Annotated in this window: 48 protein-coding genes (2 of these 48 cut by a window edge); 29 read left to right on the top strand and 19 right to left on the bottom strand. The window is 63.9% G+C overall.

Going from position 1 to position 57671, the window contains the following annotated elements; all coding sequences use genetic code 11:
• The 3 genes from H6718_10055 to H6718_10045 form a co-directional block, all read left to right on the top strand.
• Positions 1–223: the 3' portion of a YcxB family protein gene (locus H6718_10055; GenBank protein MCB9585733.1), read on the top strand. Its footprint begins 749 nt before the window's first position; 223 of the gene's 972 nt are visible here — the last part of the coding sequence; the start codon falls outside the window, past its left edge; it ends in the stop codon at positions 221–223.
• A gap of 127 nt (positions 224–350) precedes the next feature.
• Positions 351–1664, top strand: coding sequence for an MYXO-CTERM sorting domain-containing protein (locus H6718_10050; GenBank protein ID MCB9585732.1), 1314 nt, complete (start codon positions 351–353; stop codon positions 1662–1664).
• Complete coding sequence (locus H6718_10045; protein ID MCB9585731.1) at positions 1661–1912, top strand: hypothetical protein; 252 nt, start codon at positions 1661–1663, stop codon at positions 1910–1912. Before H6718_10050 ends, H6718_10045 begins: the two co-directional genes overlap by 4 nt.
• A gap of 169 nt (positions 1913–2081) precedes the next feature.
• Here H6718_10045 and H6718_10040 read toward each other — a convergent pair whose 3' ends face one another.
• On the bottom strand, positions 2082–4049 hold the full coding sequence (locus tag H6718_10040; GenBank protein MCB9585730.1) for a radical SAM protein: 1968 nt from the start codon (positions 4047–4049) through the stop codon (positions 2082–2084).
• 105 nt (positions 4050–4154) lie between these two features.
• On the opposite strand from H6718_10040, the gene H6718_10035 reads away from it, so the two are divergent.
• Positions 4155–5300, top strand: coding sequence for a metallophosphoesterase (locus H6718_10035; protein ID MCB9585729.1), 1146 nt, complete (start codon positions 4155–4157; stop codon positions 5298–5300).
• A gap of 285 nt (positions 5301–5585) precedes the next feature.
• Here H6718_10035 and H6718_10030 read toward each other — a convergent pair whose 3' ends face one another.
• Positions 5586–6341 (bottom strand): enoyl-CoA hydratase, encoded by a 756-nt coding sequence (locus H6718_10030; protein ID MCB9585728.1) that lies wholly within the window; start codon positions 6339–6341, stop codon positions 5586–5588.
• A gap of 86 nt (positions 6342–6427) precedes the next feature.
• Between H6718_10030 and H6718_10025 the strand changes: the two genes are divergently transcribed.
• Both H6718_10025 and H6718_10020 read left to right on the top strand, forming a co-directional pair.
• The gene (locus H6718_10025) at positions 6428–7519 is read left to right on the top strand and encodes an SEL1-like repeat protein (GenBank protein MCB9585727.1); all 1092 of its coding nucleotides are present in this window, start codon (positions 6428–6430) and stop codon (positions 7517–7519) included.
• A gap of 609 nt (positions 7520–8128) precedes the next feature.
• Positions 8129–8908: a hypothetical protein gene (locus H6718_10020; GenBank protein ID MCB9585726.1), complete on the top strand. Its 780-nt coding sequence runs from the start codon at positions 8129–8131 to the stop codon at positions 8906–8908.
• Between the two features lie 51 nt (positions 8909–8959).
• Here H6718_10020 and H6718_10015 read toward each other — a convergent pair whose 3' ends face one another.
• Positions 8960–10021 (bottom strand): saccharopine dehydrogenase NADP-binding domain-containing protein, encoded by a 1062-nt coding sequence (locus H6718_10015; protein MCB9585725.1) that lies wholly within the window; start codon positions 10019–10021, stop codon positions 8960–8962.
• 114 nt (positions 10022–10135) lie between these two features.
• Between H6718_10015 and H6718_10010 the strand changes: the two genes are divergently transcribed.
• The 3 genes from H6718_10010 to H6718_10000 all read left to right on the top strand — a co-directional run bounded on the left by H6718_10010 (position 10136) and on the right by H6718_10000 (position 13658).
• Entirely contained in the window at positions 10136–10645 is a 510-nt protein-coding gene (locus tag H6718_10010; protein MCB9585724.1) for a hypothetical protein, read from the top strand.
• Positions 10646–10824: 179 nt separating this feature from the next.
• Complete coding sequence (locus tag H6718_10005) at positions 10825–12315, top strand: hypothetical protein (GenBank protein MCB9585723.1); 1491 nt, start codon at positions 10825–10827, stop codon at positions 12313–12315.
• A 92-nt stretch (positions 12316–12407) separates the two neighbouring features.
• Positions 12408–13658, top strand: coding sequence for a hypothetical protein (locus tag H6718_10000; protein ID MCB9585722.1), 1251 nt, complete (start codon positions 12408–12410; stop codon positions 13656–13658).
• A 16-nt stretch (positions 13659–13674) separates the two neighbouring features.
• Here the strand turns inward: H6718_10000 and H6718_09995 are convergent, their stop codons facing one another.
• The 3 genes from H6718_09995 to H6718_09985 form a co-directional block, all read right to left on the bottom strand.
• A complete protein-coding gene (locus H6718_09995; GenBank protein ID MCB9585721.1) occupies positions 13675–14388 on the bottom strand; it encodes a hypothetical protein in 714 nt (237 codons plus the stop codon).
• The gene (locus H6718_09990; protein ID MCB9585720.1) at positions 14381–15373 is read right to left on the bottom strand and encodes a hypothetical protein; all 993 of its coding nucleotides are present in this window, start codon (positions 15371–15373) and stop codon (positions 14381–14383) included. The genes H6718_09995 and H6718_09990 overlap by 8 nt, the downstream gene beginning before the upstream one ends.
• 78 nt (positions 15374–15451) lie before the next feature.
• Positions 15452–15952: a hypothetical protein gene (locus H6718_09985; GenBank protein MCB9585719.1), complete on the bottom strand. Its 501-nt coding sequence runs from the start codon at positions 15950–15952 to the stop codon at positions 15452–15454.
• A 272-nt stretch (positions 15953–16224) separates the two neighbouring features.
• Between H6718_09985 and H6718_09980 the strand changes: the two genes are divergently transcribed.
• Both H6718_09980 and H6718_09975 read left to right on the top strand, forming a co-directional pair.
• On the top strand, positions 16225–16539 hold the full coding sequence (locus H6718_09980; protein ID MCB9585718.1) for a hypothetical protein: 315 nt from the start codon (positions 16225–16227) through the stop codon (positions 16537–16539).
• 46 nt (positions 16540–16585) lie between these two features.
• The gene (locus H6718_09975; GenBank protein MCB9585717.1) at positions 16586–18889 is read left to right on the top strand and encodes an amino acid permease; all 2304 of its coding nucleotides are present in this window, start codon (positions 16586–16588) and stop codon (positions 18887–18889) included.
• 4 nt (positions 18890–18893) lie between these two features.
• Here H6718_09975 and H6718_09970 read toward each other — a convergent pair whose 3' ends face one another.
• Both H6718_09970 and H6718_09965 read right to left on the bottom strand, forming a co-directional pair.
• On the bottom strand, positions 18894–19556 hold the full coding sequence (locus tag H6718_09970; protein ID MCB9585716.1) for a DUF3943 domain-containing protein: 663 nt from the start codon (positions 19554–19556) through the stop codon (positions 18894–18896).
• A 65-nt stretch (positions 19557–19621) separates the two neighbouring features.
• Positions 19622–19879, bottom strand: coding sequence for a hypothetical protein (locus tag H6718_09965; protein MCB9585715.1), 258 nt, complete (start codon positions 19877–19879; stop codon positions 19622–19624).
• 507 nt (positions 19880–20386) lie between these two features.
• Between H6718_09965 and H6718_09960 the strand changes: the two genes are divergently transcribed.
• Entirely contained in the window at positions 20387–21007 is a 621-nt protein-coding gene (locus tag H6718_09960) for an autotransporter domain-containing protein (protein ID MCB9585714.1), read from the top strand.
• A 76-nt stretch (positions 21008–21083) separates the two neighbouring features.
• Here H6718_09960 and H6718_09955 read toward each other — a convergent pair whose 3' ends face one another.
• Positions 21084–21812: a hypothetical protein gene (locus H6718_09955; GenBank protein ID MCB9585713.1), complete on the bottom strand. Its 729-nt coding sequence runs from the start codon at positions 21810–21812 to the stop codon at positions 21084–21086.
• 408 nt (positions 21813–22220) lie between these two features.
• On the opposite strand from H6718_09955, the gene H6718_09950 reads away from it, so the two are divergent.
• The 7 genes from H6718_09950 to H6718_09920 all read left to right on the top strand — a co-directional run bounded on the left by H6718_09950 (position 22221) and on the right by H6718_09920 (position 30493).
• On the top strand, positions 22221–23462 hold the full coding sequence (locus H6718_09950) for an HlyD family efflux transporter periplasmic adaptor subunit (protein MCB9585712.1): 1242 nt from the start codon (positions 22221–22223) through the stop codon (positions 23460–23462).
• A 73-nt stretch (positions 23463–23535) separates the two neighbouring features.
• Complete coding sequence (locus H6718_09945; protein ID MCB9585711.1) at positions 23536–24303, top strand: ABC transporter ATP-binding protein; 768 nt, start codon at positions 23536–23538, stop codon at positions 24301–24303.
• A gap of 7 nt (positions 24304–24310) precedes the next feature.
• Positions 24311–26743: an ABC transporter permease gene (locus tag H6718_09940; GenBank protein ID MCB9585710.1), complete on the top strand. Its 2433-nt coding sequence runs from the start codon at positions 24311–24313 to the stop codon at positions 26741–26743.
• A gap of 8 nt (positions 26744–26751) precedes the next feature.
• A complete protein-coding gene (locus H6718_09935; GenBank protein MCB9585709.1) occupies positions 26752–28131 on the top strand; it encodes a sigma-54-dependent Fis family transcriptional regulator in 1380 nt (459 codons plus the stop codon).
• Positions 28132–28171: 40 nt separating this feature from the next.
• Complete coding sequence (locus H6718_09930) at positions 28172–29506, top strand: GHKL domain-containing protein (GenBank protein ID MCB9585708.1); 1335 nt, start codon at positions 28172–28174, stop codon at positions 29504–29506.
• 32 nt (positions 29507–29538) lie between these two features.
• Entirely contained in the window at positions 29539–30015 is a 477-nt protein-coding gene (locus tag H6718_09925) for a hypothetical protein (GenBank protein MCB9585707.1), read from the top strand.
• On the top strand, positions 30002–30493 hold the full coding sequence (locus H6718_09920) for a hypothetical protein (protein ID MCB9585706.1): 492 nt from the start codon (positions 30002–30004) through the stop codon (positions 30491–30493). Before H6718_09925 ends, H6718_09920 begins: the two co-directional genes overlap by 14 nt.
• Before the next feature lie 26 nt (positions 30494–30519).
• On the opposite strand, the gene H6718_09915 is transcribed toward H6718_09920, so the two are convergent.
• From H6718_09915 to H6718_09900, 4 genes are all read right to left on the bottom strand, one after another.
• Positions 30520–32739, bottom strand: a complete 2220-nt coding sequence (locus H6718_09915) for an SUMF1/EgtB/PvdO family nonheme iron enzyme (GenBank protein ID MCB9585705.1) — start codon at positions 32737–32739, stop codon at positions 30520–30522.
• A gap of 540 nt (positions 32740–33279) precedes the next feature.
• A complete protein-coding gene (locus H6718_09910) occupies positions 33280–34170 on the bottom strand; it encodes a 1,4-dihydroxy-2-naphthoyl-CoA synthase (protein ID MCB9585704.1) in 891 nt (296 codons plus the stop codon).
• A gap of 120 nt (positions 34171–34290) precedes the next feature.
• Positions 34291–34797: a hypothetical protein gene (locus H6718_09905; protein ID MCB9585703.1), complete on the bottom strand. Its 507-nt coding sequence runs from the start codon at positions 34795–34797 to the stop codon at positions 34291–34293.
• Positions 34798–35098: 301 nt separating this feature from the next.
• Positions 35099–35701 carry a hypothetical protein gene (locus tag H6718_09900; protein ID MCB9585702.1) on the bottom strand — a complete coding sequence of 201 codons (603 nt, stop codon included), beginning with the start codon at positions 35699–35701 and terminating at the stop codon, positions 35099–35101.
• 138 nt (positions 35702–35839) lie between these two features.
• On the opposite strand from H6718_09900, the gene H6718_09895 reads away from it, so the two are divergent.
• The 5 genes from H6718_09895 to H6718_09875 all read left to right on the top strand — a co-directional run bounded on the left by H6718_09895 (position 35840) and on the right by H6718_09875 (position 42801).
• Positions 35840–37837, top strand: a complete 1998-nt coding sequence (locus H6718_09895) for an ABC-F family ATP-binding cassette domain-containing protein (GenBank protein MCB9585701.1) — start codon at positions 35840–35842, stop codon at positions 37835–37837.
• 193 nt (positions 37838–38030) lie between these two features.
• Positions 38031–38408, top strand: a complete 378-nt coding sequence (locus tag H6718_09890; protein MCB9585700.1) for a hypothetical protein — start codon at positions 38031–38033, stop codon at positions 38406–38408.
• Positions 38405–38701 (top strand): SelT/SelW/SelH family protein, encoded by a 297-nt coding sequence (locus H6718_09885; protein ID MCB9585699.1) that lies wholly within the window; start codon positions 38405–38407, stop codon positions 38699–38701. Before H6718_09890 ends, H6718_09885 begins: the two co-directional genes overlap by 4 nt.
• Positions 38702–38802: 101 nt before the next feature.
• Positions 38803–39219: a hypothetical protein gene (locus tag H6718_09880; GenBank protein ID MCB9585698.1), complete on the top strand. Its 417-nt coding sequence runs from the start codon at positions 38803–38805 to the stop codon at positions 39217–39219.
• A gap of 156 nt (positions 39220–39375) precedes the next feature.
• Entirely contained in the window at positions 39376–42801 is a 3426-nt protein-coding gene (locus H6718_09875; protein MCB9585697.1) for a protein kinase, read from the top strand.
• A gap of 316 nt (positions 42802–43117) precedes the next feature.
• On the opposite strand, the gene H6718_09870 is transcribed toward H6718_09875, so the two are convergent.
• Positions 43118–44749, bottom strand: coding sequence for a transglutaminase (locus H6718_09870; protein ID MCB9585696.1), 1632 nt, complete (start codon positions 44747–44749; stop codon positions 43118–43120).
• A 144-nt stretch (positions 44750–44893) separates the two neighbouring features.
• Between H6718_09870 and H6718_09865 the strand changes: the two genes are divergently transcribed.
• The 3 genes from H6718_09865 to H6718_09855 all read left to right on the top strand — a co-directional run bounded on the left by H6718_09865 (position 44894) and on the right by H6718_09855 (position 48119).
• On the top strand, positions 44894–45634 hold the full coding sequence (locus tag H6718_09865) for a hypothetical protein (GenBank protein MCB9585695.1): 741 nt from the start codon (positions 44894–44896) through the stop codon (positions 45632–45634).
• Positions 45635–45692: 58 nt separating this feature from the next.
• Positions 45693–47363, top strand: coding sequence for a hypothetical protein (locus H6718_09860; GenBank protein MCB9585694.1), 1671 nt, complete (start codon positions 45693–45695; stop codon positions 47361–47363).
• 102 nt (positions 47364–47465) lie between these two features.
• Positions 47466–48119, top strand: a complete 654-nt coding sequence (locus H6718_09855) for a zf-TFIIB domain-containing protein (protein MCB9585693.1) — start codon at positions 47466–47468, stop codon at positions 48117–48119.
• On the opposite strand, the gene H6718_09850 is transcribed toward H6718_09855, so the two are convergent.
• Positions 48116–48991, bottom strand: coding sequence for a LysR family transcriptional regulator (locus tag H6718_09850; protein ID MCB9585692.1), 876 nt, complete (start codon positions 48989–48991; stop codon positions 48116–48118). The two genes, H6718_09855 and H6718_09850, sit on opposite strands and share 4 nt — an antisense overlap.
• A gap of 114 nt (positions 48992–49105) precedes the next feature.
• Between H6718_09850 and H6718_09845 the strand changes: the two genes are divergently transcribed.
• Positions 49106–50449 carry a hypothetical protein gene (locus H6718_09845; protein MCB9585691.1) on the top strand — a complete coding sequence of 448 codons (1344 nt, stop codon included), beginning with the start codon at positions 49106–49108 and terminating at the stop codon, positions 50447–50449.
• Positions 50450–50485: 36 nt separating this feature from the next.
• On the opposite strand, the gene H6718_09840 is transcribed toward H6718_09845, so the two are convergent.
• Complete coding sequence (locus tag H6718_09840; GenBank protein MCB9585690.1) at positions 50486–51049, bottom strand: hypothetical protein; 564 nt, start codon at positions 51047–51049, stop codon at positions 50486–50488.
• Between the two features lie 227 nt (positions 51050–51276).
• On the opposite strand from H6718_09840, the gene H6718_09835 reads away from it, so the two are divergent.
• A complete protein-coding gene (locus H6718_09835) occupies positions 51277–53562 on the top strand; it encodes a CocE/NonD family hydrolase (protein ID MCB9585689.1) in 2286 nt (761 codons plus the stop codon).
• Between the two features lie 79 nt (positions 53563–53641).
• On the opposite strand, the gene H6718_09830 is transcribed toward H6718_09835, so the two are convergent.
• From H6718_09830 to H6718_09820, 3 genes are all read right to left on the bottom strand, one after another.
• Positions 53642–55837 carry a hypothetical protein gene (locus tag H6718_09830; protein MCB9585688.1) on the bottom strand — a complete coding sequence of 732 codons (2196 nt, stop codon included), beginning with the start codon at positions 55835–55837 and terminating at the stop codon, positions 53642–53644.
• Positions 55838–55954: 117 nt separating this feature from the next.
• Positions 55955–56158, bottom strand: a complete 204-nt coding sequence (locus H6718_09825) for a ComC/BlpC family peptide pheromone/bacteriocin (GenBank protein ID MCB9585687.1) — start codon at positions 56156–56158, stop codon at positions 55955–55957.
• An 859-nt stretch (positions 56159–57017) separates the two neighbouring features.
• On the bottom strand, positions 57018–57671 hold the 3' portion of the coding sequence (locus H6718_09820) for a hypothetical protein (GenBank protein MCB9585686.1). 153 nt of this gene lie beyond the right edge of the window; only the last 654 of its 807 coding nucleotides appear in the window; the start codon falls outside the window, past its right edge; the stop codon is at positions 57018–57020.

Raw genomic sequence — 57671 nt, 5'->3', positions numbered from 1 at the left:
CGTCTCCTATCGGATCCTCCCGGAAGGATTCCTCCACCGGCACAGCCAGGGAGAGACGCTCTACGCATGGTCCACGCTGCGCGGAGTGGAACAGACGCAGACGCTGTGGCTGGTACGCACGGATTCAGTGGTGCTCCCGGTACCCAGACGCGCCTTCGCGGATGTGGACGAGGAGAGCGACTGGATCGATCTGGTGCGCGGGAACCTGCAGAGCGCGAATTAGTTTAGGTGTAAAATTCCGTACTTGGTGGGGGAGAGGGACAGCCTCACGCTTCGGATGTGGCCACGCGCCCGAATTCGAGGTAAACGCCTGTTAGAAGTAGAACTTCTCACTTTTAAGGAGGTCCGCTGTGGCGCTGCGAAGTTTCAAGCTCGGTTTGGCTGTTTTCCGGATTGGCGGTCTTGCTCTAGCCGCGAGCGTCGCGACCTTTGCGAGCCCTGTTCGCGCAGCGGACTACAGCCAACCAGGCCCCCTCACCACGACGGTACAGAGCTTCAACACCAGCGGCGCGAACGGCAAAGTCGCGTACCCGACCAATGGGAGTGGCCCGTTTCCCACGCTGGTGCTTGGCCACGGAGCACTGTTCGCCAATGCAGATCAGCAGATCGGCTGGGGTGAGCACTTCGCGTCGTACGGCTTCGTGGCGGTCGCCGTTAACCTAGGCTCTTTTCCCGACGGCAATGGGGGAACGCCGATCATCCAGGCCGCGTTGAATTACCTGGACAGCGCGCCCGCGCCACTCGCGGGCTTGGCGGACACCGCAAACTTCGGCCTCGAAGGTTTCAGCGCTGGCGGACAGTCTTTCGCCGTAGCGGCGGTGGGTCTGAAGCCCGGCGCGCTCGTGCTCTTCGACCCGGTTGGCGGCAGCGGCATGGGCGGTGGAACAGACCCGGGCGGCAGCGCGGTGCCCAACATCTGCAGCCCGACCATCACCATCTTCACCGAACCAAGCACCTGCAACAGCAACAGCAACTGGTCACCATTCGCCCTGTCCAGCAGTGGTCCGCGCGCCACGCTCAGGATCACCGGAGCGACGCACTGCGACGGAGAGAACGCGGATCGCGGGGGACTGTGTGGAGGCTTCTGCGGCGGCGCAGCGACGCCCGCAAAGCAGAGTCGCTTCGCCCACTATGGAACAGCCTGGTTCCTCGCCTACCTGAAGGGCAACGCTGAAGCCCTGGCAGAGGTGACCGACAGCGCGCTCGGGGCAGACTCCGCGATCAAGAACACCGGAACCGCGGATGGTCCCGACTGCGACGGTAACACAGGGAACGGGGGCAGCGGAGGCGCCGCGAGTGGCGGAGCTGGCGGCGCGCAAGGCGGCACCGACGCTGGCGGCGCTGCCTCGGGCGGCGGGGCGCAAGGTGGATCCGCAGGGAACAGCGGTGGTCCAGGAGGCTCTGGAGTTGGCGGGGCGGGAGCGGACGGCGGTACCGCCGGCTCTAGCCAAGCGGGCTCGAGCGGCTCGGGTCAAGGCGGCTCGCAAGCAGGCTCGAGCGGCGCCGGCGGCGCGGCTGGTGGTGATGACTCCGGCTGCAGCTGCCGAGCGAGCGGGGCTGGAAGCACCAGTCCGCTAGCAGCGGCGCTATTCGGTATGCTGGGCCTAGCGCTGCTGCGTCGCCGCCGAAGCCGCGGCTGCACTCGTGCTACGCTACACCGATGACCATCCTGAAGGCGACGGATCTTCGGAGCTACGCCCGACGCGACTGGCAAACCCTGGAAAGGCTGTCTCGCCGCGAACGTGCAACGCTTGCCGTCGCCAAGAAGGTATCGCTCGCGATCCAGCTTTATGAGGCTGCAAAGAGCACTCGGCCAGACTGGCCGTCAGCGGCGGAACGTGACGCGGACATCGCGTCTCACCGCCGATTCCGTGAGCTCTTGAACCGAGCACCTCATGTCGGCCGTCGCTGAGACGCTACGCGCCCTGGCGTCCGTGCTCAACGCATCAGGAGCACCCTGGTACGTGTTTGGCGCCCAGGCAGTCGCGGTACGAGGCGCGCTCCCTGTTGCTCCAACTCGAAGAGGCGCTGGACCAGTCCGACTTGGTGGCGCGCCTCCACGAGGCAGTGAGCGACACGCTCTAGTCGACCAGGTTCAGGCGGCGGCGGCGACCGCTCGCCTTCGGTGCCACGCCGGGCAACTCGAGGTGCTGTCCCTTGGCGTACACCGGGTGGCGGCCGTGCTCGCGATACCAGTCCGCGACCTTTGCGGACATATGCATCTGTTCGATGATCTGTCGCCAGCCCACGCCGGTGTTGTAGGCGCAAAAGCTGATCTCCCCTTGCTGAGTTCCGTACGGAATAATGCACATCTCGGTGCGCCGGAAGTCGTAGTTGAAGAGGTCTTGGAACCACATTCCGGCGACGAACAAGAACCGCCACTCGAAGCCCTGGGCGTCGCCCTCGGTCGTGCCAACGGCGTCACCCGTAGCGCCCGCTTGGCTCACGCACTGGCGCACGAGCTCCGTCAGTCCGTAACCAGCGGGCGCGCGCTCGGGTCTGAAGTTACGCGCGAGACTCAGCGCCACACCACTCATCACGTGAGCCTTGCCCCGCCCGGCGTCCGCGACCTCTTGGAGATCTTTCAGGACCTGTTCGACATCGATGAAGTCGCAGAGCGGCGCCCACGCCTTGGTGCGCTTGTTCACCAGGAGCACGGTGCCAATCCCGCAGTTCGGATGGCAGCCACACTTGAGTGCGCCAAAGTCCGTGTCGGGTCCGAGTAAAACGTCCACCACATCGCTGAACGGGTTCATGGCCGATAGCGGAAACCAATCGCGGAGCGGCTGGGTGGCTCCGAGTTGGTCGCTCAGGTCCTGGGCCAGATGGCTCAGGGTGTAGCGCTGAGCGTGTCGCCGCTCGTCACTGATGTCCTCGTCCCGCCCCGTGAAGCTCACCGGTTGAAAGCTGACGACGGTGATCTTCTCGGCGTTCTCCAGGGCAAACTCCACGATGGGTCCGACCTCCGCGTCGTTGACCCCGCGCACCACCGTGACGACCAGCACGACGTCGATACCTGCCGCGTGCAGGTTGTCGATCGCCGCCTGCTTGACGTCGAAGAGGTTGCCTACCTTGCGGTGCTCATGGGCGGCATTGCTGACACCGTCGAACTGCAGGTAGACGAGGCGTAGCCCCGCCTCCTTTGCCGCACGGCAAAATTCCGGTTCCTGCGCGAAGCGGATCCCATTGCTGGCGCACTGCACGCAAAAATACCCAACCTCTCGAGCGTAGTGGACGGCATCGATGAAGAAGGGACTCAGCGTCGGCTCACCTCCGGAGAACTGCACGCTCATCTGGCGGCGGGGCTGGATACTGAGTGAATCGTCCAGGATCTTGGTGACCTCATCCCAGGTCAGCTCGTGGACGTAACCGACCTGGTTTGCGTCCATGAAACATGGGTCGCACATCATGTTGCAGCGGTTCGTCAGATCTACGGTGAGTACGGAGCCACGTCCGTACTTGATGCTGCTGGTGCCATGGTTGCGGAGCTTGGTCTTTGGCGCGAGATAGTCGCGCCCCGGAAACAGGCGCTCGATGCGCGCGAGAAACTCCGGGCTCACGCTCATCACGTCTTCAAAGTCGCCGTGCACGGCACAGGTCTTTCGCATCACGATGCGACCCGTTTCCTCAAGGATCTGCGCCTTGACCTCCCCGGGGTTGCCATCCACGAGCTCAGTCAACGGAGTCTCCCCACTGAGAATCGCGCGACGCGTCTCCTTTACGCATTCGGGACACAAGGAGTCAGTCTCACGGGGCCAACCCAGCTTGGGAAAGCTGCGCTCCGCCTTGCGGATCAATGGTGCTGGCGCCCACTTCGGCTGCACTCGGGGCCCCGGACGCACGCTGCCAAGCTTGCGATGCAGCGGGAAAGCTGCCTTCGCGGCCAAGACGAGCGCTTGCTCAGCGCGACGCAACACGCGCTGTCGCAAGCTGAGTTGCCGGTGCGTCGCCTGTGCGTTTCTGACTCGAAACGAAGCTGCCTCGGACGGAGCAACGGCGCCCTCTTCTAACGAGCCGCTGTGGCCAACGCTCGGGGCGCGCTCATGCATGTCGAAATGGCCAGGGACGGGACGCTGTGACATCGGGATCAGAATAGTCGACACGAGCCCAGAGGCGAGCCCGCTCTTCAGGACGGGTGCTATGCTGCCGTGGCTATGCGCCTACTCGTCGCAAGTGATGTCCACCTGGGACCACATACACCCTCACGGGTGGACCGCGCACTGGCGTGTATCCTGGACCAGCATCCAGGCCACGAGTTGGTGTTGGCGGGCGATATCTTCGATCTATCGCTTGAACCGCGCGGTAGCGACCTTGGCGCTAGCCTGCGGCAATTGCTGACTCGGACGTCCGAGTTGCCCCGTTCGCTGCACACCCACCTGGGAGCGGGGCACCCCGTCACGCTGCTCGTGGGAAACCACGACGCCGAACTGCTGACCGAAACGGGGCGAGACGCACTGCTCTCGAGCCTCGATCTGAACCACTCCGCACCACTGAGTGTGGCGCCATGGTTCATCCGGCGAGGCGGTGTGCACGTCGAGCATGGTCACCTCTACGACCCGGACAACGCGCCCACCCATCCGCTCGCGTGCTGGAAAGAAGGTACAGAACCGTTGGGTATCGCACTGACTCGGCGCTTCTTGGTGCCGAGTGGCGCAACCTACTTTGCTCATGCTCATCAGACCACACCACTCAAGGGGCTCCTAGACGCCTTCATCCAGTACGGGGTGAACGCACCGCGCATCGTCTACCAATATTTCCATGCGGCTATTTTGCTCACCTTAGAGTCCCGGTCAACCTCTCCTCAAGCTCAGCTCCTGAAACAGGAACGCTACGTCGGCCACGGTCGCCTACAAGACTTCGCCGAGAGTGTAGGCTTGGAGATCCAGCTGTTGACGGAGCTGCTGGCAGGCGCGGTCCAACCAACGCACCACGACTTCAGCGACACCTTCATGCGCTTGTACTTCGACCGCATCTTGTGCGCGGTGGTTGGTTCGCTGGGAAGCGCAGCACTGTTGCCCCTGAGTCCGCCTGCAGCACTTGGGCTCGCCTTGCTCGCCAGCGCATACTTGGTGCAGTCAATCGCCCTGCAAGGGAGCCGCTACTCGGAGGCACCTCGAGAAAGGCTGCGCGCAGCCGCGGCGCGGGTTGCAGCAACGAGTGGCGCGGACTTGGTCGTGTTCGGGCACACTCACCACGAAGACGAAGCTCCTGGTTACATCAACTCCGGATCCTTCGCCTTCGGTCGCCAGGAGAGCCACAGCTGCCTGGTCATCGAAGACGGCACAGCCCGCCGGCTGTAAGCCGTCACCCTGCTAGTGAGGCGTTTCTGTGATTCGCTGAACGAATCAACACAGCGTTCCTCGTCTCAAGAGTAGTACGCGTTCTGCAGCGAACTACGGAGACAGGACACTAGCTGGGTGTTGAAAAACACCCTGCCAAACAACAACAACCGTGCCCGCGCACAACTCGGCCAGATCTCGCTCTCGCAAAACCCTCACTTCTATGGGGTTTTGCGAGAGCGTGGTTCAAAGATCCGCGCGGATAAGCACGCAGGATGCTGAAAAACGGAGTTTTTCAGCATCCTGCTAGTCGAAGTTTGGCTCGCGCTTCTCGAAGAAAGCGCGGATCGCCTCGTGTGCTTCGGTGGAACGGATTCGCTCCATGAACACGCGACCTTCTTCGGCCATTATTTCCGCGAGGTTCTGGTTGGTACCCCGGCGCATTAGCCGCTTGGTCTCGCGGACCGCAGTGGGCGCGAGCTTGCCGAGACGGTCACACGCATCGCGAGCGAGCGCGAGCGCTTCCCCTGGCGGGCAAGCTCGAGTCACAACTCCGAGCTGATGCGCCTCCTCGGCGTCGAACTTCTTGCTCAAGAGGAGCAACTCGGCGGCGCGCTGGTGACCCATGATGCGTGGCAACAGGAGCGACGAGCCGGCTTCAGGGACTGCTCCGAGATCGACGAACGGCATGCGAAAGCGGGCGGTGGTGTCGGCGTAGACCAAGTCACAGTGCAAGAGCAGGGTTGTGCCAACCCCGATCGCAGGGCCACTCACCGCTGCGACCAACGGCTTGCTCAGTCGCGGTAGCCAAGAGATGAAGCGCATCACCGGGCTCCCTTCGTCGGGAGGGGCGCTCATGAAGTCCTGCAGGTCGTTCCCAGCCGTAAAGCATTGCTCGCCTCCGGTGATCAGCGCCGAGCGCAGCTCCTGCTCACCCTCGAAGCGCTCGAGCGCGCTGCAGAGTGCCTCGTACATCTCGAGTGTCAGGGCGTTTTTCTTGGCTTCGCGCTGCAGACGAATCTCGAGGCAGCGGCCTCGCCGGCTGATATCCACGTTGCTCATGGACCAATCTTCGCCGCCGAAGGCGCTCAAGGGGGCAGTTTTGTTTGTCGGTTGGGCCCTGCGAAATCGCAGTATAAGTCGCAACGATGGCAGTCTTGATCAAGCTCTCGCGCGGATCGCTGGGCGCACTCGTCGGGCTGGCGCTGAGCGCCGCTGGATGTGACGAGTCAAAGCCGACTTCTTCCGCACCGAGTAGTGCACCTAGCTCTGCCCAGAGCCCCGCCTTGCTGGAGCTTCCGGATATGCCAAGCGCGAGGCCAGCCCCCAAGCCACCAAGCGCCGCCGACGCGCCGGCCCTCGAGAAGGCGTGCGGCGTTCCCAAGAGCAAGGCGAAACCTCAGCCAGCGCACGCGCTCGGCGCCAGCGAGCCTGCCCCCAGCGCCAGCGCTCCCCAGATCCCGAGCGCGCAGGCCCCAAGCACCCAAATTCCGAGCGCGCCCAGCCCAGAGGCAGCCGCCTGCGCACAGCTCGCGATCCTCTACACCACCGGAGAAGCCGGGGAGGTGAACCATGAGCACGCCTTTGCCCTACGGATTCACGCGTGCAAGCTCGGGGCACTGGACGCCTGTGTGCTCGCCGGCGCAGCACTAGCAATCGGTGACGGAACGAAAGCCGATATGGGCGAAGCGCTCGCCCTCTACCAACGGGCGTGCGACGGCAAGAACGCCGAAGGCTGCCTCCGAGTTGGAGCGTTGCACCAGCTGGGAACAGGAGTTCCGAAGAATGTTGCGCTCGCCTACGAGGCGTTCAAGAAGGCGTGTGAAGCCGGAAACCCCGCTGCATGCTTCAATGTCGGCGCGATGGCAGAAAAGGGCGAGGGAATTCAAGGCAACGCTGCAGAGGCGATCCGGCACTACGGCATGGCCTGCTCGGGCAGCTTCGCCAGCGGATGCTTCAACCTCGGACTGATTTACGATCGCGGGGTGCTCGCCAAGGAGAATGCGGTGTGGGCTGCAGCGCTCTACAAGATCGCATGCGACGGCGGTCACCCCGGAGGCTGCGGGGGCTACGGCGGTTTGCTCTACGCGGGACGCGGCGTGGAAAAAGACACAGAGCAGGGACACCAAATGATGCAAGAGGCGTGTGGCAAGGGTTCCGACTGGGCGTGCCACCTCATGCGCAAGCTGGTGGAGCAGACGTCACCCGCGCCATCCTCCAGCACGAACGAACCCCAGTAGTACTTTCCCCTGGGAAATCACGGCCCCTAGCGCCGCGCCGCTCGATTGAAACGCGTTCAACAGCGACGGATGGTCGACCCACGCTTAGGCAAACGGACGCCTTAATAGCGGACCAAGACGGGTCGCGACGAGGCCCCCGGAGCGACCGCGCCAGAGTATCAGGTTGCACGACAAGCCCCCCGCTCGGTCTCGCTTTGAGAACAGCAATGCAACTTCTGCATGGCGTTCGCCAAAAGCGCCACGCAGGCCTGACGGTGGCCCTTCGCATGCCCAAGCGGATGCTGCGCGGCCTCGATCACTCATCAGGCCTTTCCCTTTTGATTCCACAAGGATTCAGCACACCCTGAAGTCTTGTCGCGCAAGAAATTCGCGCACCCGCGCAGACCGCTACGTATACGCGGTCAACCAAACGTTGGAACCCGTGTGGAAACTACACTCCGTGCCGCGCCGCTTCTCGACCCGATAGCCGCGCCGAGCTTAGAGACAGCGGTGTTTGCGGGTGTGGTTTTCTCCGCGAGGCGCTAGCCATCGCGGTGACGTTGCGTATCATCGACTCTCCCCTCACTCGATGTTCGACCCTCTCGAGCATCACAACATACGAGACCGTCGATGATTGTCTTTCGTCAAACTTCGCTGGCTGGACTAATGCCCTTCCTTGCGGGAAAGCTAGAACTGTTTCCGTGGGGTTTCTCGCCACCAGACGAAACGTCGCAGATAGAAGAGCGCCTGGACTGGCGCGAAGCCGATCGCGCCGCCTCGCATTTGCTCACGGGCGGCACACCGCTCGTGCGGCGTGCCGCAACTGCGTTCCTCGCGACGGCGCGCCACGCGCGTCTCCGCGAGGCAACGTCCGTCGCCACCCTCGCGCTTTCGATCAGTGAGTCGAAGCAGGGGGCTCACACCGGAGTCAGCCTTGGGCTCGATCGAGACGTCCTGGACGCCTTGCCTAACTGCGTTGTGGTTCCCCAAGGGGACGCCCCACACGAGGTGCTGCTCGAGGCTGTGCTGACCCGTCGAGGTTGGGACAGCGCATCCGACCCCTCCACCGTCAAGCGGGAGGCAACCTTGGCTTTCATTGCCACGTTCATCGCCTCCCGCGCACCTCAGCGACCAGGCGGTCTAGTCTTGGTTGCTCTCTGCAGTCGCATTCACAATGATCCCCGACTGCGCATCGCGACGACCGCGGAGGGTGGACTGCAGCCCACCCTCACCTTTGGTCTGCCGCCCAATGCTCTGGTTGAAGCGGTTCCTCACCCGAGCATGCCGCCAGCTCAACTTGCTGCCTTGGCGCTGATGCTACGCCAACAACGCCTAGGCCACATGGTGCTTCGGCGGCACAACAACTCACCGCGCGTAGAGTTCGACGGTGACCGCCCACCAGCCAACTAGGGTCCGGTCTCCATAGCTTGTCGAGGACGTGGTGTTGATTGCGCTCGTTCTTCAGAGCAAGTCTTCCCGACGCACGTTTTCGAGATCGAGAACGAAGTCGGCTCCCAACGCGGTCGCCGGGGTTTGGAAGCCACCCGGTAGCTTGCCGGCGAACGCCGCCTCGACGACCTTCAGCGACGCGTCGGCCGTGAGCGAGTAGCCCTCGGGGGTCTTGAGGCGACTGACGACGCGCTTGCCTCCGGCGTTCTCGACTTCACCCCAGAGAAAGCTCGCACCGCGAGCTCGTTGCTCGTCCGTCGGTCCCGCGGGGCCTTGATCGATGCGCCGCTGGAGCTTGCCCTTGACGAAGCTCGACCCCATCAGCGCCGGCATCATGTCGGCTATGCGTGCCCCCACGGCCGCCGCCTTGGGCACCCGCGTGTACACCTCGATGTTCGGGATCCCCGTGCTGAAGGAGGCCGTCGAGACATCTCCCCACGGAATCGCCATGCAGTGCTGCTCACCGACTTCGCCGAAGTCGATCACCCGAGTCAGGCTGCCGAGCGGGCTATCCACGATCTCACCACCTCGCCGGACAAGTCCGCTCTTGCCGAGGTTTCGTACCATCGTGGTCGCGGTGCCGTGAGATGTCTTGGTGAGCCCCATGAAGGCTAGGCGCAAGAAAGTCGCATCAGGCAGCCGCTGCTTGAGGTGCAACGCCAGACAATCCGAAGGCACGACGTCGAAGCCCGTGCCGGGCATCACGCAGATGCCTGCCGCCTGAGCCTCGGCGTCTCGCGCCTGGGCCGCCTCGAAGACCTGGATCTCTCCGGTAATATCCAGGTAGTGCGCCTTCACCGCGAGACACGCGTCGAGCATCGGCTTCGACGTGACCTCGAACGGGCCCGCACAGTGCAACACCACACTGATGCCGTCCAAGTTCTTCTGGAGGGCGGTAGGGTCATTCAGCCCAAAGCTCCGCGCCTCGAAACCGAAGCGCTTGGCGACTGCTTCAGTCTTCGCGGGGTTCCGCCCCGCGAGGATGGGATGCATCCCTCGCTCAGCAGCAAAGCGAGCGGTCAGCTCACCGGTGTAGCCATAGGCACCGTAGATCAGGCAGCGGGGCTCACTCATGTCGATGACCTCCAGCCGACTCGGGGGCGCGTCAAGTCGATCCGCGCGCGACGTCGATCCCGCCCAGCCCATCGGGGGATGCCGCGCCAGCGGCGTCGAGAGTATGCTCCGATCATGCGACGTCAGCTGACCGCCTGTTGTCTCGTCTGCTTCGCCTGGGGCTGCGCCAAGGACGAACCACCCCCGGCACCGCCCGTCGCTCCTGCGCAGGCGGAGCCGAGCGACGAGGACCAGCGCCCGGAGAAGGCGGCCGAGGAGCAAGAAGCGCCCGAGGCGCCCGCAGCTGGCGCGGATCTGCCGAAGTCGACGAACGGAGCGACGGCGACTCCCCAAGGCGGGTTGAAACAGGACAAGCGGAAAGAGGAGCCCCAGTTCACCGACCTGAAGAGCGCAGAGAAGGCATTGATTGCTGCGGATTTGGAGTTGGTCGACCTGCTCAAGGGTGCGACCGCCCTCAGTGACTCGGACGCTCGCTGCGAGCGAGCCTGTCGGGCGTTTGCTTCATTGGAGCGCGCCGCAGAAGGTGTGTGTCGGCTGGCCGGCGAGAGCGACGATAAGTGCTCTCACGCGAGAGCGCGGGTCAAGGTGCACTCGGAGCGGCTCAAGGCCTGCGACTGCAAATAAGCCACGCTTGCCTCCAACCGTCGGAGTCGCTGCAGCCGTTAGCGACCGCGGCTGAAAAGTTTTTCAGTAGGGTGGGATCCGGAGGTGATCCGCCTGGTTTTCTGCGCTTTGCGCGCGAGCTCGCAGCTAATATCCCGCGCCGCACCTGCCTCCGCCCGCATTCTCATAGGGAAATTCTTGTGTCGCCCCGCACGTCCATTCGCTCGACTCGTCCTCTCCATTACCTCAGCTTCGCGTGCGCCCTCGGTGCGTTTGGTTGGCTCAGCGTAGCCCACGCTGGCCCCGCAGAGGACTCGCTCAAGCTCGCCGACCAGGCGATGAACGAGGACTTCCTCGCGACTGACTTCAAGGGCGCGCTGAAGAAGCTCAAGACGGCGCTGAAGAAGTGCGCGAAGTGCGAGAACCCAGTGAAGGCGCGGCTCTACCGTGACCTGGGGCTGCTCTACGCGACCGGGTTCAACAACAAGGGTGCCGCCCTGGTCAACTTCCAGAAGGCCGTGAAGCTCGACAAGGCGGTCACGCTGCCCCGCGCCTACGCCAGCGAGGACGTGAAGAAGCTGTTCCTCAAAGCGGGGGGTCGCAAAGAGACGCTGCTTCACGACGCTGTCAACGAGCAGAAGAAGAACACGCCGGTGCCGATCTACGCCGAGCTCCTCGGCGAGGTGCCGGACGCGGTGCTCACCGTGCATTACCGCGTGGAAGGACAGAAGGTCTTCAAGGAGCTCGCGATGGACTCCCGCAGCGGTGGCTTCGGGGCGTACCTGCCGTGTGAGTCGGTGCTCAACAAGGACAGCATCGAGTACTACGTCACGGTCAATCGCGCTGACAAGCTGGTGTCGACGAGCGGCAGCGAAGAGCTGCCGTTCAAGGTCGAAATGGCCGAGGAAATCGACGGCGAAGTGCGCAGCCTACCCGGCGACTCCGAGCCTCAGAGCTGCGCCAAACCCGTCACACCGGACCTTGACGACGACGACCTGGACGACGAACCGCCGCCGCCCGAGGAGGAGCCCAAGCGCAAGCACAAGAACGTGTGGGTGAGCCTTGGAGTTCAGAAGGATCTAGCCCTGGTGGGTGGCACGGACATCTGCACCTCGTCCTCCCAGGAAGCGGGCCCCTTTTACTGTTTCCGGGAGGATGGGTCCCAGTACCAAGGCGCCCCGGTGGAAGGTCTGTACGACAAGATCGACACCGGCTTCGTGCCCGCGACCACGCGGGTGATGCTTGGCCTCGACATCGGCCTGACGGACAGCCTGAGCGCTTTCGGCAAGGCGGGCTATGTCTTTGGTACGGGCCCCACTCCGGACGGGCTCGCGGAGTCGCTCAAGTTCCACGCCGAGGCGGGCTTGAAGCTGTGGCTCACTTCCAGCGGCGCTTTCCCCACGGAAGGGCTTGGGGTTTACGTTGCGGGCAGCGGCGGCTTGGGCCAGGTCGACGCGAAGAAGAACGTGCCAGTGCAGGAACGCACCGACGTCACCACACGTCAGCCTAACCCACCGGGCCAGCAGGTGGACGCCTGGGCGAAGTACGGCCAAGGCTTTGGAGCGCTCGGCGTGGGCTTCTTCTATCCCCTCGGCCCGGGCGCAGTGATGCTGGATCTGCGCGGCATGTACATGCTGCCCTCGTCCGGATTCGTGGCAGCGCCGGCGCTTGGCTATGGAATCGGCCTCTAGCTGACCGACTTGGCTGCTTTCAGCTAAATTTGAGCTAACCCTGCACTTCAACGTCATTGTTTCAAGGGACGCTCCATGGCAGATCTCGAAATATGCGAGCGGGTGTTGTGGGCGCGCCTCGGCTAGGGCGCATTTCTTCGAGGTCGATCTCCACGGCCTTCGGACTGTTTGCTGTCGCGCTACTGAGCGGCTGTGGGTCGAGCGACGAAGAGGCGGCCGCTGGTGGCGGCGGCGTGCGCGAGCTCTCTGCTGAGTGCGGCGCGATCATCGACGACTGCCTCGTGAACCAGAAGAGCTGCGCGAACGATTCGTCAGGTACGCCTCAGTGCGTTGCATGTCCTCAAGGGGAGTACGCCAATCCTGACACGAAAGTGTGTGCGAAGATCGGCGGCACCAAGTGGGAGCACACCTTTGACACCCGCACGGTGGAGCCCGGCGAGGAGGTCACCGGGCAGTGCCGCAGCTGGACGTTGAATAACCCTGAGGAAATCTGGTTCAACGCGGTGGAGCTGACCCAGGACGAAGCCTCACATCACTCGAACTGGATGTTCGTACCGGACGATCAGTTCGATGGCCCGGATGGCTTCTGGCCCTGCAAAGATCGCAACTACTCTCAGCTGGTCGCGGCGCTCGCTGGCGGCGTGCTCTACGCTCAGAGCACCCAAGCTACCCACGAAGTGCAAAAGTTCCCCGACGGAGTCGGGATCCGTATCCCTCCCCACGCGCGAGTCCTCTCGGACGTGCACATCCTGAACGTCAGCCCGAAGGCGGTCACGGGCGACATGAACATCGCGTTCTATGAGATCCCGAAGGAAGAGGTGAAGACGGTCTTGACGCCGTTCCACCTGTCCTACGAGGAGCTCGATATCCCGCCACAGTCCACTAGCCGCTTCACGGGCGAGTGCGATTTCAGCGAGAGCTTCCAGACGATCGGCAATACGCCGTTCAACATGAAGATCTACTACGCGCTGCCTCACACCCACGCGCTCGGCAGCCGCTTCTTCTTCGAGTTGCTCGGCGGGGATCGCGACGGCGAGACGATCATCGACATCCATGGCTTCAACGGCGAGGCGCGAGGCAAGCAGTATCGGCCGCCGATTGATGTCACCGGCGCTACCGGCTTGCGCTTTGGCTGCGAGTTCGACAACCCGCGCGACGAGACGGTGCACTGGGGCTTCGGCGATCAGGAGATGTGCGAGGTGCTGGGCTTCGCCGAGAGCGACCTCGCCTTCGAGACGTTCGTTCAAGAAGCCAACCCAGACGGGATGGACGGCGCGGTGCCGAAATACACGGGTCCCTGCAGCACCACGGCCTTCCCCTGGAAGCAGGACAAGTCCCAGTAGCTAGCCGCTGCCGGCGTCACTCCAGCTGAAATAGCTCGAACTGTGCCGCGGCGCGCTGCTCTGCGCGCCGCTCACGCCAGCCATCGAGGCGCCGATAGCCGCGGGCTATTGCACGCCCGCCGAGCGCCAAACTCAACGCGCTCAGCGCCCACAGCCAGGTGAACTGCGTGGCCAGCGCCATCGAGCCCAGCAGCCAAAGCGACCAAATCCACGCGGTAATTTGCAGGCGCCGACGACGGCTCGCGTCTCCCGTGCCTGCTCTCAGCATCACCCGAGGCGCGCCGAGCAACCGCCCGAGCTGCTTGCTCGAAAGGCGATGAGCTTGGGGGTGCTGCACCACGCGACCCACCCGGAGCAGCGCCTGACGCGTGCTCGGTTGCTCCCAGCTCAGCAGCTCCTGGACCGCCGGCTCTTCCAAGCGATCGTAGAGCGGTCCCCAGTACACCTCCGCATCGCCTCCACCTCGGTCGGCGCGCTCTGTCACATGCAAGCAGGCCTCACCGCACGCTGCTATTCGCGCGCGCACCAGTCGCAGCGCGACGTCCAGACTGGGCGCCTCTTCACTGACTCGCAAACCGAAAGCCGAACAGCTCTCCGTCTGCTCGAAGCTGCAGCGCACTCGCCTGAACGGCCCTTTGCCGGACGCCCAGCGTCGATAGCCGCGAATCGCGAGCTGCAGGGCAGCTTGGGAGGCAGCTCGGCGGGGGCGCGCAAGCGACCGTTCAGCCAAAGTCACACCCACCGCAGTCGGGAACGTCGATGCCGCCACAGTCCGGGAGATCGATGCCCCCACAGTCCGGCATGTCGATGCCTCCACAGTCAGGCATGTCGATGCCCCCGCAGTCTCCCGCGCCAGAGCCAGCGACTTCCCCTGCGAGGTCGCCGATGTCATAGGCGAACTCAGCCACGTCGAGCGCGTCCTCTACAGAAACATCGAGGTTCACGTTCCTTTCCATATCCTCCCGGATACGATCGAGCGTCCCAGGATCTCGCGCTAGTTGGTCGAGCACCACCCCCGTCAGCAAGACCCCTCCCAGCGCGAACGCGCCGTTTTGATAGAGCGCCGCGCGCTTTCTGCCCTTCGCCCGGACCCCAGCGGCGAAACGCGTCGGAAAGCGCTTCGCTACGCGCGCCAGCTTCTTCTGATCCGACTCGAACCACTGGCTCGGATCCCACCAGCTACCGTCTTCCTCTTTTTCCTTCTGTCGCTGACGGAAGCTAGCCTGGACTCCCACCATCGGGGAAGCATCCGTGAGCCACTTCTTGTACTTTCCGAAGTCATCCGCGGGGAACTGCTTCTTTCGGACAGCGTAGGTCTCGTCCAGGTGGCGCGCCATGTCCTCCACCCGATGCACGAATTTCCGCTTGGCATTATGGTGCCGCGGAAGATTGCGATGTAGCCCGGAGATCAACTTCGAGAAGGCCGCGATTGCGCCCTGGCTCTCGGTGAAAAGCAGGAGTGTCGCAGCGACATTGCGCTGCTGCTCCTCCTGAGGGGCGCGTTGCCCGGTCGGCGTTGGCCCCTTGGTGCTGCGATGTACATGCAGCTCGACGAGCCCGGAGTCATCCTTCGCCGAGAGCACCAGCAAGTTGCCCCGGCTTGCGTCTTCATAGAACGTAGAGACGTCCCAAGCGTGGTTCTTGAGGCGCTCCCCGATCAGGCTCAGCCAACGTTCGAAGCGGCGGTCTTTCTCTTCGGCCTTGGATGCGTTCACGCCGCTCAGGGTAACTCCCCGAGCGGCGGTTCTGTGCCCCACGTGTGTTGATTGTCAGGAATAACCCGGGGGAAACGCTCAGCCCTTGTTCGGCTTGGCCGCTTTATGAGTCTTGCTGGGCTTTGCCGGCTCGCGGTCCGTCTTCGACTTGCGCTCGCGCTTCGGAGGGTCGTGGCGCTCCTCGGGAGCCGGCCCCGCAGGTTCGTTGTCTGCTTGGTCGTCGCTTTCTTCATCGTCGTCGCTGGACGTTGCGTGATGCACGTCGCTCGCGGTCTGCGCAATGTCGAGAGCGGTATCGATCAAGGCCAGCAAGAAGCCACCGCCGGAGCTCTCCTCGGGTTCTGGCGGTGCCGCCCCGCAGGCCTGACGCCAGTCGTCTTCTTGGCAGCCGAGGCGGTCCGTGAAGTCGCCCCCGCCGCATTGTTGGAGGCACATCGAGAGGTCCTCGGCGCCGCTCAGGATGCACTGATCTTCGCAGCTCGGGTCACGCTGGGCGGTCTGTGCGACGTACGCAGGCGAGCAGCCAACCAGCGCCTGTAGCCCTAACCCCAAACCCAAAAACCAAGTCCAACGTTGCATGAAACGACTCACTCCCAAGCAGCACGGGGTTGAGTGCAGTCGCCGTGCCAGCCTGCGTCGGAAGCAGTGGGGCGCTCGGAGTCAGCAATTCCAGCCGGTTTTCGGATTTTGGGGGGAGAGGAGCGACGGCAGAGAACGTGATGTGACGTCACACGGCGTAACCGCAGGTGCACAGCCTGGTTTGCGACGCCAGCGCCAAGCCGCTAAGGCGAGGTGTGATCTGGCTGGTGTTGCTCGGCTTGCTCGTTGCCCTCAGCCTGCTGCTGCGTGAACTGACCGGCCTCACGCGGCGCGCGGTGCAAGTCGTCGAACAGCGGGAAGCACCGGCGCGTTTGGCGCGGGACGTGCGCAAGCTCGAGCTGCTTGAGCCAGGCGGCACTCCCGAAACCGCGATCGAGGTCGCGGCGCCTAGCGTGGTCGAAGCGCACGCAGGCCGTACGCCGTGCTCCCAGTGTGGTGCCGCAGTCGAGGTCGAGGAGCACGCTGTGGAGGAACATGCAGGTGAACGCCTACGTGTGGCGCGGTTGCGCTGCCGCAGCTGCGGACACACGCGCACCTTGTACTTCCGCTTGGCCAGACTGAACTGAGCAGGTGCTGGCGCCGGCGCAACAGGCTGACTAGCGTGCGCAGCTCATGAGCGACTCGCCAGCAGGCAACGCAGCGTCCCCCGAGCGCAGCATTGGACTGATGGGCGCCACGGCGGTGGGCATTGGCGCTATCGTCGGCGGTGGCATCCTCGTGTTGGCGGGTGTCGCCTTTCGTGCGACCGGCCCTGCGGCGATGTTGGCGTTCGCGCTCAACGGCGTGATCGCGATCATCACCGCAATGAGCTTCGCCGAGATGAGCACGGCGTTTCCGGAGTCGGGTGGTGCGTACACCTTCGCAAAGAAGGTGCTCAACGTCCGCGCCGCCTTTGCCGTGGGGTGGGTGCTGTGGTTCGCGTACATCGTCGCCGGCGTGTTGTACGCGCTGGGCTTTGCCTCTTATGCGGTGGTGTTGCTGCAGCACCTGTGGGCTCTATTTGGCAAGCCTCCAGAGTGGCTCTCTGGGCGCAGCATGAGTGTGGCGCTCGCTCTCGGCCCGACGATTCTCTACACCCTATCCTTGATTCGTAAGTCGGGCGGCGGCGGAGACTTCGCAACCTGGGGCAAGGTCGTGGTGTTCACGATCCTGATCTTGGCCGGCTGCTGGGCGATCGGGACGAGTCCCCAGGGAACCATCAAGCGCGGAATGTCGCCATTCTTCACCGGTGGCTTCTCGGGCTTGTTGCAGGCTTTGGGCTTCACCCTGATCGCGCTCCAGGGCTTTGACTTGATCGCCGCCATCGCAGGCGAGGTGAAGTCACCGAGCCGAGTCATCCCTCGGGCGATGCTGATCTCGTTGGGGGTCGGCCTGGCGATCTACATTCCGCTCTTGTTCCTGGCGGCGACCGTGGGCGCCGACCCTGGTTCGGACATCGTCGCGATGAGCAACGCGAACCCAGAGACCGTGATGGCTAATGCCGCGCGGAATTTTATGGGCGTGACGGGCTATTGGCTCGTGATCATCGCCGCCGTGCTCTCGACGCTGTCCGCGCTCGGCGCGAACCTCTTGGCGGCGTCGCGAGTTGCGCTGTCCATGGCCAACGACCGCACCTTGCCCAAGGTGATTGGTCAGCTGCACGAGAGCCGGCGCACCCCGGTGATGGCGATCTACACCAGCGCGCTGACCTTGATCGCGATCGTGCTGATCGTGCCAGACTTGGCTTCTGCAGGCGCTGCTGCGAGCTTGATTTTCCTGATCGTGTTCGCGTTGGCGCACTGGATGAGCATCCTGGCGCGCAAGCGCACGGAGCAGCGCATGAGCATGCTGCCGCCATCCTCGCCCTTTGCCACGGCGGAGCTGCTCAACACGGAGAAGCCGTTTCGCAGTCCGTGGTTTCCAGTCTTGCCGGTGGTGGGCGGCCTCGCCTGCGCGGGAATGGCGTTGTTTCAAGGCATCGCGGTGCCCGCTGCCGGTGCTGTGGCGGTGCTGTGGTTGGCGCTCGGGGTGCTGCTCTACATGGCGCTGTTCTCTGGCCGCGCGGAAACGTTCGACGCCCTGGCAGAGGCTCACGACCCTGCGCTTGCCAAGCTGCGCGGCCGCAGTCCCCTCGTGTTGGTGCCCTTGGCGAACCCGAAGAGCGCGCCCATGCTGGTCGCGATGGCCGGCGCGCTTGCACCGCCGCGCTACGGCCGAGTGACGCTCCTCAGTGTGATGCGGCCGCCAGATCCCGACGCTCCCGAGCCTGCGCCCGCAGACAACGGCTTGAACCCGGCGCACGCGGTGCTTCGCGACGCCCTGCGAGAGTCGTTGAAAGCTGGGCACCGCCCCGAAGCGCTGATCACCATTGCCTCGACCCCGTGGCGTGAAATTCGCCGAGTGGCTCGCACCTATCAGTGCGCTGGCTTGCTGCTGGGGCTCGGTCATCAGCGCACGGAGAACACGACGCACCTCGAGGAGCTACTCGAGGCGGTGTCGTGTGATGTCGCCTTCCTGAGAGCCCCAGATGGCTGGAGCCTCGACCAGGCGAAACGCATCTTGGTTCCCGTCGGCGGCCGCGGCGCGCAGGCGGAGCTCCGAGCGCGTCTCCTGGGCAGCCTGGAGCGCGGTGTCGAACGGGACTTCATCTGGTTCACGACGCAACCTGAGAGCGCCGATGAAGACGCCTTGAAGGACGCGCGCCGCAAGCTGCATCGCCTCGCGGAGGATGCGACGACGCGGCCCCCCGAAGTCATCGTCGAGCGCCATGGTTCCCCTGTCGACGCGATCATCGAGCAGGCTGAAGCCTGTGATCTCGTGGTGCTTGGCTTGCAGCGCGGGCGCGGCGGCACGCGGTCGTTCAGTGAAGTGGCTCTACGCGTGGCTTACGAGTCGCCTTGCGCCGTTGTGCTGATCAGTCAGGGCGAGCGGAACTAGCGCGCTAGCATCGGGTGCCCGCGGCGCGTTCCAGCTCGCCGAACGGATCGAGCACGGCACGCAGCACGCCGCGCAGTGTCTTTTGCCCCACGGAACCGGCAGCGCGCCACGCCCAGTAGCGCCCCTCCCCCAAAACCAAGCCAGAAAGGGGCGTAAACCACAGATCGAAGCCGCTAGGGCGTACTCCATTCGCCTCGAAGCCGTACTCCCAGGTGGCGCTGGCGGCGCTGGTGAAGAGCAAGCTTCCGGCGACGCCCAGGTGGCAATGGCGCGCTCGCAAGTAGAGCTCACTGCCGAACAGGCCGTGGCCGATCACGTTGATGTACCAGGGGTCGCCGTCCCACTCGAACGCGCGGGCGTCGCTGTCCCATTTCGGAGGCAACGTGAAGGCTTCCTCGTAGTGCGCCCCCCAATGGGAGGGAGACTCTGCGAACGGCTCAGGCCAGATGTAGGCCTCAGCGACGCGCATGCTCAACATCAGCGCGCTGGCGTGGAGGGTTGGGACGAGCAGGTTCGGCGCGTCGAGCTCGAGCCGCGTCTGGGGTGACGCCTCAGCCACTGGCGGCGCGTCGCTTCGTTCTGCAGCAGAAAGCTCCTGGGCTTCAGCCTTCCAAGCCGCCGTGCAGAGTAAGCACAACGTACACATCGAGGCGAGGGGCCGCGTCACGCGGAGACCCTAGCACATCCCGCGTCTGCTTCCGGTCGCCGATTTTGTATCCTTACGGATATGAGTCAGTCAGTTCGGCCGTACGCGAAGTACTGGCACTCTCCGGTCACGAAAACATACGCATGGCCACATTGCGTCGGCAACGCATCCCCCGTGGGTTGCTGTCCTCCGCCCTCGAGCTGGACCGCGCCGCGAACCTCCGAGGAGCTGTCGCATACCTCCGGCGCTTCATCCCCACAGGCTACGGTCCCGACACCGCAGAGCAGTTCAAGCAGCAGGCCGACCAGACGCGCTCCTGCTGGCTTCATGAAGTACGTTTCCACCTGCGAAGTCTAGCGAGCCGATGGATCAGGAAATCTGATGAACACGAGCGTCTCCGTGCGGTTTCAATCGACTTCGCAGCGAACCCGCTGCGAGGCTGGAGAAGGACTCGACCTAGGCTACTCGCACGGGCGAGTGACTGTCTGCTGAGGTACGGGGGCGCGGTGAGTGGGGGGACACCCGCACGATTATTACGTGGGAAAAACTCACAAAACTCCCCGTACAAGACAACACCTCGCTAGTTCCTTGCGAGGGTCGCTGCCTTCCAGAGTTGGCTTGAAGAGAAGGAGCGAGGGGCTCGCACCGAGTGTGGTTGGGCACTCGGTTGGCGATCACGTCGGCGTGGGGCGTGGCTGAGGACTGACCACGGGTAGGTGTGATTCTGTATGCGGAGGTACTGAACTCTGATCTCCGCTCGTTCGTTCTTCGCGCCTCGAGGCGCCTGTTTGTAGGTCGCGCCCTCCCGGCGCGATTCATCTGACTGACCGACTGACTACTTGGAGGAAATCATGAAGCGATGGGCGATCTCGATTGGGACGGCGGCAGCCGTATTCGTGTGTTCTAGCGCGGCGCTGGCCGAGTCCGCACCGGAGACTCACGACGGGTTCTTTTTTCGGATCGGGCCGACACTCGGTCCGCTAAGCATCACGGGGAAGGCGGATGCTGGCGGCCCGGAGGTCACCTATAGCGGGTTCTCGTTTGGTAGCGAGTTGATGTTCGGCGGAACCCCCGCGAACGGACTCGTGATCGGAGGTGGTCTGCTCTACTCGCAGGTGTCGGATCCGACACGTGAGCTTGGAGGCGCGGAAGTCACACTAGATGGCACGATGTTCATCACCTCTGCGAACCTCTTTGGACAGTACTACTTTGATCCCACGAAGGGTGGGCACCTCCAGCTCATGATCGGCTACGGCGGCATCGACTTCGTTAGCGCACAAGGCGAGAGCGGGGGCAATGACCCAGTGGGCGTCAACCTCGCCATCGGCGGTGGATACGACTTCTGGATCGGCAGCGAGTGGAGCGTCGGGCCGTTCCTGCGCGTCCAGTACGCGAGCATGAAGCCTTCTGATGTCGAAGTAAGCTACAGCTATCTGTTCCCCACTCTGGGGGCAAGCTTCACTTACCACTGACACGCCCAACGACCTTCGCAAGAAAGCCACGCGGGTTTCCGCGTGGCTTTCTATTCAACAGAGTCCGGAGCGAGGCTCAGCTCCCCATGTTTTTGATCTCTCCACGCAAGCGCTCGCCGATCACGCCGGTGATGTTCTCCCCGAGATCCTTTTCTGCGGCGGTCTGAATTTCGCTCTGAGTCGCGCTGTCGAGCACCGTGAACTTGTCGGAGTTCGTGATGCGCATGATGTAGCGCCCCTTGATGTCCCCCGTCGCAATCTCGACCAGTAGCAGGTCAGCGTAGAAGGAGCCCTTGTCGAAGGTGTGCTCTGCCTTCGAGACCTTGGGGAGCTTCAGCGACCGTTGACGCACAACGGCGAGGTACTCCCAGGCGAGGCACTCTTCCGCCCACTTGATTTGGTCGTCGCTGAGTTCAGTGTCGTCCTGATGGCCTTGGCACAGGTAGAGCGTAGTATTTCCCAGAGGAATTTCTCCCGCCTCAGCGGAATGGCTGGGTTCCTCAAGCCAGGGGAGGCCAACGACCACGACTTTGGAATCCTCCAGCTTATCCTTGAGGGGCTTGTTCGCCCGGACCTTTGGCTCCTTCTTGAGCTTCGTCACGATGCCGTAGACGCCATCGTCGATATGCTTCTTCAGCTTCGGCTTGAGCTCGGCCGTCTTGGCGACGTTGGGTGAAACAGTTGGAGTCGCCGCCGCCGGGGTTGGATCTGGCGCCTTGCGTTGCTTGCACGCCAAGAGCGGCACCCCAAGTGCCATCACGAGCGGCAAGAGCCGCAGACCTCGTCCCACGTCACACCCACGCATCAGAACCTCCGACCTGTGCCTCAGCACCGCGAAACCTCATCAACGAATCGTGATTGCAGGCCCGATGCCAACCAGATCGAGCACCGCCAACAGTACGACACATGTGAAGAACCAGCTCTGGAGCGCGCCTTTCCATCGCCGCGCCCTCACGCCACCCTTCGCGCCCCCCTGGCGCGAGCCAGAAAACCAGCCCCCTGCAACAGGCACAGACCCGTTGCATGCAACCAACTGAGCGATGCTATCCGAAGTCCCGTAACTGGGACGTGGGATCCCGCTCACGGGACTGCAGAGACTCCGAGCTGCGTTCGGAGCGAGCCGCTTTCAACTGCGGTTTCAATCACTTAGCGCGGTGGCGCAGATGTAGGTGCGATCGGCACGCTTCTCGCTCTTGGGGCGGTCATGGATGTCGTGCGGAAGCCAACCAGGAGCCACGTCGGTGCGCGCCGGGCACTGTGGGCAGCTGCGGCGTTGGCGGGTATCACCTGCGTGACGGCTCTCAGCTGGCCTCGTGGGGAACGCGCTCGCCACGTTGAACGCAGCGGCGTGTGGACCGAGCGCGTCCAGCGCGGCGACTTGGTCCGCCAGGTGCTGGCGCAAGGCACCTTGGTGCCGGAAGAGGTCCGCTGGCTGAGCGCTGAGAGCGCCGCGAGGGTCAAGCGCATTTCCGTGCGGCCAGGTGAAGTCGTCAAGGCAGATACCGTGGTCTTGGTCCTCGAGAACTCCGAGTTGGAGCTCGCGACTCTCGAGGCCGAGCGAGCCGCAGCGAGCGCCAACTCCTATCTGGTTCAACTGGATGTCCGCACGGATATTGAGCGCCGCGCTCACGAGACCCAGCTACTCGCCCTCCACAAAGACCTGAAGCAAGCCGCACGAGACGAAGGGCTGATGGATCGCCTCGCACCAGGCGGCCTAGTCAGTGCTCAGGCGGTGAGCACGGCGAAAGACAGTGCTGAGAGCCTACGCGCGCAAGTGAAGAGCGAACGCCAGCTCGAGCGCGCGCTGAAGCGCGGACGCTCGCGGCAGCTGGCCGCTCAACGAAGCGAGGGCAAGCGCCTGCAGGAAATCGCTGACTTCCGCCGCAAGCAACTCGCGGCCTTGGAAGTGAAGGCCGGCATCGCAGGCGTCGTACAGGAGATCCCCCTCGAGAGCGGCCAATGGGTCGCCATCGGCACCACCTTGGCCAAGGTCGCCAAGCCAGAAAAGCTGAAGGCCGAAGTGCGAGTATCCCAGCAGGACGCGGGCAGCATACACCGCGGCCTTGGGGTGCGCTTCGAGTCCCCTGCCGGCGAGTTCCGTGGCACCGTCGAGCGCGTCGACCCCGCCGTCGTCGGTGGCAGCGTGCGCGTGGAGGTGAACCTCGACCAGAGCTTGCCCAAGGGAGCCCGTGTCGATCAGAGCGTCACCGCCCACATCGAGATCGAAACGCTGCGTGACGTGCTCTACGTCGCGCGCCCGAGCGGTGTACAGGAAGCGAGCAGCGCACCGCTCTACCGTATGCGTGACGCCAACGGCGCGGATCGCATTAGCGCGCGGTTAGGCCGCGCGTCCAACAGACACATCGAAGTTCAGGCCGGACTCAAGGAAGGCGACGAGGTCATCATCTCCGACACCTCCAGTTGGGAGTCCGCACCGAGAATCGTGCTCGACTGAGCAACGACGTCAGTCGTTGCGAAGTTCAAGTCGCTGCGAAATCCAAAGCGCGAATCATGCCCAAGCCCCAATCATGTCAAGGCCGCAACCCCCGGAGAGACTCGTGGAACACTCAGACCCCAACCCCCAAACCCTGGCTCCCCCCGCCAGCGACTCACCGCTGATCCGCCTCGACGGTATCCAGAAGGTCTTCCTGACCACAGAGCTCGAGACCCATGCCCTCAGCGAGGTGCATCTCGAGATCACCGCGGGTGACTACGTCGCCATCGAAGGCCCGTCGGGCTCGGGCAAGACGACGCTGCTCTCCATCCTCGGGCTGCTGGATGTTGCTTCCTCGGGGCAATATCTGCTCAAGGGGAACAACGTCCAAGGCCTGGGCGCCAGAGAACGCGCGCGCATCCGCAACCAAGAAATTGGCTTCATCTTCCAGACCTTCAACCTGATCGGCGATCTCAGTGTGTGGGAGAACGTGGAGCTGCCTCTGCGCTACCGCGGCCTGGACGCTGCGGAGCGCAAGCGACGGGTGAACGACGCGCTCGAGAAGGTGCAGATGTCGCACCGTAAACAGCACATGCCGAGCCAGCTGTCAGGTGGCCAGCAGCAGCGCGTTGCCGTCGCGCGCGCTGTCGCGGGGGACCCGAGCGTGCTCCTCGCTGACGAGCCGACGGGCTCCCTCGACTCGAAGAACGGCGACGCCGTCATGGACTTGCTCGACGAGCTGCACGCTCAGGGGGCCACGATTTGTATGGTCACTCACAGCCGTGAGTACGCGCGCCGCGCAACTCGTGCGGTGCACCTCTTCGATGGGCGCGTCGTGGAAGACGTCACCCGAGCCGCCTGAGGAAGCCATGAGCGAGCTACTCTTCGACATCCGTTTTTCCCTGCGTCAATTACGTCACAGCCCGGGCTTCTTTGCGACGCTGCTTGCGGTGTTGATCGCTGGCATTGGCGCGACCACGGCAATGTTCAGCATCGCCGAGAGCCTCTTCATGCGTCAGCTGCCCTACGAGGACTCGAAGCAGCTGGACATGATCTGGCTCAAGCAGCGGTTGTTCCCCAAATCGGGCTTCTCTTACCCTGACTTTCTCGACGTTCGCGAACAAAGCGAGAGCTATGAGGCGGTCGCGGCGGTTGACTATGCTGGATACAGTCTGAGCGCCCAGGGCGCAGAGCCGGAGTTCGTACCCAGCGCGAACGTCAGCGCGGACTTCTTCCAGCTATGGAAACAGGCGCCCCTCCACGGCCGCTACTTCACTTCAGACGACGACAAGACAGGTGCGCCGCGCATTGCCGTGATTGGCGCCGCACTCTGGGAGCGCCGTTTCGACTCGGATCCAGGCATCGTGGGCCGGGCAATCACGCTAAACGGCAACGACTACACCGTCGTGGGCGTAGCCCATCAGGGTTTCAGTTTCTCCGGTCCCTACTCGAACGAGTGCCAGATCTGGGTGCCGATCCATGTCTCCCGGCCTGACCTGGACGAGTGGGGTCGAGGCGACCACTTCGCGCACATCATCGGACGACGCAAACCAGGCGTTTCCCTCGAGAGCGCTCAAGCTGAGGTCGGCGCGGTCATGGGTCGCTTGGAGGCGAAGTATCCCGACACCAACACCAAGGTCAGCGTGCACGTGGAAACCCTGCACGAGGCGTTGGTAGGGGGATCGCGTTCGTCCGTTGGTACGCTGTTCGGCGCGGTCGGCCTAGTGTTCTTGATCGTGTGCGCAAACGTCGCGAGCTTGCTGCTGACTCGGGCTCAAGGTCGCCGCGCGGAAATGGCACTGCGCGGTGCTCTCGGTGCTCCCAGGTCGCGTATCGTGCGTCAGGTATTGACCGAAACAGTCGTCGTGTTCCTGGTTGGTGCAGTGGGTGGAAGTCTGCTGTCGTTCTGGTTGGTCGAGCTCTTCCGCGACGGCCTGGTTGGCGGCACCGCCAGTCTGGTGGAAGTGGGTGTCGATTGGTTCGCGCTGCTGGCGACGTCCTTCGTCTGTACTCTGTGCGGGCTGCTATTCGGCCTCATCCCAGCTCTCGCCGTCTCGTCGATCGAACCACAGAGCGTCCTGAAGTCCTCGGCGGCGCGCTCCGGAGTGAGCGGTAAGCAGAAGCTCGTGCGGTCTGTGTTGGTCGTTGCCCAGGTCACGCTGGCTTGTGCCTTGCTCATCGGCAGCGGTCTGGCCCTGCGTGGCTTTGGTCGCATCGTGGACACTCCGCTCGGCGTGGACGCCTCGAACGTGATGACGGGCAGGCTGTTGCTCACCGGAAAGAACTACGACAACGAAGAGAAGATGGCCGCATTCGTGAAAGGCCTGCGAGAGAAACTGAACACGCTGCCGGAAACCACCCACGTCATCGTCAACAGCTGCATGCCGATGATGGGTTCCAACAACAGCGGCTCCTTCAAGATCGAAGGCAAGCCCGACTGGGCCCCTGGGGAGCGGCCGGTAATGGAGCGCAACATGGTGGGCCCCGGGTACTTCCAGGCACTAGGCACCCCATTGATCCGAGGTCGCGAGTTCACGGAGGCTGACGATGGATCCGCACGGAACATCATGATCATCAGCCAAACGGCGGCAACAAAGTACTTTCCCGATCAGGATCCGATCGGCAAGCGTATCGATTGGGGCGCCAAGCGTGACGACACGCCCGTATGGCGAGAGATCGTTGGGATCTCCGCAGACGTACGCAAGAACGGCCCCTACGACGAGCCAAAGGCCGAAGCCTTCGTGCCCTACGCTCAGAGCCCGGAACCCTACGTCTCGTTCGGCGTTCGCTCCAGGGACCTGGCAGCAACCGCAAAGGCCATCCCTGGCGCGGTGCAAGCAGTCGACCCCACACTGGCTGTTGCCACCCTGCGCCCCTACGAGCAGCGAGTCGCCAGCCGAACCTCTACGCAACGCTACGCCGTCAACATGCTGAGTGCGTTCGCTCTGGCCGCGCTAGTTCTCGCCGGCATGGGCATCTTCGGTCTCGTGTCGTACTCGACTCAACAGCGCACCCGGGAGCTCGGTCTACGCATGGCCCTCGGCTCACCTCCAGGCGCGGTGATGCGCTTGGTCGTCGGGGGCGGTCTACGCCTGCTCGCCATCGGGACGCTGCTTGGGCTGCTCGGCGCCATCTGGCTCGGACGGAATCTCGAAGACTCGATGCCCGGAGTCGAGCGCTTCGATCTCGCCGCTTTTGCAGGCATTCCCCTGGTCTTGACGCTGATTGGCGCCTTGGCCTGCCTGCTCCCAGCCTGGAAGGCCATGCGCATGCCACCAGCGAGCGCTCTGCGGTATGAGTAGGTGACGCCATGACGGAGCAAAACAAGCGCAGGCCCAAGGTGCTGGTCGCCGACGACCAGGGTGACATCGTCGCTGCGCTGCGCTTGCTGCTCAAGCAAAATGGCTACGACTGCATCCCCGCGGCAACACCCGCGGAGGTGCTCCAGCAGGCAGAGGTTCAAGATCTGGACCTCTGCTTGGTGGACATGAACTACGCGAGAGATACAACCTCCGGTGGCGAGGGGCTCGAGCTTGTGAGCAAGCTCGCCCGGGTCGCGCCAGATGTCCCCGTGCTGGTGATGACCGCGTGGAGCAGCGTCGGCAGCGCGGTGGAGGCAATGAAGCGCGGCGCCCGGGACTACATCGAGAAGCCGTGGCAAAACGAGCGCCTGCTGGCGGCGATCAAGCTTCACGTTGAGCTGTGCCAGGCAGCACGCAACGCCGGCCGGCTACAGGCACAGGGTGAGCGTGAACAGAAGCGCGATCTCCCGCAACTCGTTGCCGAATCCCCACGGATGCGGGAGGTGACGAGCCTCTTGGAGCGAGTCGCTGGGGCTGACGTGAACGTGCTCATCACCGGCGAACACGGCACCGGCAAGGACGTCGTGGCGCGCTGGCTTCACGCCGCGTCCTCACGCGCGCGTCGTGCGTTCGTTCCTGTGAACGCCGGCGCGCTGGCTGACGGCGTGTTCGAGAGTGAGCTCTTCGGGCACGTGAAAGGCGCCTTCACCGACGCCAAGGCGGATCGCCTCGGCTGTTTCGAGCTCGCGGATGAAGGCACGCTGTTCTTGGATGAGATCGGCACCATGCCCGCGGCTCAGCAGGCCAAGCTCCTGCGCGTGTTGCAGAGCGGCGAGTTCCAGCCCGTTGGCTCGTCGCGCACTCGCCGGTGTGACGTGCGGGTGCTCTCCGCGACGAACGTGAACATCACGCGAGAGGTCTCCCAAGGCAACTTCCGCGAGGATCTACTCTATCGTCTCAACACGGTTGAAGTCCAGCTTCCGCCGCTCAGGGAACGCGGCGAAGACATCCCTGCCCTCGCTGGTCAGTTCCTGGCAACCAAGGCGCAGCGCTACGGCAAGGCGCTTCGCGGATTCACGCCCGACGCCCTAGCCGCCCTGCTCGGCCACCCATGGCCAGGCAACGTGCGCGAACTCGAACACGTCATCGAACGCGCCGTCGTGCTTGCTGGGGGTGAGGAGATCCAGGTGCCGGATTTGACGCTTCGGCCCTCGGCGGAGGCGGTCAGGCCCATCGAGCGCATGACCCTCGCAGAAGCGGAAGCGTACCTGATCCGCTCGGCAATCAACCGCACCAACAACGCGAACGAAGCGGCAAGCCAGCTCGGGCTCTCCCGCAGCGCGTTCTACAGACGCCTGCAGGCGCTGGGCTTGAAGGTCTCCGAATGAATCCTCCGCGTTCAGCGCTCGGAAGGGACGCCGGCACCCCGTGAAGCAGCCGGTCGTCGCTGCTCTGCGCGCCTCGAGCATCGCGCTACCTCCGCTCGGTCTGGGCGCGCTGTGCAGCTATCGTGCAGCACCGCCAACCTGGGCCGAACTGGGCGTGACCGCGCTCTTGTCGCTACTGGCGGTAGCCTGGCAACTCAGCACGAACGCTCGGCGCCTGCGCACGGTCACCTCCGTGCTTGCTGCCTATCGCGAGGGCGACTTCTCGATCCGCGCTCGTTCCACTGCGGCGGACCCAGCGCTGAACGAGGTCTTCGTCGAGCTGAACCACCTCGGAGACACGCTCCGCGGGCATCGCCTCGGGGAAATGGAAGCCTGGGCGCTGCTGCGGAAGGTCGTGGCCGAGGTCGACGTGATCGTGCTGGCGTGTGACGAGCAGGGTCGCATCCGCTTGGCCAATGAGGCGGCAGCAAAACTCGTCGGGCGGCCGGTTTCGAGCTTACTCGACAAAGCGGCGACCGACCTTGGGATCGACGACTTGCTCGCCGGCCCCGCGCCGCGCACCCTCGAAGGCAATACGGCGCTCCCTGGCGGCCCATGGGAGCTCAGGCGCGGCACCTTCCGCCTGTCAGGGGAGGCGCACACCCTCCTCGTGCTGTCCGACGTCAGCTTTGCCTTACGGCAACGGGAGCGGGACGCCTGGAGGCGCTTGGTGCGGGTCATCGGTCACGAGATCAATAACTCCCTCACCCCCATCCAATCCATCTCGCGCTCGATCGCCGAAGGCCTCACCGCGCGGGACGGCGATCCCGAATGGGAGCAAGACACCCAGAGCGGACTCAAAGTGATCGAGCGCCGTGCGGAGTCCCTCGCACGCTTCATGCAAGCCTATGCTCAGCTCGCGCGGCTGCCCGAGCCGCAACTGAAGGAAGTCTCCGTCGCAGAGTGGGTTAGGCGAGTGGCGAAGCTAGAGCAGCGGGTCAACGTCGAGATACAGTCAGGACCGGCGTGCTCCATCCGCGCGGATTCGGATCAACTCGAGCAAATGCTGATCAATCTGGTAAAGAACGCAGCCGAAGCAAGCCGAGAGCAGGGCAGCGAGTCAGTGCGCTTGCGCTGGTCCAAGTCAAACGGCGCTGTGCTGATCCAGGTAGAAGACGATGGCGCTGGCATCGCTAACCCCGGCAATCTCTTCGTCCCCTTCTTCACGACGAAACCGGGAGGATCTGGCATTGGCCTAGCGCTCGCGCGCCAGATTGCCGAAGCCCACGGCGGAAGCCTGACGCTAGAGAACCGCACGGCAGCGGCAGGTGCCGTTTCTGACCCGAAGAGCGGCGGAGCACTCGCAACCGTGCGTTTGCCGGTTCAGGGACCTTGAGTGAACGGAGGTGAGCTGCTAGCTGCGAACGGATGCGCTCGTTCTGGTACCTGCTCGTGCCGCTGCTGCTCGCGGGCTGTTCGAACATCCCTCAAACCGCCAAGTCTGCGATCTCGACCCAGGCGCGGTGCCCCGAGGACGAGATGGAGTTCAAGCGCAAGGGCTCCTTCGTCAGCGGTAGCGGCTGCGGTCGCTTCGAACAGGCCGTCCACCTCTGCTCTACAGTGGACGACGATCAGTGCACGTGGCGCTCGGTTACGGAACTAAAGGCGGAGCGCTTACGCCGCCGCGCTTCAGCCGACTTCCAGTGCAACGGGGCAGAGCTCGCGATCACCCCCCTCGACCAGCAGGCGTGGAACGTCCGCGGTTGCGAGCAAACGGGTACCTACCTCTGGACCTGCGCGGCCCAGACGTCGAGCCGCTATGACTGGGACGGTTTCAAAGTCTCCAGCCGCGTACCGCCCTACGCTGACGACTGCACCTGGATCTTGAACAATGCCCGCAACTAAGAGCTACCTCGGTCTTCTTTTGCTCGCGCTCACACTCTTTGGGCTCGGCTGCGCCAGTGTCCCCAAGGGCGCAAAGACGTTGATCTCGCGCAACGCGAATTGCCCCGAGAAGGAGATGCGGTTCAAGGAGTACAGCGAGCACATCGTGAACGGCGACGGCTGCGGGCAACGCATCCAGGTCGTGCTGACCTGCCCCTACGGAGAGACCCAGTACTCCAAGAAGTGCGTTTGGCGACTGGTGAACGATCTCAAGGAGCAACGCCTGAAGGCGCGCGCATCCCTCGACTTCAAGTGCGACGCGGCGTCCCTTTACATCAAGCCCGCGGACGCACTCTCCTGGGGTATTGAAGGCTGCGGCCAGTCCGCGACCTATCTCTGGCATTGCCCCACCCGGACCTCGGGCTCGGACATCTCGGTCAGCAGCTACACCCCGTCGTACTCTGACGAGTGCACCTGGGTGATGAACAGCGCGCGCTGAGCTAACGCCAATCCTGGTCAGCGCAGTTACTTCGTCAGGTCAGCCGCGCAGCGGAACCCGATTCCATGGCTCAGCGTGTCTGGCGTCATGGCGTAACGGAAGCTCGGACGTAACCAGGCCTTGTAGCCGCCGTTCCACGCGCCGCCACGGATCACCCGCTTTTCGCCCTTCGCGGCACCGGTCGGATTGTGCTTTTCGTCTTTGGTGTACGGGCCTTCCCAGTCCGCGACCCACTCCCAGACGTTCCCCACGATGTCCTTCGCACCGAAGCGTGAATTTCCCGCAGGGAAACTCCCCACGGGAGCGGTGGTAGGGAAGCGGTCGTTCTCTTCGTAGAGCGAGGTGAGCTTCTCACCTTGGCGGTTGGCCCAGTTCACGCACTCCCAGCCGCACGCGTTGAGCATCTTGGAAGAAGGCTCCTCGTCGCCCCACGGGTAGACGCGGCCGTCGGAAGAACGCGCAGCGTACTCCCATTCAGCTTCCGTAGGGAGACGCTTTCCGGCGAGCTCGCAGTAGTCGTGGGCTTGCTGCCAGCTGACGCAGTTGATCGGGTGATCGCCGCGGCCCTCGATGCCTTCGTTGCACGCGGTGGAGTAGATGCGCGCTTGCGGCTTCGTCATCCCGTCCCACTCGACCTCTTTCGAAGCGCGACGACACTTTCCGGCGTCCGAGCACTTCTGGTAGGCGTGGACGGTGACTTCGGTTTCGTCCAGGCAGTAGCCATCGAGCAGGACGTGATGGCTTGGTTTCTCCAGGTCGAGCGCGTCGTCAGCATCAGACCCCATGAAGTACTGCCCGGCGGGGATGTTCAGCATGCCCTCAGGGCACGCTGCCTTGGGAGCCGGCATGGCTGCAGCGGGCTGCTGCGCGGTCGCCTCAGTCGCGCGCACCTGGCTCGCACTGTCTTTCCCCGCTGCAGTCAGGAAGAAGACGCCGCCTCCAGCAAGCAACGCCGCACAGCCGGCAATCATCGCCGTCGTGAACCAGCGCGACCCCGGCCGCTCAGCTTTGCTCGGCAACGACCGGCTGAGGGGAGGCGAAGATGGCCCAGCGGGCACCTCACGCCCATCTTTCCGCACGGTAGGGACTTGAGAGCGCGGCAGCGGCTCCGTACCAACGCTACCTGCGCCGCTCGCAACCGCGCCGCTCGTAGCAGACACCGCCGGCACGTGTGAAGGTCGTGGCAGCGGTTGAATCGAGGCTGTGGGCAGCGAGTCCAGGTCAGCGTCCCAGCGTGCCGTATTGCCGCTCGCGGTGTTTGGAGGCGTCATTGCGCGCACCGCGGAGTCGGAGATCGGCGGCGGACGCACGCTGGGCGTCTGGATGATGCCGAGAGCATCAGCGAGCGCTGACCAGAACTTACCCGCGCTGATGTAGCGGTCCGTGGTGTAGAGCGCCAGGGCCTGCTCAAACACCGCCTCGACGTCCGGCGAGACGAAGGCGCCCAAGGCTGCTGGGGTCGGACGGGTGCGCGAGTCCGTGCTCGATGCGGCGAAATCGGCAGGATTGGGCCCACTGAGCGGTTGCCGCCCGGAAATAAGCTCCGCTGCGACCAATGCCAGCTGATAGACGTCCGTCCAAGGTCCCGTCTTGCCAAAGCGCGAGTCGAACTGTTCTGGTGCCCCGTAGCTGGGAGTGAAGGAGCTGACCTGACGCCCAGTCGTGCCGAGCACTGGCGCCTGAGCGTCCATGATCTGCGCGACACCGAAATCGAGCAGCTTGACGACGTCGGGCTCGCGTGGGTCGCCGACCACCACGAGGTTCTCCGGCTTGACGTCGCGGTGGGCCACGCCGCGCTGATGTGCGAGCTCAAGGGCGCGAGCAACGCCTTCCAGCATCAAGAACACTTCCGCGGGCGTGCGTCGCGGGTCACCACGGCCGTTCTCGCGGTCCAAGATCGCGCCAAGCGGCTCACCGTCGAGCCACTCCATCACCATGTACGGGATCCACTCGCCCTCGGGCGTCGTGAACGTCCCGACGTCCCGCGGCTGAACGATGCTCGCACTCTGGGAAGACAAGTCACTGAGCAGCGCACCCTCGTTCACGAACGCTTGTTGGAGCGCCGCCCGATCCTCCGCTGGCGCCTGCGCCAGGAAGGTGAAGAACTTCACCGCGATCGCCGACTTCCACAGCTTGTGGTGCCCCTTGTAGACCAGGGAAAAGCCACCGGAAGCCACCAGCTCGCGGATCTCGTACTTCTGCGCGAGCGTTTCACCGCACACGCCCAAAGGATCACGCTCTGACATTCGCCGTCCACCGAGTGCGCCGCGCACCAACGCGCGCCGCGTGTGCTCACGCATATGAGCGCGAGTCGAGAGGGGTTGCATGCCTTCCGCACCGCTCCGGAAGGACCTCCATGGAGTACGCCGAGCCGTGGAAGAGATCCACCCACATCCACTCGCCAGGATGACTTCCTGCTGGCTGGATCGCGCTGAGAGCAAAACCGTTCAGCTGCACGCAATAATCTGACCGTGAGTCCCGGTTTCGGACCCGCGTTCGCTGATAGCACTACCCCTGAGGGTGATTCAGTTTCGAAGCCAACCGGGACTTGAAAAGCCGCCAAGGACGCCAAGAGCGCCAAGATTTTTTGGAACGCCGCCGGGAGGCTTCTCTGAAACCCGACGCGGCTTCCCGAACGAGGCCAGGTCGCAGATGAAGCTCCGCGCCCGTACGTTTCCGCACGGCACTTGAAGACGCTACCCCCAATCCTTGGCGTCCTTGGCGTCCCTGGCGGTCCCCCCCATCGAACCTTGAAGTTGGAACGCGCCTGAAGCCTCGGATGGCCTTCAGAAGTGCCAGGGGAACTTCGAGTAGTCCTGGGGGCGCTTCTCGAGGAACGCGTCGCGGCCTTCTTGGGCCTCTTCCGTGCCGTAGGCGAGGCGCGTGGCTTCCCCGGCGAAGAGCTGCTGCCCAACGAGCCCGTCATCAGGCAGGTTGAAACCAAACTTGAGCATGCGCATCGCCGTCGGGCTCTTGCCGTTGATGAGCTTCGCCCACTCGAGGGCGACGTTCTCCAGCTCCGCATGAGGCACCGACTTGTTCGCCATGCCCATCGCGACGGCTTCATCGGCGCTGTAATTCAGGCCAAGGAAGAAGATTTCCCGCGCGAACTTCTGGCCACACTGGCGGGCCAACAGCGCCGAGCCGTAGCCCGAGTCGAAGCTCGCGACGTCGGGATCCGTCTGCTTGAAGAGCGCGTGCTCCTTGCTGGCTAGCGTCAGATCACACACCACGTGCAGGCTGTGCCCTCCCCCAACTGCCCAGCCAGGAACCACCGCAATGACCACCTTGGGCATGAAGCGGATCAGCCGCTGTACCTCGAGGATATGCAAGCGCCCGAGGCGCGCCGGGTCGACGCCTTCAGCCCCTTCGTACTTGTAGCCGTCCTTGCCACGAATGCGCTGATCACCGCCAGAGCAGAAAGCCCATCCGCCGTCCTTCGGCGAAGGTCCGTTGCCGGTCAACAGCACGCAGCCCACGTCGCTCCACATGCGGGCGTGATCCAGAGCGCGATACAGCTCGTCCACCGTGTGAGGTCGGAACGCATTGCGCACCTCAGGACGATTGAACGCGATGCGCACGGTGCCTTGATCGACCGCGCGGTGATACGTGATGTCGGTGAAATCGAAGCCGTCCACCTTTTGCCAACGGGCTTCATCGAAGATCTGCGAGACCATGCAGGCGCTCCTAGCGGATCTCCGCCACGGCAGACAGCGCAATCCCGACTTCAGCAAGCGCGCGTTTTTTCTGGGGGGGAGGAGCGATGTTCATGGGTCAAGAGGCGCCCCAGCGTTGGTCTAAAACGCTTCGCGGACGGTGCGAGTCGTCCCACCGAAGCCCCAGCCGAAAAGTAGCCCAACGAAGGCGTCGTCATCGGGACCGAAGCGGATGCTGTAGGAGCCGACCGCCGAGAGCGCGAACGGCGCCCAGACCATGCCGAGCTGAGCGTGCGGACCAAACATGCCGAAGCTGAAGTCATCGTCTACGCTGCCGATCTCAACGAGGCTCGCTCCCACTCGCGCAAAGGGCGTCACGAGCGAATCCGCGAGGACATACAGGTGTGGACCAAAGGCAACCTCTTGAACGTCACGCGTGACGCGGCCGCGCAGATCCATCCCGACCCCACCAGACTCAGCTGACTGGTCGTTGCTGAGGTTCATGCCGCTGCCCAGGGTGATCGCAGCACCGGTCCGCCCCTCGACATGTGCGGGGGCGAAGGTGGGCCCTGCCTCGGCATCCACCAACACAGAGCCACAGCCTGAGACTCCGAGAAGCCAGCTCAAGCCCAGCGCGACCGCCCTCATCAGCGCATCCTAGCGTGCCCTACGCCTCAACGCGCGAACATCGGTCGAGTCCCCAGGGAAATATTGCAGAGCCCATGCGTCGCTGAACACGCAGTGGCGCGAAGAATAGTGGGCTCGGGGGCGTCCGACCTCTCCTTCAGACACCCCCGAGCGCAGGTCTGCTGAGCGCGGCCTCGGCTGCTGACCAGCTCGCAACTCGTACTCGGCGTGGGGTACGCATGGCGCCCGTGACTGAGAGATGACTAGCGAAAGCAGGCCGCGTCTGGTGTCGAGAACTGCTCGCGCCCGTGGCTACTTCGCGTCACGCCCAAGCGACGAGCACGCTTGCGCCGGTGGGCATGGACTGCTCCAGCACTGCTTGCACTTCTCGGCCGTGTGCGGCTTCGACGACCGCGCGAAAGCCCCACGCCGCGGACTCGTGCGCCAAGGAATTGTAGAGGTGCGGCGGATGAGTCAGAACCAAGCGCGCTCGCGCCTTTTCTGCATGTAAAGTCAGATGCACACCACGATGAATCAAACCCCACCCCGCCTTCGCACCACGCAACAGCAAGGCGGGCGAGGCTACAGAGGCGAGCGCGCGGTACATCGCGGATCCGGTGAGCGCTTTGTTCGCCTGGTAGGTGCGCTGCAACATGTCTTCGGTGGACAGCTCGAGGTCGTCGGCGATCGCCAAGTGCGCTGCGACGAAGTGCGCTTCCGGGATCCAAGCGTTCGCTCCGGGCGGATCCAGCAGCAGCTCTCTCAGCGGCCCCTGAACCTGCAGGTCATCCAGGGGAGGGCACGCCGCAAGCAGCCCACGCAGCAAGGACGTCTTGACCGTGCACTCTGGGTAGGATTCCAGCCCGTTCGGTAGGCTTCCCAAGTAGCTTGTGAGGCGCCCCGACACGCGCTCCTTAGAATACACGGGTCTCGTCTTTCTGGGCGGTGTGGAGGCACTAAGCATGAGGCTTCAACGTCAAGAACGGCGCGTGGCTGCGCATCCGTAGCGAAAAGGCGCCACCGCCGTTTGCTCCGACCGCCCAAAGCGACTAACCCCCGGCCCGTGATCAGCATTTCGAACCTGGCCAAGGGTTTCGGTCCCCGCACGTTGTTCGCCGGAGTGAGCCTGCAGCTCGATGCCGGGAACTGCTACGGCTTGGTAGGTGCGAACGGCGCGGGCAAGACGACGCTGCTCAAGATCTTGATGGGGGATGAGCCCGCGAGCGACGGCAGCATGACCTTCGCCAAGAACGCGCGCGTAGGCGTATTGCGCCAGGATCGCTTCGAAGACGACTCGCAACGCATCCTCGACTGCGCGATGAAGGGCGACGTTGAAGTCTTCGAGGCGCTACGCGAGCAAGAGACGTGGGACGAAGACAGCCACGTCGACCCTGAACGCATTGCGCACATCACCGAAGTCATTTCCGCGGGGGATGGCTACACACTGGAGTCGCGCGCAAGCCAGGTGCTGGTGGGCCTCGGCATCCCGGACGATGCACTGACGCGACCGCTCTCGACCCTGAGCGGCGGGTTCAAGCTCCGGGTATTGCTCGCGCAAACTCTGGTGGCCAGGCCAGACATCCTGCTCCTCGATGAGCCGACCAACCACCTGGATATCTTGAGCATCCGCTGGCTCGAAGGCTTCCTCAAGGCGTACAAGGGGTGCGCGGTGGTGATCAGCCACGACATCCGCTTCCTCGACGCGGTATCCACGCACATCCTAGACGTCGACTACGGCACCGTCACGGCGTACAAAGGTAACTACGCTGCCTTCTGCAACCAGAAAGAAGAGACGCGCATCCGCAAGGAAGCGGAGATCGCTAAAAACGAACGCATCATCGCGGAAAAGAAGGCGTTCGTTGAGCGCTTCAGCGCGAAGGCCACCAAGGCGCGCCAGGCCCAGAGCCGCGTCAAGCAGATCGAAAAGATTCAAGTCGAAGAACTGCCGAAGAGCAGCCGGCGCTACCCGAAGTTCGCCTTCAAGCAGAAGCGCCCAAGCGGCAAGGACGTGCTGGAGGTGGAGGGGCTGAGCAAGGCCTACGGCAAGAAGCAGGTGCTCAGCGACGTGGAGCTACGCATCCGCCGCGGAGAGCACGTCGCGGTGATCGGCGCGAACGGGCTCGGGAAGTCGACCCTACTGAAGATCCTCGTGGATCGACTCGAGGCTGACGCTGGCAAGGTGAACTGGGGACACGAAGTACAGATCGGCTACTTCGCTCAGGATCACAAAGACCTGCTCTCGGAGCCCAAGCAAACCACCCTCAATTTCCTCTGGGATACGTGTCCCCAAGAGGGCACGAGCTACGTGCGCGGCATGCTTGGACGCGTGCTGTTCAGCGGCGAAGAGGTGGAGAAGCCGCTCGAGGCGCTGAGCGGTGGCGAGGCAGCTCGCCTTGTATTTAGCCGCATGATGGTCCAGCAGCCCAACGTATTGGTGCTCGACGAGCCCACCAACCACTTGGACCTGGAGTCGATCGAGGCCTTGGTGAAGGCGCTCAAGGACTACGACGGCACGTTGCTCTTCGTCAGCCACGACCGTTGGTTCGTCGATCAGCTGGCCACGCGCGTGGTGGAAATCAAAGCCGACGGCATCATCGACTTTCCAGGGACCTACGCGGAGTACCTGGAGCGCGAAGGCGATGATCACCTAGACGCCGATCAGGTCGTGCTCAAAGCAAAGGGCGAGAAGGAGCCAAAGGGCAGCGACAAGGCGAAGGGCGGTGACAAGGCGAAGGGCGCTGAGAAGAAGCCCAGCATTGCTCCCTCACCCCCACCCGATCCAGACGCTGGACTGAGCCACGAAGAACGGCGGCGGCGCGCGAACAAGCGCAAGGCGCTACCCAAGAAGCGCGACGAGCTGATGAGCCAGATCGAGTCCACCGAAGCGCGCAAGGCGGAGATCGAAGCCAAGTATTGCGAACCCGGCTTCTTCGAGCAGACACCCGAGACAGAAGTGAATCAGCTACGTCGTGAGGAAGCCGAAATCGAGAGTCGCCTCGATCGGCTGATGACGGAGTGGGAAGAGGTCGAGGCGGAGCTCACTGAGCTCGGCATGGCGTAGACTTCGAGAGACCGGAACAGCGCCGAAGCGCTGGAACCTGGCGCTTTTTCCGTGTGAATGTACGTGCCCCGCGGGGCGCAACCGAGCGCCACAAACGTGTGCTATGCGTCGCGACATGTCGACGGACGCTTCTCGCAAGCCCATCCCCAGCAATCCCGAGATCACCGAGCTGGACGAGCCGGAGATCGAAGTGATGGACACTGGGGACCGACCGACCCTCGAGCTGCCGCCCATTCGCTTGCACGAGTCCGCGCCGATGAGCGAGTACCAGCGCTACATCAAGCAGCTCGAGGAGCATCACGGCTGGAGCGACGTGAACCTGATCGAGAATTGCTTCTTGATGGGTGAAGAAGTCGGAGAGCTATTTAAAGCCGTGCGGAAAGTCCGTGGGTTCTTCGATCAGGCGGAGGCTCAGCCGGAAGAACGCACCGAGCTGGTCGCCAACGTTGGCGAAGAAATCGTCGATGTTTTGAACTATCTGCTGGCGATCGCCAACCGTCTGGACATCGACGTCGAGCGCGCCTTCATCGAGAAGAACACCAAGAACCTGAGCCGCAGCTGGAAGTCGTGAGCTACCCGCGCGTGGCCATCGAGTACTGCACGCAGTGCCGCTGGCTGTTGCGCGCGAGCTGGCTCGCTCAAGAACTACTGACGACGTTTCCAGTCGAGTTCGGCGAGCTCGCGCTGGTGCCGGGCACTGGCGGCGTGTTCAAGGTGAGCTACCTGGAAAGCGCCGGCGGTGAAGCCGAGCTGCTGTTCTCTCGTGCCGATGTGGGGCGCTTTCCCGAACCAAAAGAGATCAAACAGCTGCTGCGAGATCGCGTCGATCCTGAGCGAGACCTGGGCCACTCCGATCGCAAGTAGAGCGAATCCATACGGGAATCAAATTCTGCTCAGCTGCCTCGAAGGCTTTGGCGAGCTTTCGTCACGTCGACGCGCGGCTCAGCCTTCGATAGGCTCGGCCCATGACACGTGGGATCTGGGCGTTGTTCGCCGCAACATTTGCGCTCGGCGCGGCCTGTGGCGGCTCCGTCTCAAGCGATGAGGACCCGGGAAGCACGGGGGGAACGGCGGGTCTTGGAAACGGGGGAACAAGCGCCGGCAACACGGACTGTGCGGTCCTGAGCGAGAACGAGTGCGCCAGCGAGAACAACTGCGTGGTCGTTTGGCGAAACGATCAAATCGTCGAAATGGCTGGGCTACCCCCGCCATCAACCGGAACGCCAACAAACGACCCGTGCTGCATCGGTTGTCAGGAGCAGGAGTGCGTGAACTGCCATCAGCCACGCTTCGTGGGCTGTCAGCTGCGCAGCAGCGCCTGTAGTCAAACCGAAACAGAGCTCTGCGGGTACCTAGAGCAGGACGCCTGCGCGGCCGACTAGCCCAGCCACGAGCCAGCCAGCTGCACCGCCGAAGCGCGGAAACTCTCGGCATGAAAAACCCGACGCTGCCCGGCGGCGGTTGACTGATAAGCTAGGATCCGAGTGCCTGCGACCGCGTGCCCGAGGCGCGCCGAAGCAGCACCGCACTAGCGCGCGATGGGCGAAGAACTCTGGATTGGCGACTACCTGACTCACGACCGCTTGGGGCGTGGTGGGATGGGCGTGGTGTACAGCGCGACCCATCGATCCTCGGGCCGCCGGGTCGCACTCAAGACAGTGAACGCGGCCAACGAGTTCGCGTTCGCCTCCCTGCGGCGTGAGATCCACGCGCTCTCGCGGGTGAATCACCCGGGTATCGTTCGCGTGCTCGATCAGGGCGTGCACGAGGGCTTGCCCTGGTATGCGATGGAGCTGATCGAGGGGCGCACGTTGCTGAGCCATGTGTTCGACTCCGCCGCATTTCCAAAGCCCGAGTCATCCGGTGTTTGGGGCGCGGAGACGATCACCGACGAACCGCTTTCCATCGCGCCCGAGAGCTTCGCACCGACGCAAGTCGCAGACAGCGACGCGCTAGGCTTGGGGTCAGACTCAGGCCCTGTCAGTAGCTCTATACGGCACGAGCCCGTTAGCGGTCTGCCTCCGCTGCTCCAGCGCGTTCAAGCTGTCTTGCCCATTCTGTCGCGGCTGTGCTCGGCACTGGCCTTTCTGCATGGCGAAGGCATCGTGCACCGCGACCTGAAACCCGAGAACATTATTATCCGCGGGGATCAGATGCCGGTGCTGGTGGATTTCGGCATCGCCTCGGAGTTCTCTGGCTCACGTGGGCGCGACGCGCTGGCCCACAGTGCGACGGCCATGGGTACCGCAGCGTACATCGCGCCAGAGCAGGTCAAGAACGAGCTCGTCGATGCGCGCGCGGACTTGTACTCGTTGGGCTGCATCCTGTATGAGCTGATCAGCGGCCGGCCTCCTTTCCTCGCGGATTCGGTTGGCAACCTCTTGCGGGCGCAGCTGTACGAGCCCCCTGCACCCTTGACGGAGTTCGCTCCGGACACGCCACCTGCGTTGAACGAGCTGGTCATGCGCCTCCTGGCAAAGCAGCCAGCGCAGCGGCTTGGCTACGCGCTGGACGTCAAGCGCAGCTTGCTGGAGCTATTTCAGGACGAAGTCCCTTCGTCCATGGGTCCCGCACCGTCGAGCTACTTGTATCAACCTGAGCTCGCCGGGCGCGAGAAGGAGCTCGAGGTGCTGCGGGATGTCACCGAAGCAGCAATTCGGGGCACGGGCGGCGTCTGCTTCGTGAGCGGAGAGAGCGGAATTGGCAAGACACGCTTGCTACTCCAGCTGGTGCGGGAGCCGGCGCGTCAGGGCGCGCGAATCATCACCTGCGGCGCACAACCTCCACGTGGGGAGGCCAGCAACGCCAGCCTCTCAACGATCCGTCCGCTCTTGGCTCAGCTCGCGGACTACGCGAGCGCGGAACCTGACCGAGCCGAGGAGCTCCTTGGGGACGCGTGCACACCGCTTGGTGTGTTTGAGCCTCGCTTGTGCCGCGAGGGTCAAGGCTCTCGCCTGAGCCCGGACAAGCTGAAGCAAGAGGCGCGGCGCGCGCTGACCCAGGTGCTCGAGCGCTGGTCAGCTCAGCACCCGCTGTTCCTGTTGCTGGATGATCTGCAGTGGGCGGATTCGCTGACCCTCGCGTGGCTCGCCGAGCTGGTGGAGAGCCGCGCTTTCGCTGATCACCGCATCCTCGTCATTGGCAGTTTCCGCACGGCAGAATCAACCGACGAACTCAACCGCATAGCGAGCCACGATCGTGAGCGCCTCTTCGAGCTCGAAGGCATCGACCCGCTCAGCATCCTGGGCATGGCTGCCGACATGTTGGCGCTGCCGAGCCCACCGGTCGAGCTCGCAGACTTCCTCATCGAACGCGCTCACGGCAGCCCGTTTTTCGTGTCGGAGTACTTGCGCGCCGCCGTCGGGCAAGGGCTCCTGACGCGCGGGCTGGACGGCGCCTGGCAGCTCACCGCCGCCGCCGAGTCCTTGCGCAGCGTCCCCCTGCCGAGCAGCCTCGCCTCGCTGGTCGCGCTGCGCTTCAGCCGCCTCGATCGCAACGCGCGTCGCGTGGCGGAGCTGGCTTCGGTGTTCGGGCGCCGGGTGGACAGCAACGTTTTGTTCCGCGCCCACGTGCTAGCCGCAGACGCAGCCAATGAGCAGGCGATGTCACAGAAAGCGTTCGACGCCGCGGTGCAGACCCTGGTCGTTCGCAGCATGCTCGAACCGACGCAGACCCAAGACGTCCAGGGTCTCGGGCAGGAGCGGCTCGTGTTTGCCCACGACAAGCTCCACGAGGTCGCGTATGCGAACCTGGACCTCGAAGCAAAGCGACGCCTGCACCTCGCGGCCGCGCTCGCCCTCGAGGAGCTGCCCGACGCCGGGCCGACGCGGCTACGCAGAATGGCTCAGCATTTCGAATCCGCAGGGCAATACTCAAAGGCGGTTCACTACTCGATTCTTGCGGGTCGTGCAGCGGAAGGGCGAGGCGCACTAGCGGACGCGCTATCCAGCTTGGAGCAGGCGCTGAAGCTGACGGAGAGCCACGGCTTGAGCTCCGGCGAACGCCTCGAAGCCGTGCTCAGCTTGGGAGAGCTCGAGACAGGCACGGGACGCATGGGGGCGGCGGGCCAGCACCTGCTCAGCGCACTGAACTTGGGCATCGAGCTAAACGACACCAAAGCCCGTGTGCGAGCGAACCTCAGCTTGAGCTACCTCGCCTACCTCGGCGCCAAAGGCGAGGAGACGATGCAACGGGCGACCGAGGCAGCAGAGCTCGCCGAGGGCCTCGACGATGCCACGCTGCTTTCCCGTGCAGAAAATGCCCTAGGGATCGCCTGGGGCTCTACCGGTCACTACCGCAGGGCGATCTCTCACTACTCGAAGGCGGCAAAGCTCGCTGAGTCCAGCGGCGATCGCAGCTCAGCGGGCAAGCACCACGGCAACATCTCGATCAACCAGCGCTTGCTAGGAGAACTCGAAGACGGACTCGAGAGCGCCCAGCAAGCCGTGCAGCACGCTCGGTCGGCCCGCGAGGGGCGGCTGGAAGCCAACGCGCTCTGCAACCGAGGACGTATCGAGCTCGAGCTTGGCCGCCTGGAGAAGGCGCGCCTCAGCTTCACCAGCGCGATCGAGCTTGCTAACCGCGTGGAAATGATCTTCGTGGTCGCGGAAGCCGTGTGGGGTCTAGGTGTCGTGGAGCTCGAGTCGGGGGACCTGGCCACCGCCAAGCGTTGCGCCGAGCGCGCGAAGCACCTGTCGGAGCAAGGTTTCGCTGTGACCTTGGGGCTCTCTGAGCGCCTACTCGGACAGATCGCGCTGCGGGAGGGTGATCCTGAGGGTGCTCGTGAACACCTGGAAACCAGCGTGGAACAGCTGCGCCCTGCCGGTGAACGTGACGAGCTAGCCGATTCCTTGATGGCCCTCGCAGAGGCAAAGCCAGACGCCGCTAGCGCGCTTCGGAGCGAAGCCCTCGCCATCTACCGCGAACTCGACATGCAGGGCCGGCTCCGCCGGTTTGGGGGGTGAGGTGCGCCGGGTATGCGCCGCAGTGCTCCTAGTTGGCAGCGTCGGGCTTGCCGCCGCCTGCGGGGGCGCCGGCACGAACGCGGAAGACGCTTCCTCACGGAACGAAGGTTGCGCCAACGTTGAGCTTCCCCCCTGCCCCATCGCATGCCAAACCAGCGCGGAAGAGCTCGAAGGTCAGCCGTGTTTCGGTCCACAGACGCGGACCGCGCTTGTCCGCTGCGCGACGGAGACGCATATCTGCGCCTGTTTGGGTCAGTGGAAGTGCCATGTTCCCGAACCGAAGTATCCGGGCTGCGACCTAGTCTGCGACTGAGCGTCAGTTCGAGAATACCTGAAACTCGGCGGCGTTCGGGTAAGTGGCGTTGTATTGCTGCATACCGACGTAGACCTGCACCTGGTATTCACCCCGCGGCAGGTTGCAGCTGATGTCCACTTCGTCACGCTGGACACTATCGCAGCGCACCTCCTGACCTCCCTTCGTGGGCCGGGCGTACACCATGAAGAAGCGCCCCAACGGGTTGTCGATGCGCGCCTCGAAGCGCCCGTGCACGGTGACCTGGGCGCTCCTGGGTGTGAGCAACGACAGTCGATTGCTGAAGAACCAGGGTCGCAGCACCGGCTGATCTAAAAATTCCGCGCGGCTAATCTTGGGTTCCCGGAGCTGCCACTTGGCATCGTCAGGGAAATGGGTGATGCCCATCACCTTGGGCGGAGCGAACAGGTAGTCCGTGCTGTACCGTTTGGTGAAGGTAGAGCCATCCAGAGACCCCGAGTCCCAGGTCGGATCGAGCAGGTACCAAGCGCCATCGATCTGCGCGACGTTCCACGCGTGTCCGTTTCCCGACGGAGGTGAGTTGCCAACGCGCGCGTCCCCGGTGACGTACAGGATGCGGTCGCCAGTCACCTTTCCGAGTGCCTCCAAGAGCTTCGCGTAGCCAGCGCATACCGCCAGGCGCGTCTTGAGCACCGTCGGGGCGTCCCAGGGCGGGTACTTGCCGGCGACATAGCTCGGACCGTCGTACGCGATGCGATCGGCGACGTAGTCGTGCAGCGCCTTCACGCGCATGAATGCATCGGGCTCGTGCGCCTTGATGTAGTTGCCCACGGCCTCCACGCTGACTTCGTCGCTCGCGGGGATGCTCTGCACCAAGGGATGCAGGGTGCGGGGAAACGGATACTCGTGGCGCTGTGCAACAGGCTCGGGCTTGGGCTGTGGTTGCGGCTGCGGTTGCGGCTCTGGCTGCGGCTGGGGCGTTGAACCGCTGGGCGTCGGGTTGCTACTCGGCGCTGGATTGCTGCTCGGCGCTGGGTTGCTGCTCGCCGCAACGCTGGGCGTCGGTTCGGGGACTCGCGCCGTGGGTGCGGTGCTCCCGCTGGGGACTGGTGTCGCCGAGCCAACGCCCAGTCCGTGGCCCGCTTCGGGGTCCTCGACGTCATGGCTCTCGTCAGCCCCATCGCGAAACGGGTTGTCGTGGGCGGCGTTGTACAGGAACTCCAGGGAGTCCGCGGCCACCAGCTTGAAGGAGCGTACGCTGTCGGCGAACGCGCCGTTCGAACCTTCGACGAACCAGTCGCCGCGGGTCGCGAGCGCTGCGAAAGCTTGGGTCGGATACCACGCGGCCAGTACCGCAAGGAAACAGAGATTGAGCGCCAGTGTGCGCAGCACCCAGCGGTCACCGGTCGTGAGGATGCGCGCCTTCTGTCGTAGATCGGCACGCTTTTGCTCACGCTTCGCCCTGCGGCGCTCAGCCAGTCGATCCCACAAGATGGGGCCAACCGGGAACAGCAGGACACCAGCAATGAACGCCAGCCAACGCGGCCCATTCAGGTAGGCCGCAAGACTCGAAGCCAGCCACACGCCAAGCAAAGGCAGCAAGATGACGAGCGCCCACCAAACGGCGCGCAGCAGCGACATCAGCACGAGCCCAGCCACGCGTTTCCCCGCCACGACGCTGCAGGCTAGCGGACCAGAGCCCGCTCAACGTGCAACTGATTCGCACGATACGTGCAGTTCATTCTAATGGAAGTAATGGTCGGGCTGGGTCAGTCTGAAGTCGCTGGGAGTTCCTGCCCACGACTAGGAGGCTTGATCATGACTTACTCGCACTTTCCTTCGTTCCTCGGCTCCAATCTCACAAAGCACGGCGCTGTGTTCGCCGCGTTCCTGCTCGCGGTGGGCTGCGGCGGCAGCTCGAACGGAGACGGCAGCGGAGGCACAGCCGGTGTGGGTGGCAACGCGGGCAGCGCTGGAAGTGCGGGAAGCACAGCAACGGGCGGCAGCTCGGCGACAGGAGGCAGCACCGCGACGGGGGGAAGCTCGGCGACAGGAGGAAGCGCAGCAACGGGCGGCAGTGAGTCCGGAGGCACCGGCGGTGCGATCGGCGGCAGCGGAGGCGCGGCGGGGGCCGGCACCGGCGGCACTGGCGGAACAGCGGAGTGCGTCGAGCAAATGGGCAGCGGCGGTTTCACTCAACCCGAGTGCAGCGATCTGGATCGCCTGGTCGTACAGAACCCGCGCCTGGATCCGTCGGGTGGAATCACTCCTGGCTCCAAGGCAACTTTCCGCGTGGATCTGACGGATGTCTCGGGCTACGGCTTCGACTACTACCCCGGCGTCGACTTCGAGTCGGACACCCAGGGCGTGACGGTCACGGATGAGCAATTCTTCGCGGTGCTGCCTTGCAGCACGAACGAGACCTTGAGCAACGTGGAGATCGACTCGACGGTGCCGTCAGGCACAGAGGTGACGATCACGGCGACGGTGATGATGCTCAATCAGCAGTGCAGCGGCACGGACAGCGTGAGCTACAAGTTCACCGTCCTGGCTCCCTGAAGCGTTGAGCGCTCCCATGAGCGTTGCCAAGGATCCGGAAGTCGGCGACGCTCCCTGAGTGGAGCCGAGCCTGCTTCTGACTCATGGTCACTGGTTCGCACTGGCTGGGCTCGCGCTGTTTCTGTGGTGCGGCTGGCACTTGGCTGCGCGGAGTCGTCCTGAACCGAGCACCGCCAAGAAGGCGCTGGGCGCCGCCATCGGCGGCGCCCTGGCGCTGATTGCCTCTGGCGGGTACGGCGCTTGGTGTTTGAAGCAGGTGCGGGCGAGTGCCCCTCACCCCCCGTGGAGCATCGAGCTGGGCGCGCTGACTCCACAGCGCCACGCGATTATCCTCGCGGAATATAACTTCCTTCAAGGCGAGGCAAAGCGATTGCTCCCGGAAGGTTGCTTGTTTACTTGCGCGGAGCACCACCCGGTGGAGCGTAGCTTGGTCGAGCGCCTGATCGTGTTCGAGCGCGTGACTGGGCTATGCAACCCAGATCCGCTCGTGCCGCTGGCGGTCCTCGACCCAGCGCACACTCAGCGTGTCGCGGACCGTCTGATGCAGTGCATGCCAAACCCCAGCATGCGGAGCCTGGCGTTGGCCCGCTTTGCGGATGACGACCTGAAGCTCGCCAGCGACCTGTATCAACGTGCGAGTTACCAGTACGACATTGCGCCAAACAACGGCGAGTGGAGCGCGCTCGCCCGAGAGGTCGAGATCCACTGGCTGGCTGGGGAGTGGCAACGCGCGGCAGATATGCTCGGTCGTTCCAAGCTGCCGAGCGAAAGTGAGCAGCGCCGCGTAGACTGCGCCCGGGACGCGCTGCTCGTGCTTGCCAATGACACCGAGGCCGCATCCGCTTCCGCGCGGCTCAAGGCGGCACCCAAGCACGACAACACGTGTTTGCTCATCGCCGCCAATCTGTGGCCAAAGGAACTGCGAACACCCCTCGATGCGCTGAGCGATCAGAAGCTCACGAAGCGAGCGGCGGTGGTCCGCCGCCACCTGCTGACCTTCGAAGAAGCGCGGCCGGCTCCCGGCTGTCGTACAGGCCTTGACGACTACGGCGCGCTGGCTTGGTCACCACTGGTGCCAGCGGCCGCTCTGCTCGTCGAGGCGGGACGGCGCGCCCTCGAAAAGGCCGTGACGCCGCAGAGCATCCCGTTTCAACACTGCGCCGCCGTGGCGCGGGCCCAGCTGGGAGACCGCAGCACCCCCGCGTTCTACGGCCTGAAACCAAGCGGCGACATGCAGCTCACTCTGAGAATGCTCTCACCGTGGCCCTTGGATGACGCGGCGGTGAAGCACCTGGACGGTGATGTTGGGGAATCGAAGTCCGGCTTCTACGCACTGCCTCGCGACATGTTGTGGGGCCATCACCGCATGGAGCGAATCCTGTTTTATTCCACGTGGCAATCTCAGCACCCCGACGAAGTAAAACCCGACGCCCAGAGCTGCACGTTCGTCGAGTGCCTACTTGCGGCGCAAGACGCGCGACAAAAGCCGGCGCTGCTCGCCAAGCTCCAGACCGATCTAATGAATGCCCGCCACCTCAGTAACCCTGAGGAGCGGCTGTTCGAACTCTGCTGGGCGCGCTGGCTCGCCATCGCCCTCGATGAGAAAGCACAGCTGAAGTCCATCGAGCGCAGCATCGCTGCCACTCGGGAGCATGGCCTCGAGTGGCGCTTGGCGGCAGTGCTTGCCTTGCTGGACGCTGGTCCGGCAGGCCTGGAGAAACCAAACTGAGATTGCCCGCAACGCGAGCCCTTCCGAGCGCCGCGCGCCGCAGTACACTCGAGCGCGGCGGCCACGGCTGGGTTGGCTGCCCGATCAGGGGGAGAGTTAGCGATGTTGATGCGTTGCGAGAACTGCGGAGCGCCGCAGGAGTTCGACCAGGTGACCCAAGTCACGGAGTGCGACTACTGTGGGCAGAACAACTTCGTGCAGCGCCCTGGGGAAACGCGCACCTCTTCCTCACCGGAGCACTGCCCGGGTTGCGGCTATCGGCTATTCGGGGCGCGTACCTCAACCGGCTTCATCTGGGGCTGCGGCCATTGCGGCGGTGTGTGGCTCGATTTGGCGAACTGCAATCAGGTGGCCAACGGATCCGGCACTGAGGTCTTCGAGATGGCCAAGCGCGCGACCAGCAACGCGCGGGCACGCGGTCAGGATGCCAAGGTGCCTCGCGCCTGCCCGGTGTGCGAGGAGAAGATGGCGATGTCTCCCGTCGCACGCGGTCGCTTCACGGTGGACGCCTGTCCGCAGCACGGCACCTTCTTCGATGCAGGCGAAATCGAAGCGGTGCACACCTACGCCCGCGACAAACAGGAAGCAGCCAAAACAGGTCAACCCCGGGTGTGGAACCACACGCCGACCACCGCCTACGAGCTCGAGGCCTTCCAGTCCGCGTTAGGCAAGCCTTCTGGCGATTCGGACCTGGGCGCCATCCTAACCGGCGGCGCGATCTTGCTCTCGCTGCTAGCAGCTGGAAACAACAACTAGTCCACGCACAAGTGCGGACGCAGGTGCTCCACCAGGCACTGTTCGATCTCCAGCGCGCGCGCACCACGCCAGCCAGGCCCTGCCGCAAGATAGATGGCGCAGCTTGGGTCGTGGGGGACGCCTGCCCGTACCAGCTGCTGGCGCTCGCCTGCATTCAACATGAAGTCCAGCAGCGAGCCGACCCCAAAGCCACCGAGCACCAGCGCCTTCACCGAAGCGAGGCTCCCCGCGCGAGCGAATGACTTGGCGCCCGCGGGGATCATCGTCGGCTGCCCGGGTAGCGCTTCGATTTCCACAAGTGGAAATTGCGCGGCGATCTCGGCGTCCGTCGTCGCCTGCCCTAGCTCCGGGAAGCGCGCTTTCAGCCCGTAGTACTGCAAATCGTACCGCGCGATGCGAGTCACACGCTCCGCGGGCGGCTCCCCAGAGTAGGCAACCAGCGCGAGATCCAAGTCGTCGCTCGCGACGCGTTCGAGCAGCTGGGCGGTACGCCCGGTGGTCAACTTCAAGCCGAGCTCCGGGAATGCATCCCGCAAGGGCGCGACCAAATGCCCAAACAGAAAACTCACCACGCTGTCGACCGTGCCCAGGCGCAGATCGTGGTAGCTGCGTTCGGCGGTCCCCCGCAGGGATTTCCGCATGGTTTCGAAGCTCGTCAGCAAAGCCCGCGCCTCCGGAACCAATGCACGCCCGGCTGCGGTCAGTCGGAGTCCCCGCCCCTCACGCTCGAATAGATTGACGCCCAAGTCCTCTTCCAGCTGCTGCAGGTTGCGGCTCACCGCCGGCTGAGACAGGTGCACCAGCTTGGCCGCGGCGCTGACCGAACCGGCGTCGACTATCTGCAAGAAAATACGGAGCTTTTCGAGATGCACCGGGGTCAACTCCGGGGTTCATTCATACGCCGAACGCATTGTTTATGATGCAAACATATCATTATCCCGAATACCTCCCCGAAGCTAGACTCAACTCATGATCGGGTGGGGCTCATGATCGGGTGGGGTGCACGAGGCGCGTTTTCGCGCGGCAATGCTTCTGGGCGGCTGAGGCGTGGCGCCCAGGCGGCGCTGCTGCTTGGGACTCTGGGGCTTGGCAACGGCTGCGGCTCGACGACGAGCGGCACCACCTCCCAGGGCGCAGGAGGCGGCAGCGGCGCTACGGGCGGCACTGCGACGGCGGGAGCATCCAGCTCCGGCGGCGCCTCGGGCGCGCAAGCGTTCGTGGTGCACGAGTGGGGCACCTTCACTTCCATGATCTCCGCGCAGGGGTCGCTGAAGCAAGGCGGAGAGCTGCCTGGCATGCACCACGAGGACGAGGCGCTGCCGAGCTTCGTCATCGGTCGCTCACCGGGGCTCGACTTTGGCAAGGCGATGGAGTCGCTGCCAGGACCCGTCACGCAGAAGATGGAAACGCCGGTGCTCTACTTCTACTCTGACCAAGCGCTGAAGGTAGACGTGGATGTCACCTTCAAGGACGGCATCATCTCCCAGTGGTATCCCGACGCGACCTCATTCTGGCCAGCGGTTGGCGAGGCAACTGCGTTTTCCGGCGGAAACATGCGCTGGCAGGTGCAGCTCGCGCCTGGAGACACCGAAGCGCCCATCCCTGTCGCCGAAGACGACATCTGGGCTCCGTCGCGCAACGTAGCCAGCGTGCCAGTGCGCGCGGCAGGTGCCATCGAGCAGTTCATCTTCTATCGCGGCCTCGGCGACTTCAGCGTCCCGCTCAGCTACGAAGTCGACTTTGACAGTGTTTCCGTGAAGAACAACTCTGCACAGCGCATTCCCGCTGCGTTCTACCTGAACTTGCACGACGGAGGCGGCCTGGTAGCGGCCCTCGGCAGTATCGATCCTGGGGGCAGCGTGGTTGCCCAGGGTGGCCCGAAGGAGCGCGACCTCGACGCTTACGTGCTCAACGCAAAAGACCTGGTGAAGCGCGCGCTGGTCGACAGCGGGCTCTACGAGGACGAAGCCCAGGCGATGGTCGACACCTGGGCCAAGAGCTACTTCCTCACTCCAGGACGGCGTCTGCTGTATGTGCTCCCGCGTGAATGGACCGACGCCTTGCTGCCGATCCAAATCGCGCCCGCACCGGATCGGCTCGTGCGCACCTTGGTGGGTCGAGTGGAGTTGCTCACCGGGGATCGCGAAACGGAGCTCATGGGCAAGCTGCACCAGGCGTTCACCGGCGGCGGCACCTTGGACACCGGCGCCCTCGGGCGCTTCGCAGAGCCTCAGCTCCAGCGGGCGTTGCAGCTGGACAGCGACCCCGGCTTTCAGAGCTGGGTGAGCGATCAGATCCTGCAGCTCAACGTGCAGACCGGCGCGCAGTAGCTTCAGGCTGCGGTACTCGTCAGGCAGCCGCAGCGGTCAGGGAGTCGCAGCTGGGCCATCGGCGAGCAGTCGCCGACGCAAGCGCTCGGCGTCTCGCGCCGCGAAGAAGCCACGCAGCAGCACCAGTAGGATCCCGCCAGCGATGTACCAGCCTTCGACGAAGTACGCCGTCTCCATCCGCCAGGCGGAAAGTTGACTCGCGCCCCATACCAGCGCCCCCACCGCAATCCCTCGCATCGGTTGCCTCAGGGAAACATAGCAGGCACCAACGAAGCCGAGCGCCGCGAGGGCGTCGATGGCGAGGGACACCGTCAAGCCGTCGATGTGTACGAACGCGGACTCGCCATTGGCTGCAAACAGCCAGAGCAGCGCACCAAAGCCCAGTTGCCCGATAGCGCAGACAACCAGCATCAATCGAGCGCGCGCCAACTTGAAGTCGAACTCACGGTATTCGGAGCTCGATGCTTTCAGGCGCTCCTCCAGCGCTCGCTTTGAATCGATGCTCACCACTTCGCCACAACGGCAGGTGACTTGGCCGAAGCGGATAGGCTGAGTGCAGCGACCGCAGGGGACGCTGAGAGTGGCTCCGAGGCTCGTCATGATCTGCGGGTTCTCGTGGGGTTGGGGGAGAGGGTACCGCGGTTGAAGACGCTGTCCCTTCGGCGCCTTCTGCGCTCGAGTTGGGCCCCATCGGCCAAACGCCAGGCCCGGTTGCTCGGAAAGCGCCGATCGCGCTGTTTTTTACGCAGAGCGGCAATTGCGCTCCTCACCCCCAAAAACCTACCAACCGTTTGAACGGGACGGCGCAAGCGACTTAGGATGCGCACGTGAGACGCCCCCTGATTGCTTTGGTTTTGGTTGCCTCCCTCGCCTCCCTGAGCGGCTGCACCGATGAATACGTCGAGTCCTCCGCAGAGCTGGAGGCAAGCTTCAAGGTTCGCGAGACCGTGGAGCAACTGATCGTCAGCCACGCGACACCGGGCACGGAGCTCGTGGTCAATGACAAGGACGGTAGCGAGGTCGCGCGCGGCAACGCCGACGAGTTGGGCAGCTTGATGTTCCGTGAGTTACCTCCCGGAAATGGCTACCGCGTGGTCGATCAAGCCACCGGGGAGCAGAGCCGTTCCCTCGAGGTGTGGGACCGTGACAGTCACAAGCCGGATCAAGATTTCTACTCGTCCCAGGTGCTCGTCGCAGGCAGCAACTACATCGAGACGCGGGACGGCACGAAGCTCAGCGTGTACATCACGCTGCCCGGCCCCATCGAGGATGGGCCGTATCCGACGATTGTGAACTACTCGGGCTACAACCCGTCAGAGCCCGGTGGCCCGCTAGACCTCGGTGGTATTCCGACGTCGCTGTGCACTCAGTTTCCGACCATCTGCGACGCGCCTAAGGATCCGAGCGCGATGATCGGCTCATTCATGGGCTACGCGACGGTGGGCGTGAACGTGCGCGGCACTGGATGTTCGGGTGGCGCGTACGACTTCTTCGAGACGATGCAGGTGCTCGACGGCTACGACGTGATCGAGGCGGTCGCCGCACAGCCGTGGGTGCTGCATGGCAAGGTCGGCATGACGGGGCTGTCGTACCCTGGCATCTCTCAGCTGTTCGTCGCGCAGACCACCCCACCGCATCTGGCGGCCATCACACCGCTCTCGGTGATCGCCGACACGGCGTCGTCCACGCTTGCCCCCGGTGGGATCTACAACGACGGCTTCGCGCTTTCCTGGGCCGAAGCGGTGCTCGATGGCGCGGAGCCTTATGGCCAAGGCTGGGAGCAGGCGCGCGTCGATGGCGGCGACGAAATCTGCGAGGAGAATCAGCTGCTGCACGGCCAGGCGGTAGATGCCGTAGCGAAGGCGCTGGATACGCCATTCTACGACCCGAAAATCACCGATCCGCTGAACCCCAGCTTGTTCGCGAAGAACATCGACGTACCCGTCTTCGTGGCAGGCGCCTGGCAAGACGAACAAACCGGCGGCCATTTCCCCGCGCTGTTCGACAAGTTCACCAACGCGCCGGTGCACAAGTTCACCGTCTACAACGGCGCCCACATGGACGGCTTCGCCCCGCAGATTTTATCCGAGTGGAAAACCTTCTTGGACATCTACGTGGCACAGACCATCCCGAGCGTAGACCCGACATTGCGCGCAGCTGGCCCCGTGCTGTTCGAGCAGATCTTCGGTGCGCCGGTGGAGCTGGGTCCCGATCGCTTCGCTGACTACGCAACCTGGGAAGAGGCCAAGGCAGCTTACGAGGCCGAAGACGACCTACGGGTGATCTTCGAGGTGGGCGAGAAGGAAGGCGGAACGGCCTATGCACCCGAAGGAGCCTTCGAGGAGCGCTTCGCCTCGTGGCCAATCCCCGGCACCGAAGCCATGCGCTTCTACCTGGAGCCAGACGGCAGCTTGGGAGAAGCGCCGCCCACGACGGGTGACGACTCGGGCTCCTCGTTCAACTTCGACAAGGACCTCAGCCACGTCCGCAACATGGGTGGCAATAACCCTGGGGTCATCGATCCCGACTGGAACTGGACGACGCCCCCTGCAGGGGACGCCATCGCCTTCGAGACGCCAGCGCTAGACCAAGACTTGGTGTTCGTGGGTCACGCGAGCGCAGACCTCTACGTCCGCTCCACCGCGGACGACGCCGACATCCAAGTCAACGTCACCGAGGTGTTGCCCAGCGGAAACGAGGTCTATGTGCAGAGCGGTCAGCTGCGCGCCAGCCAGCGCAAGCTAGCCAGCGACGCCACGGAGCTACGCCCGATCCAGACGCACCTGGAGGCCGACGCGGCGCCGCTGCCCGCTGGCCAGTGGGAGCTCGCGCGCGTCGAAATCCTGCCGTTTGGCCACGTGTTCCGCAAAGGCTCGAAGATCCGCATCCTGATCAACACCCCCGGCGGAAACCACGCGCGCTGGACCTTCGTGGTGAAGGAGCTACCCGACGGCACGGTGCACTCGGTGGCTCACTCGATGATGCACCCGTCGAGCGTCGTCTTCAGCCACCTGCCTCAAGTGACCGCGCCCGCGCAGACCGCCGAGTGCACCCTGCGCGCACAGCCGTGCCGCGAGTACATGAGCATCGACAACACGGCGTTCAAGCCGTGAGGTGGCAGCCCGCAAGCGGCGACCCACCCAGGATCGCCGCTTCCGGAAGAGGGACAAGAATAGAGGGGACCCAGGACCGCTACTGCACGGTGACCTTCAAGTTCCCACGATCGCCGCCGAGAAAGGGGTTGGAGTTGTTGGTGTGAGAGTGCTCGGCAACCACCTGGCTGAGCGTGGGACCGATCCAATACGTACCGGGTGACGCGGAAAGCGAGAACGTCGCCTCGATCTGCGCCTCCTCCCCCGGCAGGAGGGCTGGAGTGATGATGGCCCCGACCACGGCGTCGCTACTTGTAACTAGCGGGTCCGACGACATTCGAACTAGGTGATAGAGGGCTGGGGCTTCCGCGTCACCTTGATTCCTCACGGTAAACACGTACTTCCCCGAAGGGTTGATAGTGATGCTCGTGGTAACTAGGTCTGGGAGCGTTTGCCCGCCCATCTTCGATACCTCAAGCTTCCACCCAGTAGTCGAGATCAGGGCGTCGCTGGTGATCTGCGTGAGATAGACGGCGGTCGTCGACGGATCGGCAGCTGCTCCCGCCATGTGGTACTGAGCTGGCCGCGGCAAGCCATCCTGATAGCCAACGTTCACCAGCGTGGCGCGCTGCGTGTGGCTGTCGAGCAGTGTCGTATCCGTTCCCACATCCGTCTGACCTGACAACCAAACGTTGGCCCGCAAGTCGGGGAATTCGGTTGACGCTGTGCGGACTGTTCCGAGCACGATATCGCCGTCGGAACCGATCGAGACGCCGGGCCAGCCGTAGTCGTAATACAACGACTCTCCCTGGGAGTTTCTTCCGAGGATCTTGTCCTTCGTCGGGGTCGCGACGCCCCAGGGGCTAAGCTGGATTTCAGCCAGACGGGGTGCGACGCGGAGTCGATCCGAAGACGACCAGAGCTTTCTCACCATCTGCGTGACGACCATGCGCCCCCCTCGGCAGACAGCCCCCATGACCTGGTTGGCCATGTTGTCGAAACCGATGCTTCCACCACGCTGCGTGGTGACCGTGTCGTTGGGGAAACTGCCACTTCCTTCCGGCGCTACGTTGACAAGGAAGCTCGATAGGCCGCCGCCTCGCGTCCAACGTCGCACTCTGAGCTGCGATCCATTCTCTTTCGCAACCCAATACGAGTCAGCCGAGTCGTCGTAGTCCGTGCAGGGCATGAACTGGTAGCTTCCGCCGCTTGAGTTTTGAGCGGTCCAACTCTGCACGTAGTAAGGATCGGGTGGAGAGGAAGCTTCGACCGGATCCACCGGATTGGCAATGGTGGTTGGACTAAAGACTAGTCGGCTCAAGTCGACTCGGTAGTGCCTATTCCTGCTCTCCACGCACCACTTCTGACTGTCCTTGGCTGACCCGGTCTGCTTCAGGCGACGAACTTTGCACTTATCGGGGCAGTCGCTGTCGGAGCAATTCTCATGCGTCCACTCCTCCTCAAGGTTGAGAATCAGCAGGTGATCGCCGTTGATACCTAGCCCGTCCCAGTCTTGACCATCCGCCGTACTCGCCGCGCGGAAAATAATGTGATTCCACCCATCCCGCGGGTCCTCGCTGCGCGAGACGGCGAGCATCATCCGCGGCGGATACTCTTTGGTCTGCGCATACATGATGAAGCGACCATACTTCTCAGAAAACACCATCCGCGCGTCCTTCACGGGATCCCAGGCCTGGGTGAAGCTGATGTGGCCGTCGGTGACAAACCAACTGTAGATCGAGTTCTGCCCAGAGTTCGTGGAACCTCCTAGGTCAACCGGCTTTCCGGACTTCTCGTAGCAAGCAATCCGCATCCGCGCGGTAATACAAACGTGTGTGCGGCTGACGGCGACCGACGGATCGGGTCCGCTGTTCAAGCCGCTCCACAGCGTTCCGTTGGTGTCAAAGCGAAAGGTCGGCTGTCTAGTGACATAGTAGGCCCCACTGGGTTTTGGAATCGACTCCGGAACTTTCGTTCCGCTGACATGGGGCAGGGGTTCGTCGTCCGGCAGGAACGTCTGCGAGTTCGACCAGGCTGGAGAGCCGCGATCGTCTCCAAAGGACGAGGTTCGCCCGTCGCCCTCCTGTGCTTCCCCCTCGTAGTCGCTCGGTGAGGTCACATCCACAGTCTGCGAGCCTCCAGAGGCAACGACTGCGACCCCGCCCTCGCTGAAGCTGCCGCCCGCGCCACGCTCGTCCTCCTCAGCGTAGCTGCCCTGAAGAGAAACGCCCTCGCAAGCAGCGAAACCTCCCACAGCCATTACACCCAATACAGCCAATCCAACAATCTGTTTCATCGAAGCTTCTCCTTGTTTGGCCAAGAACCAAACACAGACCGGGCTCGCGTACCCTGCACGCGGGATCTGATCTCGACCCTAGTCGGCACAGTTGACTCGAGCGACCCAGTCGTATCCCTACGGTAAAATCCCGCCGGCGGCAGCCATTCCAAAGTAGCCAACACCGCTGCCTTCCACGCCCATCGTGGAGGGGCCGCCGGTCATGGCGAGGTAGTACTGACCCGAGCCGAGCAGCACCTGAGGGCCGCCTGCGGCGTCCCAGGTTCGGCCGCCCGCGGCGAGCGCTTCGCCGTTGAGGCGCGCCCTCACCTGACCGTCCAGCCCAACTCGGATCCACGCGGCAACGTCGTAGCCGAAGCGCAGCTTCAGCTCGCCGTCGACTTCGCCCTCGGCGCCGCCTTCTCCTTCGGCCTTCTTGCCCTCTTCCTCGAGGCCAAATCCAACGATCGCATTGGCATCGAGGTGGAGCTTCGAACCCGTCCACGCAAACAGCGCGCCGGTCTCGACTTCGCCTCCCACCTCGTCAAAGCCCTCCGTCTTGAAGCGCCCGAGAGCGCTCAAGGCGTAGCCGTCCTGGTGGCTTCCCAAGATGCGATACGCCACGGAAGCAGAGGGCGCGAACTCCCCCTTCAAAGTCCGCTCAGCGGAGCCGAGGAGGAGGAGCTTGTCCGTCGGGCTCCCGTAGACTTGACCGCCGTATAGCGGTTCAACCACGCCAGCGCTGGTGCCGAACCCGCCGCCAGTCGCCTGTGCGCCCACGCCTGATTCGTGAACGCCAAAGGCGGACTGAGTGAAAGCCAGGACCGGCGCCTCCGACTTCGCATCAGGCTTCCGCGCGGTCTTGTCGTCGTTCGAGCCGCCCTGATCGGCAGCACCCGGAGCCCGCCCCTGCGCCAAGGCGAGAGGTGACACAACTAGAACACAGGCGCCGAGGGCAACGGCCCCGAGACGCACGAGCTTGGCACGCATAGCATTCCTCCATGACCGCAGGGCAACAACCCAGGTCAGCACCGCGCACGGACCGCACGGAAACATTCCGCCATCAGTGCGCAGCCACGTCTAGCAGCGCGCACCAACCGAATCAACTCGCATCGAGCAAACCAAAAGACCGCGCGGCAGCGCAATTGGCTCCAGTGCCAGCAAGCAACAGTTCACGACCGCGCGGCGACGTCGAGCAGCGCTACACCCAAGGCCGCGGCGCCTTGAGGCGCTTCCAAAGGAACGCCGCGTAGGCATGAGGCAGGCGATTCGCATCGCCTTGCGGAAACGCATCTTGCAAGAAGTCTCGCGGGATTCTCTCTGCCGCTTGAGCCAGCCGCTCGAGGGTGAAGCGCTTGGCTAGCTGCTCATCGATGGCCCGCATGCGCTCGGTGTGCGCTGTGAACAAATGCCCCGCGAGGTCGTAGGGTGTCTCCCGTGGGTCTTGCTCGGTGACGCCGTCCCAGTCGTGCTGGAAGGTCAGCGCAGCGCCGTGATCGATCAGCCAGTGCTGACCATGCCAGTTCAAGATGTTCGGGTTGCGCGCTGAGCGATCCATGTTCAGCACCCAGGCGTCGAGCCACAGCACTCGCGCCGCGAGGTCCGCGTCTACGGATTCGGCGCGGTCCCCACGCAGCTCCTGAGCGCCTTCCAGGAAGCGCACCCCAAGGTTCTTTCCTACGCTGAGACCAAGCAGCTGCAAGAGCTCGTCGTTTTGATCGTCGCTGGGGATCTCCGCAGGGATTTGCAGGACGGCGCGCTCGGGCACCGGCAGGCCGAGCTGCTCTGCCAGGTCTGCTACCAGGCACTCCGAGATCAACGCAGCGCTGCCCTGGGCCGCACCGCGCAGCTTGGC

The sequence above is a fragment of the Polyangiaceae bacterium genome (assembly GCA_020633205.1).
GTDB lineage: Bacteria > Myxococcota_A > Polyangia > Polyangiales > Polyangiaceae > JAHBVY01.
The sequence above is the reverse complement of the archived record's forward strand: the minus strand, read 5'-3'. Positions and strand labels throughout refer to the sequence as shown.

Excerpts from the sequence above, each read along its gene's own strand:
- H6718_10045 (MCB9585731.1), top strand. The coding sequence starts at position 1,661 with ATGACCATCCTGAAGGCGACGGATCTTCGGAGCTACGCCCGACGCGAC.
- H6718_10040 (MCB9585730.1), bottom strand. The coding sequence starts at position 4,049 with ATGCATGAGCGCGCCCCGAGCGTTGGCCACAGCGGCTCGTTAGAAGAG.
- H6718_10035 (MCB9585729.1), top strand. The coding sequence starts at position 4,155 with ATGCGCCTACTCGTCGCAAGTGATGTCCACCTGGGACCACATACACCC.
- H6718_10030 (MCB9585728.1), bottom strand. The coding sequence starts at position 6,341 with ATGAGCAACGTGGATATCAGCCGGCGAGGCCGCTGCCTCGAGATTCGT.
- H6718_10025 (MCB9585727.1), top strand. The coding sequence starts at position 6,428 with ATGGCAGTCTTGATCAAGCTCTCGCGCGGATCGCTGGGCGCACTCGTC.
- H6718_10020 (MCB9585726.1), top strand. The coding sequence starts at position 8,129 with ATGATTGTCTTTCGTCAAACTTCGCTGGCTGGACTAATGCCCTTCCTT.
- H6718_10015 (MCB9585725.1), bottom strand. The coding sequence starts at position 10,021 with ATGAGTGAGCCCCGCTGCCTGATCTACGGTGCCTATGGCTACACCGGT.
- H6718_10010 (MCB9585724.1), top strand. The coding sequence starts at position 10,136 with ATGCGACGTCAGCTGACCGCCTGTTGTCTCGTCTGCTTCGCCTGGGGC.
- H6718_10000 (MCB9585722.1), top strand. The coding sequence starts at position 12,408 with ATGCGAGCGGGTGTTGTGGGCGCGCCTCGGCTAGGGCGCATTTCTTCG.
- H6718_09985 (MCB9585719.1), bottom strand. The coding sequence starts at position 15,952 with ATGCAACGTTGGACTTGGTTTTTGGGTTTGGGGTTAGGGCTACAGGCG.
- H6718_09975 (MCB9585717.1), top strand. The coding sequence starts at position 16,586 with ATGAGCGACTCGCCAGCAGGCAACGCAGCGTCCCCCGAGCGCAGCATT.
- H6718_09960 (MCB9585714.1), top strand. The coding sequence starts at position 20,387 with ATGAAGCGATGGGCGATCTCGATTGGGACGGCGGCAGCCGTATTCGTG.
- H6718_09955 (MCB9585713.1), bottom strand. The coding sequence starts at position 21,812 with ATGCGTGGGTGTGACGTGGGACGAGGTCTGCGGCTCTTGCCGCTCGTG.
- H6718_09945 (MCB9585711.1), top strand. The coding sequence starts at position 23,536 with ATGTCAAGGCCGCAACCCCCGGAGAGACTCGTGGAACACTCAGACCCC.
- H6718_09940 (MCB9585710.1), top strand. The coding sequence starts at position 24,311 with ATGAGCGAGCTACTCTTCGACATCCGTTTTTCCCTGCGTCAATTACGT.
- H6718_09935 (MCB9585709.1), top strand. The coding sequence starts at position 26,752 with ATGACGGAGCAAAACAAGCGCAGGCCCAAGGTGCTGGTCGCCGACGAC.
- H6718_09925 (MCB9585707.1), top strand. The coding sequence starts at position 29,539 with ATGCGCTCGTTCTGGTACCTGCTCGTGCCGCTGCTGCTCGCGGGCTGT.
- H6718_09920 (MCB9585706.1), top strand. The coding sequence starts at position 30,002 with ATGCCCGCAACTAAGAGCTACCTCGGTCTTCTTTTGCTCGCGCTCACA.
- H6718_09915 (MCB9585705.1), bottom strand. The coding sequence starts at position 32,739 with ATGTCAGAGCGTGATCCTTTGGGCGTGTGCGGTGAAACGCTCGCGCAG.
- H6718_09910 (MCB9585704.1), bottom strand. The coding sequence starts at position 34,170 with ATGGTCTCGCAGATCTTCGATGAAGCCCGTTGGCAAAAGGTGGACGGC.
- H6718_09905 (MCB9585703.1), bottom strand. The coding sequence starts at position 34,797 with ATGAGGGCGGTCGCGCTGGGCTTGAGCTGGCTTCTCGGAGTCTCAGGC.
- H6718_09890 (MCB9585700.1), top strand. The coding sequence starts at position 38,031 with ATGGACACTGGGGACCGACCGACCCTCGAGCTGCCGCCCATTCGCTTG.
- H6718_09880 (MCB9585698.1), top strand. The coding sequence starts at position 38,803 with ATGACACGTGGGATCTGGGCGTTGTTCGCCGCAACATTTGCGCTCGGC.
- H6718_09875 (MCB9585697.1), top strand. The coding sequence starts at position 39,376 with ATGGGCGAAGAACTCTGGATTGGCGACTACCTGACTCACGACCGCTTG.
- H6718_09865 (MCB9585695.1), top strand. The coding sequence starts at position 44,894 with ATGACTTACTCGCACTTTCCTTCGTTCCTCGGCTCCAATCTCACAAAG.
- H6718_09855 (MCB9585693.1), top strand. The coding sequence starts at position 47,466 with ATGTTGATGCGTTGCGAGAACTGCGGAGCGCCGCAGGAGTTCGACCAG.
- H6718_09845 (MCB9585691.1), top strand. The coding sequence starts at position 49,106 with ATGATCGGGTGGGGTGCACGAGGCGCGTTTTCGCGCGGCAATGCTTCT.
- H6718_09840 (MCB9585690.1), bottom strand. The coding sequence starts at position 51,049 with ATGACGAGCCTCGGAGCCACTCTCAGCGTCCCCTGCGGTCGCTGCACT.
- H6718_09830 (MCB9585688.1), bottom strand. The coding sequence starts at position 55,837 with ATGAAACAGATTGTTGGATTGGCTGTATTGGGTGTAATGGCTGTGGGA.